The 57,671-nt window shown below is 36.1% G+C and carries 52 protein-coding genes, 1 pseudogene and 2 riboswitches (2 of these 55 running past the window's edge); of the genes and pseudogenes, 12 read left to right on the forward strand and 41 right to left on the reverse strand.

The window, feature by feature from the left end; translation table 11 throughout:
• Nucleotides 1-484 carry the 3' portion of an ECF transporter S component gene (locus ACIP9G_RS07865; protein WP_340825105.1) on the forward strand. Its footprint begins 50 nt before the window's first position, so 484 of the gene's 534 nt are visible here — the last part of the coding sequence; its start codon lies beyond the left edge, outside the window; the stop codon is at nt 482-484.
• 158 nt (nt 485-642) lie between these two features.
• Here the strand turns inward: ACIP9G_RS07865 and ACIP9G_RS07870 are convergent, their stop codons facing one another.
• From ACIP9G_RS07870 to ACIP9G_RS07945, 16 genes are all read right to left on the reverse strand, one after another.
• The gene (locus ACIP9G_RS07870) at nt 643-1,152 is read right to left on the reverse strand and encodes a QueT transporter family protein (protein ID WP_340825106.1); all 510 of its coding nucleotides are present in this window, start codon (nt 1,150-1,152) and stop codon (nt 643-645) included.
• A gap of 152 nt (nt 1,153-1,304) precedes the next feature.
• On the reverse strand, nt 1,305-2,060 hold the full coding sequence (locus ACIP9G_RS07875) for a 3-oxoacyl-ACP reductase (RefSeq protein WP_401018656.1): 756 nt from the start codon (nt 2,058-2,060) through the stop codon (nt 1,305-1,307).
• A 152-nt stretch (nt 2,061-2,212) separates the two neighbouring features.
• Nucleotides 2,213-2,434 (reverse strand): DUF2829 domain-containing protein, encoded by a 222-nt coding sequence (locus tag ACIP9G_RS07880; RefSeq protein ID WP_340825109.1) that lies wholly within the window; start codon nt 2,432-2,434, stop codon nt 2,213-2,215.
• Nucleotides 2,435-2,693: 259 nt separating this feature from the next.
• Nucleotides 2,694-4,181, reverse strand: coding sequence for a malate:quinone oxidoreductase (locus ACIP9G_RS07885; RefSeq protein ID WP_401018658.1), 1,488 nt, complete (start codon nt 4,179-4,181; stop codon nt 2,694-2,696).
• A gap of 1,105 nt (nt 4,182-5,286) precedes the next feature.
• Complete coding sequence (locus ACIP9G_RS07890) at nt 5,287-5,439, reverse strand: hypothetical protein (protein ID WP_340825111.1); 153 nt, start codon at nt 5,437-5,439, stop codon at nt 5,287-5,289.
• 206 nt (nt 5,440-5,645) lie between these two features.
• Nucleotides 5,646-5,891 (reverse strand): cold-shock protein, encoded by a 246-nt coding sequence (locus tag ACIP9G_RS07895; protein ID WP_401018661.1) that lies wholly within the window; start codon nt 5,889-5,891, stop codon nt 5,646-5,648.
• A gap of 140 nt (nt 5,892-6,031) precedes the next feature.
• Nucleotides 6,032-6,589, reverse strand: a complete 558-nt coding sequence (locus ACIP9G_RS07900) for a histidine phosphatase family protein (RefSeq protein ID WP_340825114.1) — start codon at nt 6,587-6,589, stop codon at nt 6,032-6,034.
• 265 nt (nt 6,590-6,854) lie between these two features.
• The gene (locus ACIP9G_RS07905) at nt 6,855-8,162 is read right to left on the reverse strand and encodes a Spo0B domain-containing protein (RefSeq protein ID WP_340825116.1); all 1,308 of its coding nucleotides are present in this window, start codon (nt 8,160-8,162) and stop codon (nt 6,855-6,857) included.
• 321 nt (nt 8,163-8,483) lie between these two features.
• On the reverse strand, nt 8,484-9,518 hold the full coding sequence (locus ACIP9G_RS07910) for a C45 family autoproteolytic acyltransferase/hydrolase (protein WP_401018662.1): 1,035 nt from the start codon (nt 9,516-9,518) through the stop codon (nt 8,484-8,486).
• A gap of 234 nt (nt 9,519-9,752) precedes the next feature.
• The gene (locus ACIP9G_RS07915) at nt 9,753-9,971 is read right to left on the reverse strand and encodes a DUF1540 domain-containing protein (protein ID WP_401018663.1); all 219 of its coding nucleotides are present in this window, start codon (nt 9,969-9,971) and stop codon (nt 9,753-9,755) included.
• 140 nt (nt 9,972-10,111) lie between these two features.
• Nucleotides 10,112-11,554 carry a spore germination protein gene (locus ACIP9G_RS07920; RefSeq protein WP_401018664.1) on the reverse strand — a complete coding sequence of 481 codons (1,443 nt, stop codon included), beginning with the start codon at nt 11,552-11,554 and terminating at the stop codon, nt 10,112-10,114.
• Nucleotides 11,555-11,689: 135 nt separating this feature from the next.
• Nucleotides 11,690-12,157 carry a 6,7-dimethyl-8-ribityllumazine synthase gene (ribH, locus tag ACIP9G_RS07925; protein WP_340825121.1) on the reverse strand — a complete coding sequence of 156 codons (468 nt, stop codon included), beginning with the start codon at nt 12,155-12,157 and terminating at the stop codon, nt 11,690-11,692.
• A 17-nt stretch (nt 12,158-12,174) separates the two neighbouring features.
• Nucleotides 12,175-12,804 carry a 3,4-dihydroxy-2-butanone-4-phosphate synthase gene (gene ribB / locus ACIP9G_RS07930; protein ID WP_483869662.1) on the reverse strand — a complete coding sequence of 210 codons (630 nt, stop codon included), beginning with the start codon at nt 12,802-12,804 and terminating at the stop codon, nt 12,175-12,177.
• Nucleotides 12,805-12,861: 57 nt separating this feature from the next.
• Nucleotides 12,862-13,500, reverse strand: coding sequence for a riboflavin synthase (gene ribE, locus ACIP9G_RS07935; protein ID WP_401018665.1), 639 nt, complete (start codon nt 13,498-13,500; stop codon nt 12,862-12,864).
• Between the two features lie 156 nt (nt 13,501-13,656).
• Nucleotides 13,657-13,782, reverse strand: a riboswitch (FMN riboswitch).
• Between the two features lie 121 nt (nt 13,783-13,903).
• A riboswitch (FMN riboswitch) is annotated at nt 13,904-14,029 on the reverse strand.
• Between the two features lie 347 nt (nt 14,030-14,376).
• Entirely contained in the window at nt 14,377-16,881 is a 2,505-nt protein-coding gene (gene uvrA, locus ACIP9G_RS07940; RefSeq protein WP_401018666.1) for an excinuclease ABC subunit UvrA, read from the reverse strand.
• Between the two features lie 68 nt (nt 16,882-16,949).
• Nucleotides 16,950-18,482, reverse strand: a complete 1,533-nt coding sequence (locus ACIP9G_RS07945) for an MDR family MFS transporter (RefSeq protein ID WP_401018667.1) — start codon at nt 18,480-18,482, stop codon at nt 16,950-16,952.
• Nucleotides 18,483-18,615: 133 nt separating this feature from the next.
• Between ACIP9G_RS07945 and ACIP9G_RS07950 the strand changes: the two genes are divergently transcribed.
• From ACIP9G_RS07950 to ACIP9G_RS07960, 3 genes and pseudogenes are all read left to right on the forward strand, one after another.
• The gene (locus ACIP9G_RS07950; RefSeq protein WP_401018668.1) at nt 18,616-19,122 is read left to right on the forward strand and encodes a MarR family winged helix-turn-helix transcriptional regulator; all 507 of its coding nucleotides are present in this window, start codon (nt 18,616-18,618) and stop codon (nt 19,120-19,122) included.
• A gap of 519 nt (nt 19,123-19,641) precedes the next feature.
• Nucleotides 19,642-20,779: pseudogene (locus ACIP9G_RS07955) on the forward strand (YibE/F family protein).
• A gap of 1 nt (nt 20,780) precedes the next feature.
• Nucleotides 20,781-21,575, forward strand: coding sequence for a YibE/F family protein (locus tag ACIP9G_RS07960; RefSeq protein WP_401018670.1), 795 nt, complete (start codon nt 20,781-20,783; stop codon nt 21,573-21,575).
• A gap of 107 nt (nt 21,576-21,682) precedes the next feature.
• Here ACIP9G_RS07960 and ACIP9G_RS07965 read toward each other — a convergent pair whose 3' ends face one another.
• From ACIP9G_RS07965 to ACIP9G_RS07975, 3 genes are read right to left on the reverse strand one after another with little or no spacing between them, the layout of a single operon-like run.
• Complete coding sequence (locus ACIP9G_RS07965) at nt 21,683-22,471, reverse strand: ABC transporter permease (protein ID WP_401018671.1); 789 nt, start codon at nt 22,469-22,471, stop codon at nt 21,683-21,685.
• Nucleotides 22,468-23,376, reverse strand: a complete 909-nt coding sequence (locus tag ACIP9G_RS07970) for an ABC transporter ATP-binding protein (RefSeq protein ID WP_401018673.1) — start codon at nt 23,374-23,376, stop codon at nt 22,468-22,470. The genes ACIP9G_RS07965 and ACIP9G_RS07970 overlap by 4 nt, the downstream gene beginning before the upstream one ends.
• Nucleotides 23,360-23,611: a PLD nuclease N-terminal domain-containing protein gene (locus ACIP9G_RS07975; protein WP_401018674.1), complete on the reverse strand. Its 252-nt coding sequence runs from the start codon at nt 23,609-23,611 to the stop codon at nt 23,360-23,362. Before ACIP9G_RS07975 ends, ACIP9G_RS07970 begins: the two co-directional genes overlap by 17 nt.
• A 233-nt stretch (nt 23,612-23,844) precedes the next feature.
• Between ACIP9G_RS07975 and ACIP9G_RS07980 the strand changes: the two genes are divergently transcribed.
• Together ACIP9G_RS07980 and ACIP9G_RS07985 are read left to right on the forward strand one after the other, a co-directional pair.
• Nucleotides 23,845-24,225 carry a GntR family transcriptional regulator gene (locus ACIP9G_RS07980; protein ID WP_401018676.1) on the forward strand — a complete coding sequence of 127 codons (381 nt, stop codon included), beginning with the start codon at nt 23,845-23,847 and terminating at the stop codon, nt 24,223-24,225.
• 201 nt (nt 24,226-24,426) lie between these two features.
• The gene (locus tag ACIP9G_RS07985) at nt 24,427-25,044 is read left to right on the forward strand and encodes an HAD-IA family hydrolase (protein ID WP_401018678.1); all 618 of its coding nucleotides are present in this window, start codon (nt 24,427-24,429) and stop codon (nt 25,042-25,044) included.
• Between the two features lie 248 nt (nt 25,045-25,292).
• On the opposite strand, the gene ACIP9G_RS07990 is transcribed toward ACIP9G_RS07985, so the two are convergent.
• A complete protein-coding gene (locus ACIP9G_RS07990) occupies nt 25,293-26,258 on the reverse strand; it encodes a VanW family protein (protein WP_401019081.1) in 966 nt (321 codons plus the stop codon).
• A gap of 431 nt (nt 26,259-26,689) precedes the next feature.
• Here ACIP9G_RS07990 and ACIP9G_RS07995 point away from each other — a divergent pair, with 431 nt between their 5' ends.
• The gene (locus tag ACIP9G_RS07995; RefSeq protein WP_401018679.1) at nt 26,690-29,185 is read left to right on the forward strand and encodes a winged helix-turn-helix domain-containing protein; all 2,496 of its coding nucleotides are present in this window, start codon (nt 26,690-26,692) and stop codon (nt 29,183-29,185) included.
• Nucleotides 29,186-29,492: 307 nt separating this feature from the next.
• Here the strand turns inward: ACIP9G_RS07995 and ACIP9G_RS08000 are convergent, their stop codons facing one another.
• From ACIP9G_RS08000 to ACIP9G_RS08020, 5 genes are all read right to left on the reverse strand, one after another.
• Nucleotides 29,493-30,101, reverse strand: coding sequence for a CAP domain-containing protein (locus ACIP9G_RS08000; RefSeq protein WP_401018681.1), 609 nt, complete (start codon nt 30,099-30,101; stop codon nt 29,493-29,495).
• Between the two features lie 572 nt (nt 30,102-30,673).
• Nucleotides 30,674-31,816, reverse strand: coding sequence for a DHHW family protein (locus ACIP9G_RS08005; RefSeq protein WP_401018683.1), 1,143 nt, complete (start codon nt 31,814-31,816; stop codon nt 30,674-30,676).
• Nucleotides 31,817-31,830: 14 nt separating this feature from the next.
• Nucleotides 31,831-33,216, reverse strand: a complete 1,386-nt coding sequence (locus ACIP9G_RS08010; RefSeq protein WP_401018684.1) for an MBOAT family O-acyltransferase — start codon at nt 33,214-33,216, stop codon at nt 31,831-31,833.
• Between the two features lie 3 nt (nt 33,217-33,219).
• Nucleotides 33,220-33,702, reverse strand: a complete 483-nt coding sequence (locus ACIP9G_RS08015) for a DUF4358 domain-containing protein (RefSeq protein ID WP_340825144.1) — start codon at nt 33,700-33,702, stop codon at nt 33,220-33,222.
• A gap of 221 nt (nt 33,703-33,923) precedes the next feature.
• Nucleotides 33,924-34,538: a transmembrane-type terpene cyclase gene (locus tag ACIP9G_RS08020; RefSeq protein ID WP_340825145.1), complete on the reverse strand. Its 615-nt coding sequence runs from the start codon at nt 34,536-34,538 to the stop codon at nt 33,924-33,926.
• 211 nt (nt 34,539-34,749) lie between these two features.
• On the opposite strand from ACIP9G_RS08020, the gene pgeF reads away from it, so the two are divergent.
• Both pgeF and ACIP9G_RS08030 read left to right on the forward strand, forming a co-directional pair.
• On the forward strand, nt 34,750-35,511 hold the full coding sequence (gene pgeF / locus ACIP9G_RS08025; protein WP_401018686.1) for a peptidoglycan editing factor PgeF: 762 nt from the start codon (nt 34,750-34,752) through the stop codon (nt 35,509-35,511).
• A gap of 133 nt (nt 35,512-35,644) precedes the next feature.
• Nucleotides 35,645-36,010 carry a DUF5658 family protein gene (locus ACIP9G_RS08030; protein WP_401019082.1) on the forward strand — a complete coding sequence of 122 codons (366 nt, stop codon included), beginning with the start codon at nt 35,645-35,647 and terminating at the stop codon, nt 36,008-36,010.
• 30 nt (nt 36,011-36,040) lie between these two features.
• Here the strand turns inward: ACIP9G_RS08030 and ACIP9G_RS08035 are convergent, their stop codons facing one another.
• The 4 genes from ACIP9G_RS08035 to ACIP9G_RS08050 form a co-directional block, all read right to left on the reverse strand.
• A complete protein-coding gene (locus tag ACIP9G_RS08035; RefSeq protein WP_401018688.1) occupies nt 36,041-37,153 on the reverse strand; it encodes a Ger(x)C family spore germination protein in 1,113 nt (370 codons plus the stop codon).
• Entirely contained in the window at nt 37,150-38,241 is a 1,092-nt protein-coding gene (locus ACIP9G_RS08040) for a GerAB/ArcD/ProY family transporter (protein WP_340825150.1), read from the reverse strand. Before ACIP9G_RS08040 ends, ACIP9G_RS08035 begins: the two co-directional genes overlap by 4 nt.
• 30 nt (nt 38,242-38,271) lie before the next feature.
• Nucleotides 38,272-39,666: a spore germination protein gene (locus tag ACIP9G_RS08045; protein WP_401018690.1), complete on the reverse strand. Its 1,395-nt coding sequence runs from the start codon at nt 39,664-39,666 to the stop codon at nt 38,272-38,274.
• Between the two features lie 188 nt (nt 39,667-39,854).
• Entirely contained in the window at nt 39,855-41,228 is a 1,374-nt protein-coding gene (locus ACIP9G_RS08050; RefSeq protein ID WP_401018691.1) for an amino acid permease, read from the reverse strand.
• 502 nt (nt 41,229-41,730) lie between these two features.
• Here ACIP9G_RS08050 and bcaP point away from each other — a divergent pair.
• A complete protein-coding gene (bcaP, locus tag ACIP9G_RS08055; protein ID WP_401018692.1) occupies nt 41,731-43,116 on the forward strand; it encodes a branched-chain amino acid transporter BcaP in 1,386 nt (461 codons plus the stop codon).
• 217 nt (nt 43,117-43,333) lie between these two features.
• On the opposite strand, the gene ACIP9G_RS08060 is transcribed toward bcaP, so the two are convergent.
• The 6 genes from ACIP9G_RS08060 to ACIP9G_RS08085 form a co-directional block, all read right to left on the reverse strand.
• Nucleotides 43,334-43,543 carry a hypothetical protein gene (locus ACIP9G_RS08060; protein ID WP_340825154.1) on the reverse strand — a complete coding sequence of 70 codons (210 nt, stop codon included), beginning with the start codon at nt 43,541-43,543 and terminating at the stop codon, nt 43,334-43,336.
• A 22-nt stretch (nt 43,544-43,565) separates the two neighbouring features.
• Nucleotides 43,566-45,086 carry an NCS1 family transporter gene (locus ACIP9G_RS08065; RefSeq protein WP_401018694.1) on the reverse strand — a complete coding sequence of 507 codons (1,521 nt, stop codon included), beginning with the start codon at nt 45,084-45,086 and terminating at the stop codon, nt 43,566-43,568.
• 245 nt (nt 45,087-45,331) lie between these two features.
• Complete coding sequence (preA, locus tag ACIP9G_RS08070; RefSeq protein WP_401018695.1) at nt 45,332-46,594, reverse strand: NAD-dependent dihydropyrimidine dehydrogenase subunit PreA; 1,263 nt, start codon at nt 46,592-46,594, stop codon at nt 45,332-45,334.
• Between the two features lie 13 nt (nt 46,595-46,607).
• The gene (locus tag ACIP9G_RS08075) at nt 46,608-47,975 is read right to left on the reverse strand and encodes an NAD(P)-dependent oxidoreductase (RefSeq protein ID WP_340825158.1); all 1,368 of its coding nucleotides are present in this window, start codon (nt 47,973-47,975) and stop codon (nt 46,608-46,610) included.
• Nucleotides 47,976-48,181: 206 nt separating this feature from the next.
• Nucleotides 48,182-49,585 (reverse strand): dihydropyrimidinase, encoded by a 1,404-nt coding sequence (hydA, locus tag ACIP9G_RS08080; protein WP_401018696.1) that lies wholly within the window; start codon nt 49,583-49,585, stop codon nt 48,182-48,184.
• A 156-nt stretch (nt 49,586-49,741) separates the two neighbouring features.
• Nucleotides 49,742-50,986, reverse strand: coding sequence for a Zn-dependent hydrolase (locus ACIP9G_RS08085; RefSeq protein WP_401018697.1), 1,245 nt, complete (start codon nt 50,984-50,986; stop codon nt 49,742-49,744).
• 139 nt (nt 50,987-51,125) lie between these two features.
• Between ACIP9G_RS08085 and ACIP9G_RS08090 the strand changes: the two genes are divergently transcribed.
• Entirely contained in the window at nt 51,126-52,295 is a 1,170-nt protein-coding gene (locus tag ACIP9G_RS08090) for a PucR family transcriptional regulator (RefSeq protein ID WP_401018698.1), read from the forward strand.
• Between the two features lie 220 nt (nt 52,296-52,515).
• The gene (locus tag ACIP9G_RS08095) at nt 52,516-54,036 is read left to right on the forward strand and encodes a CoA-acylating methylmalonate-semialdehyde dehydrogenase (RefSeq protein ID WP_401018700.1); all 1,521 of its coding nucleotides are present in this window, start codon (nt 52,516-52,518) and stop codon (nt 54,034-54,036) included.
• An 87-nt stretch (nt 54,037-54,123) separates the two neighbouring features.
• Here ACIP9G_RS08095 and ACIP9G_RS08100 read toward each other — a convergent pair whose 3' ends face one another.
• The 6 genes from ACIP9G_RS08100 to dinG all read right to left on the reverse strand — a co-directional run.
• The gene (locus ACIP9G_RS08100) at nt 54,124-54,450 is read right to left on the reverse strand and encodes a DUF378 domain-containing protein (protein WP_340825165.1); all 327 of its coding nucleotides are present in this window, start codon (nt 54,448-54,450) and stop codon (nt 54,124-54,126) included.
• Between the two features lie 275 nt (nt 54,451-54,725).
• Nucleotides 54,726-55,208: a methylated-DNA--[protein]-cysteine S-methyltransferase gene (locus tag ACIP9G_RS08105; RefSeq protein WP_401018702.1), complete on the reverse strand. Its 483-nt coding sequence runs from the start codon at nt 55,206-55,208 to the stop codon at nt 54,726-54,728.
• On the reverse strand, nt 55,195-56,109 hold the full coding sequence (locus ACIP9G_RS08110) for a DNA-3-methyladenine glycosylase family protein (protein ID WP_401018704.1): 915 nt from the start codon (nt 56,107-56,109) through the stop codon (nt 55,195-55,197). Before ACIP9G_RS08110 ends, ACIP9G_RS08105 begins: the two co-directional genes overlap by 14 nt.
• Nucleotides 56,110-56,111: 2 nt before the next feature.
• Nucleotides 56,112-56,681: a bifunctional transcriptional activator/DNA repair enzyme AdaA gene (locus ACIP9G_RS08115; protein ID WP_401018705.1), complete on the reverse strand. Its 570-nt coding sequence runs from the start codon at nt 56,679-56,681 to the stop codon at nt 56,112-56,114.
• A 20-nt stretch (nt 56,682-56,701) separates the two neighbouring features.
• Nucleotides 56,702-57,472, reverse strand: a complete 771-nt coding sequence (locus ACIP9G_RS08120) for an isocitrate lyase/PEP mutase family protein (RefSeq protein WP_401018707.1) — start codon at nt 57,470-57,472, stop codon at nt 56,702-56,704.
• A gap of 171 nt (nt 57,473-57,643) precedes the next feature.
• Nucleotides 57,644-57,671: the 3' portion of an ATP-dependent DNA helicase DinG gene (gene dinG / locus ACIP9G_RS08125; RefSeq protein WP_401018708.1), read on the reverse strand. The gene runs 2,744 nt beyond the window's last position; only the last 28 of its 2,772 coding nucleotides appear in the window; its start codon lies off the right edge, out of view; it ends in the stop codon at nt 57,644-57,646.

Genomic DNA, 57,671 nt, shown 5'->3' on the forward strand with positions numbered 1-57,671 from the left:
ATCGGCAATGTTAATTGCACTTGTCTTCGTGGCAACGCTCACATTAAATATTAAACTACCGATTAAAGCTAATGGTGGATTAGTACATCTTGGAACAGGCATGCTTTTTACAGCATCTATTCTTTTTGGTTCTAAAAAAGGAGCCATTGCAGGTGCAATTGGCATGGGTTTATTCGACGTCGTTTCCGGTTGGATGTTGTGGGCACCTATTACATTTGTTGCTCGTGGCTTACAAGGCTATATCGTAGGAAAAATCGCTTGGTCGAACGGACGTAAAGGAAACAGCATTCCCTTCAATCTTTTCGCAATGATTATTTCTGTTCCATTTATGATAGCTGTTTATTACGTTGGTGAAGCTATTTTATATGCTAACTGGATTGCACCATTGGCATCTATTCCTGGAGATTTAGTTCAAAATATTCTCGGGATGATTGTAGCCATACCAGTTTGTGTTTTATTGAAAAAAACACCTATATTTAAATAATTCTTTATCGTAATCTATCGGCGGATTGCATCGTTTTACCGGCGATTCGTGAGCTTCTATCGGCGATTACAACATTTCTATCGGCGATTCGCAAGCTTCTATCGGCGATTACTATCGCATTACGAAAAAAACACAGTCGCTTTCGCGACTGTGTTTTTTTATTTTGATAAATCTATTTTTTTATTTAATAAGTGAATCGTCACTCCACCGACAGTCATTGATAATAACTCTCCGACGCCAACCGTAAACCAAGTCGCCCAAAACGGCAAATCATATAGAATGGTTAACTGGCCTGCAACGGTAAACATCGATAGTGCAAAAATCAATGCTGTAATGACCATTTTCCGACTATCACTCTTAATATTTTTCGTTACTGATCGACAAAGAATTAATACTAGAAATGTTGCTATACCACCGATAGGGACATCGAGAATCCAAGTCGGTGACATAAAATTCGCTAATACTACGCCTAGTGTTACTGCTACAACATACCGTTTATTGTACAGTGCCAAATAGTTGAACATCTCTGATAGACGTAATTGGACAGCTCCAAAACTAATAACTGACAATACTACAGTTACAGCCACATACAAGGCTGCGACCAGTGCTACCTTTGTAAGTTCCCTTACAGAAGTTCGCGATGAATCTTTAACAATAGATGTATTCAATTTGCATTCTCCTTTGTAAAATAGCAATCTGCTATTTTAGTACTAACTACGACCAAAGGAAGAGAGCGTGATGCCCTTACTGAAGTGCCGTAGTGTAAGCTGTTTTTTGCTTACTTGCGTATTATAGCAGAAGAATGATACATTGAACAACACTATTTCGCTATCCATCCACCATCAATCGGGATAACAGCTCCGTGCATATAATCAGCTGAATGACTTGCCAAAAAAAGCGTTAAATTCGCAACTTCACTTGGTTGTGCCCAACGACCTGCAGGTGTTTCGTCGGCAACCCATTTTGCCATTGCACCATCGCCTTCAAAATCAGCTTTGGTCATCGGAGTTTGAATAGCACCTGGCGCAATGGCATTGGCACGTATCCCCTCACGGCAATAGTCTAAATCTAATTGTTTCGTATAGCCTACAATTGCATGTTTAGATGCGGTATATGCCGCACCACCACCACCTGCAATAAGCCCTGCAATAGACGCCATATTAACAATGGTACCAGCTTTGCGTTTTAACATATGGGGTAATATCGTATTCGTGACAAAAAAAGTGCCCTTTACATTCGTATTCATAATTTTGTCCCAAAGTGCCTCATCAGTATCAAGCGTTTTTGCAAAACCATCTAATACGCCAGCAGTATTTAGTAAAATATCCACTTTCTTAAACATCACCAGTACTTTTTCAAATGATTGCTCTACATCACTTTTCCGATCTACACTACCTACCATAAAACCAAAGCTTTCTGGGTATTGCTTTTGTAAATTCAATAACCCCTGCTCATCTATATCGAAACCGAAAACATTGGCCCCATTTTCTAAAAATGCAACGGCTTGAGCCTGCCCAATACCTGAGGCAGCACCCGTTATAAAAACTGTCTTGCCAATATACTCTTCAAACTTCATAACATCTCTCCTCTATAAAAAGCAATCTACTAATAGTAAAAAATCCAGTTGCTATGATTACCCTTTGTTCTATTAGAAGGTTACTTTGACATCAAAAAAATAGCATACTAAGTAACACCTAGCATACTATTTTCATCTTAAATCACGGCCATTTAGTTTACGATTTTCCAATCTTCCGCTAATAAATCACAGACAGTTGGTGTGAACATCGTATAGCCCTCACCACGTACATTGATTAAAAAATAGGGATTTAAATTTACTCCGTCATGCTCGCTTTGTCCAACAAGCTTCACATATAATTCAGCACCGCCCCATCCTTCACGGATTACTTTCTCGCCTGCTTTTAAACGCGGTAATACTTCTTCAAATGTCATTTTTATTCATCCCTTTTCACAATCTTTTCATACTTTCCTTCCAAAAAAGTATACTGGATAATTATTTTGTTTACAACTATAGCTAGTTCATTTATACTTTTCATTCTAACTACTTTTTTTGCCTTTAATGTGAGTCTCTTGCTATATAAAACGAAAACCAAGGGTGTGCTAACCCCATTTTAGGTCACAATGCTAGACCTTTCCAACGAAAAAAGAACCTTCAATCCAAAATGGATCAAAGGTTCATATTTTTTAATGATTAGTTTTTGTTTAGACGAAGTGCCTGCGCTGTTGAAGCATGGACTTCCTCAAGAAGCTCAGGGTTTTGTAGTAATGAGATACCGTATGAAGGGATCATTTCTTTTAATTTTGGCTCCCACTCGTTTGCTTGTTGTGGGAAGCATTTTTTGATAACTTCTAGCATAACGTGAACGGCAGTAGAAGCACCTGGTGATGCACCTAATAATGCAGCGATTGAACCGTCAGCAGCACTTACTACTTCAGTACCAAATTGCAGTGTTCCTTTACCGCCTGCTTCAGTATCTTTAATAACTTGTACACGTTGACCAGCAACTACAATATCCCAATCCTCACTCTTAGCAGTTGGGATAAACTCACGTAACTCTTCCATACGTTGATCTTTTGATAATAGAAGTTGTTGGATCAGGTATTTTGTTAATGACATTTCTTTAACTCCTGCCGCTAATAAAGTAGTAATATTATGCGGTTTTACAGAAGCAAATAAATCCATGTTTGAACCTGTTTTCAAGAACTTTGGTGAGAAACCAGCGAATGGTCCAAATAATAATGATTTTTTGTTATCGATAAAGCGAGTGTCTAAATGTGGAACAGACATTGGTGGCGCACCAACCGCAGCTTTACCGTATACTTTAGCATGGTGTTGTTCAACAATTTCTTGATTTTTACATACCATAAATAATCCACTGATAGGGAATCCACCAATGTGTTTTCCTTCAGGAATGCCTGTTTTTTGTAGTAACTCTAAGCTTCCTCCGCCAGCACCAAGGAAGACGAATTTTGCTGTATGGTACTCCATTTTACAACCATCTTTGTCATGCACTTTTAATTCCCATAAACCGTCTTTCGTACGTTTAATACTTTCGACACTATGGTTGTAGTTGATATCTACATCTTTTTGTTTTAGGTGGTCAAATAAAATACGTGTTAGAGCACCGAAGTTTACGTCTGTACCAGTGTCAATTTTTGTTGCAGCAATGGCCTCATTTGCTGGACGGTCTTGCATAATAAGAGGAATCCATTCCATTAGTTTTTCTGGGTCATCAGAAAATTCCATACCTTTGAAAAGAGGATTATTTGACATTGTTTCATAACGTTTTTTCAAATACTCAACATTTTTTTCGCCTCTTACCATACTCATATGTGGTAATGGCATAATAAAGTCTTGCGGATTTTGGATAAGCTTGTTTTTTACAAGATAAGACCAAAACTGCATCGAAACCTGGAACTGTTCATTAACATTAATTGCTTTGCTAATATCGATAGTACCGTCTGGTTTTTCAGAAGTGTAGTTAAGCTCGCACAGTGCTGCGTGCCCTGTTCCTGCATTATTCCATTCATTAGAGCTTTCCTCACCGGCGTTTGAAAGTTTTTCAAACACAGTAATATTCCAGTCCGGTGCTAATTCTTTGAGCATCGTCCCCAAAGTCGCACTCATAATTCCGGCACCAATTAAGATGACGTCTGATTTAGTTACTCTGTTACTCATTTTTACCATCCTTATATTTTAAGATTTGCAGAAATGATGTCGGTGTAAACTAGTTACACACCTTTTCTGTATCAACTATAAACTTACAATAGTCTATCACAACTAATTAAAGAATAAAATATCTACTACAATATTATAGTAATAAACTAATCAAAAAGTAGTAAAAAATGCGAAGTCAGTCCATAAAGTCATTTGTCTATACTAAAACCAAGACCTTGCCCCCATTGCCAGGGTATTACAGTGGTTTTCCATTACATATACCAACTCTGCTAAAAGCATTGCGTTTAAAATAAAATCAACTGAATAAATTTTAGTATGCTACTACTAAAATAATTTATCCATCGCTTATTTAAAATAATGGACACTTCATAAACTTCGCTTATTTAAAAAGCCCTAGAACTTTTAGTCTAATAGCCCGCAATCGACTCTATTTTACATGATTCACTAACATTCACAAGGTACCTTTAAACTAATTTTCACTTTTTCGACAGAAAGTTTCATACGCTAAAGTATGTATAGTACGCAAAGGCACATAATTTTAACCAAAACAATTACGTTTAATTAATTCATAGCAAAATAGCAAAATGCTATGACTTCTATAGTTTTGCTAACTAGCCTATGTTTTACAAATCAAAAGGTTTTCAGTCACCTTCCTCCTTAGCTACTGTATACGCTTTCATCAAATCTATCAAGAGTTAAAGCTTCGATTTAATATTTTCCCTCCTTTTTTATAAGCGATTTTTTGTACATTAAAACTATTTGATTTATCTTCATGTTGTTATATAACACCATCTGTACCAAATAAATTTTACCATACAACAATTGAAATTATTAGAATATTTTATTTTTCAGAAAATAGGAGCAGTTTCTATTGCACATGTATATTACCCAATAAATTCTACTTAAATCAATTTATCATCTTTTTTGTTACCAGATGTGCTTATAATTGCGAAAAGGTAGCTCACCAAGATATTAAGTGACCTACCCTTTTAATTTCAGAAATAATGTTTTTAAGCGAATTTTTCAAGCCTATATAATTTAGTTAACGCAATATAATACAGAAACAAAATCTATAGCAAAAATGCAACAGCTTGTTTTACTAATTTTATTTCATTGAAATAGTAGCTAATTCCATCATTTTTTTCTCAATTGCTTTTTGCTCTGTCGCTTTCATTACTTTTTCAGGCAAATTGTTAGAAATTCGAATAGTATAACGACCATCTAAAATAACCTTCTTTAAGCACTTATTGTGTAGCATTCTACGATTGTAACATCCTACTTATTTCGCGAATGATAGCTCGGTCCGCCATCATTCCCATGGGAAATCTTCACATTGTCTACTCAGTAATAATTATTTGTGTAACGATAGACTTCATCATGTGTTATAGACATCAAAGAATTTGTGTATATACTAAGCGTAAAATTGAGCTATTAGATAGCACAATTGATTACACTTCTTCCTATTTAGTCTGATAGGATTTCAACATTTTCCGCAACTTGCTTTTGATCAGTAGAATGTGGCTGCTCAATTAAATCAAAGGACACTTTTTGACCTTGTTTAAGAAATCTATAGCCATCCGGAAATTTTTCATTATTCGATAAAACTGAGCTAAAATGGACAAAAACGTGATTTTTATCCTCACCATTCAGCATAATACGGCCATAGCCCTTTTCCTCTTTATACCATTTAACAATTCCCTCTCGTTTCATATTATTAACCACCTATTCATAGATTCTCTATTTTACAATAAATTATAAGCATGTAAAAACATCTTTTCAAAAAATCGGAACACTCATAAGAGGGTTAGAAATAAAAGCTTATTAGGTTGAATACATTGAACTTTCACTACCTATTTATAAAGAGGATTCCCTAAAGTCGCTAAATCAGTTAATGGTAGCTGTTTTATAATTTCATAACCGTTACCTTCACCTTTAGGCTTTACAATGACCGTTCCCATATTAGGAATTTTACCTAACCCTATTCCATTTGGAAAACTATGCGCTATAATTACTTGATTTGTCCCAAAGGGAGGTGTCTTTTCTAATTGAGATTGAACATTTTTCAAAATATGCTGTTGTTCTATAGCTGATATGTCCCCTCCTAGTTTATTAATTTCAAACCAAAAAGGGTCGATTTGAATATACATTGTGGGGAATGCTAGCTGCGCTGTCTCAATTGTTCTACACAACGGGCTTGCAATAATAGGTGAATTAATCGGGATTTGCCAATAACGAAGCATTTGTCCATAGTAAGCGGCCTCTCTTCGACCGTAGTCAGACAAATTACGTTGTGTATAGCAATATTGAAAATTAAAATATGGCTGATCCTTTCCAACTGTTGCCTCCCCATGTCTAACATATAAAATGAAGCCACCAGCTCGCAGTAAATCAAGAATTGACTGTTCCAAATCTTTCTTTGCCCCCTAACCTACCTTAAAGATTTACTGTTAATATATGACTTACTTTGTACATAAAATGATGCGCAACACACGTGAATTTACTCCAAAACCAAAAGCTCCCTACATAATATAGGGAGCTGTCTGCTTATTTTTATAGAAACCTTATCACGATTTTAAATCCTGTAAACACAAATCGAGTCGCTAAATCTAACAAATTGGATTTAGCCTATAATGTTATGGCAATACATACATGCACTTATCGCACTGCACTATTTCACTTTAGAGGAATGATTACAGTCGCTGTCGTTTCTAATTCGGCTGTCGTTTGAATAGAGATATTTCCATTATATTTTTTGACAACCTCTTTTACGATAAATAATCCTTGCCCTCTTATTTTACCGAATTCAGGTTTTTTTGTTGTAAACCCTTGTTTAAATATTTGCTCCGGCTCAGATATTGTCGGTCCTGTATTAATAATTTCAAAGACGTACTTTGTTTCATCCGCATGACAACAAATTGTCATTTTACGTTCGCTCTCCGGCAATTCAGTTGTGGCATCAATAGCGTTATCAATTAAATTTGATAATAACTTAATTAAATCTGTTGTTTTAATATTAATAAAAGCATCCTGTGAAACAGATATATCCATCTCAATATTATGGTTTTGGGCTGCAAGTTTTTTCGTTTGCAACAAGATTGAAAGCCCAGGGTGATTTATATTTAATTTTAGTGATTTAATTGCCTGCACATCTTTAGATAATGAAGATAAATATTGTTTTGCTTGTTCTTGCTCCCCTAGTTGCAGTAGCCCATGCAACACTTGTATATGATTGGTGAAATCATGTCTTAATGAAGATACAGAAGTAATTAACGCTTTAATTTCAGCTTGATATGTATCTTCAGTTACCCCCACTTCTTTCGTCACTTCTTTTTGATACCATCTCTGTAAAAAGAAGAAAGAAGCAATAACGATTAAAATAAATAGTCCATTATAAATAAACATGAGTAAATTATTTTCTAGAACTTTTCCTTTAATGCCATTAACTTTGTCAGCACCAATATCAATACCAAGGTAGCCAATAATTTGTCCATTTTCATTCTTAATAGGTGCTCCTACAGAAAGATAATCGCCATGGTCTGGATCCTCAATTACATTCGTAACATAAGTTAACCCTCGATAAGCTAGTTTGATTTGCTTCTCAGGCACAGTACAAATTTGTCCTATTTCAAACCCTTCTGTGTAGCTATTAGGTACACCAGCAATCAACGCTTTTGATACTTGAGGATTATCAATTTCTAATGTATACACAAATAAGGCACCCAGTTTTTCTCTTGCATCATTTAAATAGCTTCTTAATTCCCAATAATCTTCACTTTCCACAGGATTATTTAAAAATTGCTGATACTGTTTGACATCAAGTGATGATGCAATGGATATAGCCGCTTCCAGACTTTGGTTAGCGATTGACTCTTCCACCGTTTTTTTCATCTTCACATAAGAAGTGACAACATTTAAACTTGTGAACAATGACAATAATACTGTCGCTAATACTAATATTAGTTTAATTTTACGTTTTTTCATACAAACTGGTACTTCCTCATCTATTGTATTAAATATTTAATTATGTGTATTTACTACTGTAACATTTAATATTTATGATAACTGCAATAATATTATACTATAGTAATTTTCATTTTTTCATGTTTGTTTTAAAAAAATCCCTTTGAAATATAACTTATATCCAATTTTATCTTTTATAAAAATTTCAAATTGTTATACTATATAAAATAAATTCATTTTCTTTCGAAAAGCGAAATAGCAACAAAAGGAAAGGAGAACAGCCCAACAAAAGTTATGCCATTCCCCCTAGTATCTATTAAATTATAAACTATGCATGACGAATTAGATAGCCTGAAGTATTTTTCCTTTTATGGTTGTCGGAAGAATAAGGTCACCCCTTAAAAATTGATGCAGGGAAAACGTAAGTGGCTCACTATTCTCCCCTATTCCCACAATGACTTCTAATTGATTTGGTGAGTATAGCACTGTGTGCAATGTACCAAAGTATTCTTTATATTGCTTAAAAAATAGTGGTGAATCTCCATCATTAAAATATTGAAAAGCAGACATAGCAGTCGTACATGCGTTTGCAACAAAATGATTTATATAGCGCTTGCGTTGTATTGAATTATCAATAGATGCTTTATTTTTCTCTTTCAATTCTTGTGATTCAAAATGATTAGTACACATAAATGAGTGTTGTTCAAAAACAATTTGCTCCGTTGGTGTAGCCTCTACCACGACCACTTTTCCACTTCGATCAATCATCGAGTAGTTGTAGCAATAACGATGTGGGATTTTTTTTAATTGTAAAATGGCTTCTTCAATATTTTTACAATTATCCAGTAATATTCGAACAATTGTTGACGCAAGAAAGCCATCTCCTTCCCATTCATTATTAACGAAATGAAGTCCTACAACTAATCCTTTTTCATTCATTCCATCTAGCCTACCAATGATTTGCTGGCTAAATCCAACACTTGCATACCCTTCTGACGGATTAGAAAAAACAAATCTTGCATCATATAAAGTAGGGCTAAAATCGTAATTTCTCACATAATGCCCATTATGCACAAACGACGTACATCCCATATCTGGAAATGTCATATTATAACCACTATACATTTTTATAACGGATTCATATGACTGTTCTAAACCAGAAGCTAACCCTTTTATCTCTTGTAAAAGATTCGGCGAAATATTCTGTAATGCCTCTTGAGCCTTTTGAGCATTACAAGTAGCTGATAAGGCAAGAAACAGTTCATCTTGTATTAAATGAGCTGATGATTGTATTTCCTTACTTTGTTGAAAACCCACGTCATAAGCATCTCCCATTATCGAAACTACGCTTACTACTAAATCTTCGTATTTTTCCATTTCCATACCTCCTATACTCCAATCGGATGATAATATTATCGTATTCCTTCAAGTAACTGGAAGGTCAAGAGGCACTATAAAAAATGCTAAAAAAAGAAGTCATCTTCCATATAGGAAGACGACTTTCAAAGTGACCAAATCATTAATTATAAGGTAAAGATAAATTATTTAAATATTGCCCTTAATTCTCTATTTGCAATTATTTAAACAACCTATACCTATCATCTAAAGTTTTTATTTTTCTTTAGATCTGAATGTTTTACAACACGTATCTGATGATTGACTTGCCGCCTCTTTGGACATATGCATTTCAAAATCAGAAGCAAACTCTGCATCATGTTTCTTATCGATACGTTTATCCATATCGATTGCTATCTTTTCAGCACCACAAAAATTACCTTTGGCATGGAAAACACAATTTGATACAGCACAGCTTACTTGAACATTCGGCATAACTATCCACCCCTTGTGATTGGTCTAGAAAAATATAGATAAGTCTAATCCATACTCTTCATTAAGTATTTTGTCCAATCCAAGCGTTTTTACAAGCAAAGCATGAAAATAACTTTATTATTTATTTAAAATGGCTATCATTAATTTTTACTGGAAGACCGAGTTTTATCTTGAGGCTGTAAAAATTTTGGGCGTTTATTATATCCACTTGGAGCTGCACGTATTAAAGATTTTTTGATATCAGACCAATTCAAATCTGCACCAAGACTTACGTACGGTACACCTAGCACGCGTATATTCGCAACATAAATAAGAATAAAGAATAGGGACAAAAAGAAACCAAATAAGCCAAAAAAAGAAGCCATTAAGACGACAAATAGACGGAAAATACTCATGGCCGTTACAAACGATTGATTTACAAGTGTATATGCCGCAATACTTGAAATAGCAATTACTACTATCATTGAAGGACTCGTTATGCCTGCCTTAATCGCCGCATCTCCGACAATTAAACCTCCCACAACACTCATGGTTCCGCTCAAAAGAGATGGTAAGCGGAGACTTGCCTCTCGAAATAATTCAAACATAAATAACATGAGCAATATTTCCAGTAAGGTAGGAAAAGGCAAGCCCGTTCTTGATTGTACAACTGTTGCTAAAAGTAGAATTGGCATTTGTTCTTGATGATAGGTCGATAAGGCAAGCCAAAAACCTGGTGCAAGCATACTTATTAATATGCCTACGATTCGTAGCAGTCGTTCTATAGAACCTACAATAGCTGGATAATCATTGTCTTCACCTGATTTAAAGAGTAAAAAGATATTAGGTGGTGTAATGATGACATAGGACACTCCATCAACTAAAATAAGAATGCGTCCTCTACTTAACGTTTGTACTGCAAAATCTGGGCGACCTGTATAATCATGTAGGGGAAGAATTTTAGATGTTTTGCCCACCCCATCCATCAATATATCGCCATTAATCACGACATCTGTATCAACTTTACGTAATTGCGTTTTCACTTCATCCACCATCGTTTTATTGGCAATATCCTCCATATAAAGAACGGCTACAGTTGTTTTAGAACGCCTACCAATTTCCATTGTTTCTACACTCAATGAATTAGTTGGTAGTCGCTTGCGAATTAGAGCAATATTAATAAAGACATCTTCTATAAAATCATCTCTCGGTCCTTTAATTACCAGTTCATTTTTTGTTTCTTCAGGATTTCGATTCGGCTTATTAGAAATTTTACTTGAGAATAAAATTTTCTCCTTTTCAAAGTACAGCAAAGCATATCCTGTATATACACGTGTAGTAGCCACTTCTAAATTCGTTATTTTTTGAAGATTTGGAATGTGTAATTCATTTATTATTTGCTCTGCTAATAATGGTGTTGAAACATTTTCGCACAAAGATTGGACTCGATTTATAATGACCTTATTCAATAATAACTGATCGAACATTGATTCACATGTAATAAAATGAACATTATGCTGTTGAAAGGTATAAGATTGAAATATTACGTCAGCAGAGCGTTGAAATAGTTCTTTCAACGTTTTCAATTCGATATTTTGATTCATTGATTGAATATTCCTCATCTCCTACTGAACTCGATTCAAATAAATTATTGTACTAAAATACACATACAATATTTTTCCCAATGTCCAGCAAATTATGCAGTTATCCTTTTCACCTATACATTATGTCATTGAAATTTAGCCAATCATTTTCTGTAAATTCGCCATTTCAATAGCTGATATTGCTGCGTCATAACCTTTATTACCAGATTTTGTCCCAGCGCGTTCAATTGCCTGCTCAATATTTTCAGTTGTGACAACACCAAAAATAACTGGTATGTTAGTTGTAAGTGAAACGTTAGCTATGCCTTTTGCTGATTCGTTACAAACATAATCATAATGTGTTGTAGAGCCACGAATAACTGTGCCAAGACCAATAATGGCATCATATTTTTTTGTTTCCGCTAGCTGTTTTGCAATAAATGGAATTTCAAATGCACCTGGTACCCACGCAACATCAATTAAATCCTCGTCTACACCATGACGTTTTAGCCCATCCATTGCACCGCTTAATAATTTACTAGTAATAAATTCATTAAATCGACCAACTACTACCGCTATTTTTAAATCATTGCCAATTAATTGTGCTTCAAATGTTTTCCCCATAAATTGATTCTCCTCTTTTACACTGTAAGTGAATTTTTTCCTTGTATTTGTTGACGACGATAGGCTGCTAATGCATCAATCGAAATCATTTTTAATTTGTGTTTTTCCGCATATTTGACTAAGTCATCAAAGCGAAGCATTTCACCATCATCCCCCATGATTTCACAAATAACACCAGCTTGTATGCTTCGGCAAAGCCTTGCTAAATCGATAGTTGCCTCCGTATGCCCTCTACGTTCTAAAACACCATTTTCCTTTGCTATAAGGGGAAATACATGCCCAGGTCTACGAAAATCAGTTGCTTGCGCTTGTGACTCTAGCATTTTTCGAATTGTCAACGCACGTTCAAAGGCGCTAATGCCTGTTTTTGTATCTTTGTAATCAATACTTACAGTAAATGCCGTTTGGTGATGATCTGTATTATTTATGACCATTGGATGCAACGCTAATTGTTGTGCAAGCTGCTGTGAAATCGGCGTACAAATAAGCCCTCTTCCATATGTGGCCATAAAGTTTATCGTTTCTGGTGACATGAACTCTGCAAGGGCAAGTAAATCCCCTTCATTTTCACGGTCTTCATCATCCACGACAACAATCATTTTGCCTTGTTTTAAATCTGCAATTGCTTCTTCAATTGAATGTAGCAAATTGCCACCTCCTAATAAACTTTAATTTACTGTACATTCTTTACTTTCAAAGACAGGTTAAAACCCATGCTTCGCTAAGTAATCTTTTGTAATGGTCGGTGATTGCTGACCACGCTGTAGCTGGTGCATAATGTATTTACCAACTAAATCGGTCTCAATATTGACTGGTGATCCAACATTTTTTGTCCCTAATACGGTTTCCTTGTATGTGTGTGGAATAAGCGATACGGTGACGCTGTTTTTTGCCACATGGAAGAGCGTTAAACTCGTTCCATCAATTGTGATTGAACTTTTAGGAATACAATAGCTAGTTAATTCCTCTGAAAGTTCTATATCGATGTATACTGCATTGGCCATTGGACGTTTGCGTAATATTTTTCCCACTCCATCAACATGCCCTGAAACAAAATGACCACCAAAACGTCCATTCGCAGGCATTGCACGCTCTAAATTTACTGCATTACCAACCGTGAGTTGCTGCAAATTTGTCGCTTTCACTGTTTCAGGCATTACGTCCATTGTCAGTTCCTGCTCATTATATTGTGTTACTGTCAAACACACGCCATTGACAGCTATACTATCTCCTAGCTGCACGTCCGATACTATCTTTGGCGAAATAACAGTTATTTTCATACTTTGTCTATCGTTTTGCAAGGTTTTTACTGTACCAACATCCTCAATAATACCTGTAAACATTTTTTCACCTACTTTCTACTTTTTAAATTTTGACCTGTAATTGCTTAAACAAGACAAACAAAAAACCCCATATAAAAATGGGGTTTGGGAGTTCTAATTCATAAGACGTCACTAAATAAACCTAATGGGAATAAATTTTCCAAAGGCTACCATCTCATCGTTCTTCTCCCATCCAGACTATAACTGTCGGTTTTGGATTTGCACCAAATCAGCTTGCGCTCACGGACTTTGAATTGCTTCATCACCGCCGATTGGGAATTTCACCCTACCCCGAAGAACAGATACCTATTAAATTTTTAACTAAATAAAAAAACTCCCCAACGAAGGCGATGGGAAGTAGTTTTGAATATAAGCGTAGCCAAATAGACCTTTTAAAGTCATATGAATTTAAAAAGCTTACACATCTACCCTTCTCCCATCCAGACTGTAACTGTCGGTTTTGGATTTGCACCAAATCAGCTTGCGCTCACGGACTTTGAATTACTTCATCACCGCCGATTGGGAATTTCACCCTACCCTGAAGGATATGTTTATTTAGTTACTTCATACGATAACATTATTTTAATACATTATCCACTTAAAATTTTTTAATGGCTATTTTGTGCAGTTTAATTGCCTTGGCACAATCCACATGTGCAAATTAAAGCAACCAGCTAATAATTGAGCGTATGAATAAGGAGCAAGGGACTTTGGGGATAATTTAAAATAGTAACGTTTGCATGGACTTTTGAATGGTTCATAAATAAATAAATAAATAAATAAATACGCTCTTTTAGTAGAAAGATGTACAGTAACCTTCATCTTAACTAAAAGAGCGTATTCTTTTTAATTTTCCACTTTTTGGTATTTTTCTAAAGTGCCGTTTGTTAAATGTAATTAGAACGCTTCGGCGAGTACTTCTTTCAGAAACATCCCCGTATAGGAATCCGATACTTTTACCACTTGCTCTGGCGTTCCTTCAGCTACAAGCTTACCACCTGCGGCTCCTCCTTCAGGTCCAATATCGATAACCCAGTCAGATTCACGGATTAATTCTAGACTATGTTCGACGACGATAACGGTATTTCCGGCACAGACAAGTCTGTTTAATAAAGCATGTAACAATTTAATATCAGATGGATGAAGACCTGTCGTAGGTTCGTCCAATAAATAAAGCGTGTGGTTTTTGGATGCTTTACTTAATTCGTTTGCCAGCCTAATACGCTGTCCTTCACCGCCAGATAAAGTTTTGACCGATTGCCCCCATTGAAGATAACCCAACCCAACCTCACATAGCATTTCAATCATGCGAGAAATCTTTGTTTCCGATTTCAAAATTGGTAAGCTCTCCTCCACAGACATATTTAGCAAATCTGAAATGGAGTATCCTTCATATTTAACTTGCAACACTTCGTCAGTAAATCTTTTCCCTTTGCAGTTTGTACATGTCACTTCTATATCTGCTAGGAAATCCATATCTACTGATAATACCCCTAAACCTTGGCATGTTTCACATCGTCCACCCGCAGAGTTAAATGAGAAATGCTTTGAAGTTAATTCTCTTTCTTTTGCTTCTGGCAATCCTGCAAACAATTTGCGGAGGTGAGTAAAGACATCCGTATAAGTAGCGACATTAGAACGCTGTACTCTTCCCATTGGCGATTGGTCAAAGATAACGATATTTTCGATATGCTCTAACCCACTAATTTCCTTACATCCTATTTGGGCAAGGTTTTTCGATTTTCCTTGTGCAAGAATGTCAAAAACAAGCGTAGATTTCCCCGAACCTGAAACGCCTGTTACTGACACAAGACACCCCAATGGAATAAAAGCAGTAGGGATGTCGACATTTCGAAGTTTTGCTTGTTGAATCGTGATATGCTGTCCATTTCCCTCTCTACGAACTCGAACAGGAGAAGGGGAGCATTCTTCTACCAAATAAGCTCCAGTCACTGATTGCTCATTTGACATTAAATCATCCAGACTGCCTTCACCTACAACAGTACCACCATGTATTCCCGCACCAGGACCGATATCAATGATATGATCTGCCGCTCGCATCATCTCAACATCATGCTCGATAACTAGTACAGTATTACCTAAATCACGTAATTCCTGAAGCACTCGAATGAGACCTGCTGTATCCTTTGCATGAAGACCGGTTGTCGGTTCATCCAAAATATACAGAACGCCAGTTAAAGCTGAACCTAATATGGTAGCAAGTCGTAGACGTTGTGTTTCCCCACCAGACAATGATACCGTCTGACGGTTCAATGAAAGGTAACCAAGTCCAACATCGATAAGCCGCTGAAGTGTTGTTAACATATCCTCGATAATAGGCACCAATAAATGATGACTTGCTTTAGGTAACGCCGTTTGCAAGCTATTCGTCCATTTGAATACATCTTCAAGCGACCACTCAGATACGTCCGAAATTGTTGCATCCGCTACCTTTACTTGACGAACTTCTTTCTTTAAGCGTGCACCAAGGCAATCTGGGCAAAGTTGTTCATGAAAGAAACTTCCTTCTTTTTCTTTAGCCCCTGATTCTCCCTCTTTCTCCTTATATCGTCTCCATAAGCTCGGTATGACTCCTTCAAACTTTGTTCCTGAGACCGGTTTACTATTTGGATAGTGACGTTTAAATTCCTCGCTCTCGACGCCATAATATAATAAATCTCGCTGAACATCATCGTAATCTTTTAATGGTAGATCAAGATCAAATTCAAATCCATAATGCTTTCCTGCTGCCACTAAAATACGCATTTGAATGTCACGATGGACCCCCTTTAGTGAAGCTACGCCACCGTCGCGTAAGCTGAGCTCAGGATTAAACACCATCGCCTCATTTATGCTCGCCACATGACCAAGGCCACTACAAGTTTCACAAGCACCTTCTGGCTTGTTAAATGAAAAATGTAGCATGCCTAATTTCGCTTGCTGTTCATGACAATTAGGACAACTAATTATTTGATTGTCTATTTCTTCATCCTCTTCTACGAACTCTTCTGTTGGTTCAAAAGAAGCAGGAATACTCATATTACATGAAGTACAAACTTGTTCCCCAAGTCTGGCAAAGATAAATCGGATATACTTATAAATTTCTGTTACTGTTCCTACCGTTGAACGTGGATTTCGATTTGTCACATGCTGCCCGACGCTAATTGACGGTGACAGCCCACGAATAAACTCAACCTTTGGCTTGCTAATCGCATTAGCCATCATTCCCATAGAATCTAAATACTGTCTCTGGCATTCCCGCTGAAGTGTATCCATAGCTAACGTTGATTTCCCTGAGCCAGAAGGTCCAGTCAGTACTACTAGCTTATATTTAGGTATGGAAAGCGACACTTTCTTCAAATTATTTTCCCAAGCACCTTTAATAAAAATGGTCTCTTTCATCATTATCCTCCTGAACATAGTACGACTTACTAGTATCATCAATAGCTTAAATTCTTACGATATTTTATTTAATTTTCCTTGTTGTCTTTTTCAGCTGAAACAATCACTCGAGAGTTCCCCATCATGAAAACGAAAATGGCTGCAATAACAATAGGAATGAGTGCAAGAAGAAACACATGTGTCACAGAGTTAGACATAGCATTCACAATAATATCAAGAATATTTGCAGGGATATTTTCGCGTACACTAGGTTCAAAAATTTCTCTCATATCGCCAACATCAAACATTGCAGAATTTGATCCTTGCCCCATATTTTTGAAACCTTCTGTTAGCTTACTAGTAAATACATTGTTTTGAATTGTGCCAAAGATTGTAATGCCCATCGTCATACCTAGCGTACGAAGAAACGAATTTGTTGAATTTGCAGTACCGCGATAACGAGCATCTAAATTATGCTGTGAAGCTGTCGGTAATAATGAGAAAGAGAAGCCCATGCCAAAGCCTACGAGAATCATATACAGCGTAAGAAGTATTCGAGCCGTATCTGGCGTAAGTGTGCTTAGTAAAAACATACCTGCAAAATAAGATATTACTGAAATAACCATTAAGTTTCGATAGCTCATTTTCGTTAAGAAAATACCGCCAAAAGCACTTCCTGCAACAGACCCCAACATCATTGGCATCAAAATTAGCCCTGCATTCGTTGCGGAAGCACCATATACAGCTTGCACATAAATTGGTATATATACTGTTAAAATAATAAAAGTACCACCATATAAGAACGCTAACATTTGCGAAGAGGCAAATAATCGACGTTTAAATAAGAAGAAAGGAAGTATTGGTTCTTCTGCTTTCAGCTCTACAAAAAAGAACACGATAAAGAACACAGCGAAACTGATAAATAATGAAATTATCGGCGCAGAACTCCAATCGAACTGTTTACCACCTAGCTCCAATGCGAACATAAGACTAATAACAGCGAATACAAGTGTAGCCGCTCCCCACCAATCGATTTTCTGTTTAGTAAGAACAGGGGATTCTTTATAATTTTTTATAATAAGCATTAATGAAACGATGCCGATTGGCAAGTTAATATAAAAAACCCATTCCCAACCAAAATGATCTGTAATATAAGCGCCTAAAAGTGGACCTACAACACTTGCGATACCGAATACAGCGCCAAGTAGCCCTACCATTTTCCCTCTTTTTTCTGGTGGAAAGATGTCAAATACAATTGTAAATGCGATTGGCATTAGCGCACCTGCACCAATCCCTTGAATCGCGCGGAAAATGCTAAGTTGCTCAATTGTATGAGCGAAACCGCAAAGAGCCGAACCAAGTAAAAAAACACCTAAACCAAAAATAAAAAATCTTTTTCTTCCATACATATCGGATAACTTACCGAAAATAGGCATACCAGCCATTGTTGTTACCATATAAGCAGAAGTAACCCAAACAAATTTGTCCATGCCTCCAAGTTGCGATACGATTGTTCCCATTGCAGTCGCAACAATTGTATTGTCAATTGCTGACATAAAAATGGCAAGAAGTAAACCTGCCACTACTAATTTTGTATTACTATTACTTTTCGATGCTTCCATTTAGAAACCCCTTTACAAATTATTAATACCTTCGCTAGAATGAACACGTAAACAATTACACACTCATCAAATATCTTGACTATCTAATATCTCGACCATCAAGATATTAATAGTCTAAAAGGAGGCTTATCTTTTGTCAAGCAATCAAGAAAATCAAATGACTGATCCACATGAACATTTCACTTCACTTATGCGCGGGCTAGGAACTCGTACAATATTACACCAGCAAAATGTGGCCGCATCTCTTGGGCTATACAATAATGATTTTATTTCTTTGGATATTTTGCGTGAAACTGGTCCAATTACTGCCGGTGAGCTTTCAAAAAAAACGGGCCTTGCTACAGGTAGCATTACGGCATTAGTTGATCGCCTTGAAAAAATCGGTTATGTGCGTAGAGAAAATGACCCTAATGATCGTCGCAGGGTCATTATAGTCCCAGAATATGAATCGAAAGAAGAAATTCGTCATACGTATGAGTCACTTCACCAAGCCATGCTTCAACTAGCTTCATCCTACAAGCAAGAAGAGCTTGCTCTCATTTCACAGTTTTTACAAAACGCAAGTACAGTACTAGAAGAGCAAATACAACTTCTCAGTTCTTCTACACAAAGCAAATCTTCAACAAAAACTATACGTTAAAACTAAAACAGGACGATATGCCGATTGTGAAATAATTGTGGTTATCGTCCTTTTTTCTTTACTAAACCCTCCTTCGGCAACCTCACTCCTTTTAAAAGGAACAGTGGAAGAACAATTCCATGTTATTAGTATTCGTATTTTGATGAAGGTATAATGTAAGCCATTCCTATAACACGGTCACATTTTTTGTATAGCTTGTCACTCCCCTCCCAGTTTCATGACAGACATTCAATGTAATTTTATCTGAATGTTTTTACATATTCAGTGGAATGACTAAAAATGATACGTGCAAGTCAATATAACTAAATATTCAACGGATGCCACCGTCAAACCATCATAGACGGCATGCTCCTTTATCTTAAAAAGGAAACCTTAAATGGTTAAGAGCGTTCCTTCCTACGTGACTACTTTTGACCAGCCTTGACATAGAAAAATAGGAATGTTAATGTGAGTCATTGTTCAACGCAGCTTCAGTACAACGGACACTTCACTTGCTACGAACATAGTCAAATTCCCCTCATTGGAGGTTTTTTATTGTTTACTACTATTTCTCATAAAAAACGGATTTTATTCTATATCCTATTAGCGCTGTGCTTTGTGGCTTCCGTTTTATTTGTTTCTCACAATGAATCCTTTTATGAGCGGCCAATTGCGGAAGTGATAAAAACAGAGTTGGAAGATTCAACACCTATATCAGATATGTATAGTAATGATGATCAATTATTTACGCAGCAAATAACTGCATTAGTGAAAAATGGAGAAGCCAAAGGTCAACTTATTCATTTAACAAATGAGTATTCTTCCTCTGGCGCTTTTGATCACGAATACAAGGTCGGAAACAAACTTTTTGTTTCTATAAAGGCAGACAAAGCTCAAAAAGGGCAATTATCAGGTTCGATTTTAGACGCAAAGCGCGATCAATACGTATTAATCGTTGCGTGGATTTTTATTTTCGCCTTATTAATTGTTGGCAAAAGACAGGGGCTATTTTCAATAATCAGTTTGATTGTTAATGCACTTATATTATCATTTGCATTGGATTTATATGTAAAGCACGCTAACGTCAGCTTGTTATTCGTTAGCGGTGTATGTGTTCTGCTATTTACCGGTGTTTCATTAATACTCATAAATGGATTAAATGAAAAAACCTATGCGGCAATGCTGGCAACACTTTTAGGAACGTTCATTTCATTACTTATCAGCTTTTTCGTATTGTGGATTACATCTGAAAATGGCCTTCGATACGAGGAAATGCAATTTCTAACGCGTCCTTATCGCATGGTTTTTATGGCTGGTTTATTTATCGGGGCATTAGGGGCTGTAATGGATGTTTCAATTACTATGGCTTCTTCCATGTTTGCTTTGTATGAACAAGATCCATCCATTTCTGACAAAGCTTTAAAAGTTTCAGGGCTTGATATTGGGAAAGATGTGATGGGCACAATTACGAGTATTTTGTTTTTTTGTGTATATATGCGGTTCCATTCCTATGCTTATTTTATATTTAAAAAATTCGTCTACGCTAGGGCTAACACTTTCCATGAATCTTTCATTAGAATTAGCTCGTGCTCTAGCCGGTGGTATTGGCGTTGTCTTAACAATCCCTATCAGTCTTTATACTTCTATTTTTTTCATTAAACGAAAGAGGGTAAATTGATATGAATGTATTAGTGTGGCTAGCAGCTATTTTATTTATATTAATGATCGTTATTGGTGGGAAAAAAGGGGTACGCTCTTTTCTTTCTCTATTTTTAAATTTTGGGGTGCTCTTTGTAACGATTTTTTTAATGACTAATCCTAAAAACAGCCCCATCGTATTAACATTTATTGCCTGCACAATCATTAGTTGGATTAGCCTATTTTATATAAATGAAAAGAATAGCAAAACAATCACCGCATTTATTTCGACGATGATTACCATTGTCATACTTCTCTTTTTTATTGCGGTTGTTACAGGGAAGTCTATGATTCAAGGGTTTGGAGAAGAATCTACAGAGGAAATTAGTATCTTTTCACTTTATATTGGTGTTAACTTTGTTCAAATTGGCGCTTCAGTAATTATTATGAGTACAATTGGAGCCATTTTAGACGTCGCCATTTCCATCGCTTCGTCCATGCATGAAATTTTTCACCACAACCCTCTCATTAGCAGAAAAAAATTGTTCACATCAGGCTTAAGCATTGGGAAAGATATTTTAGGAACAGATACAAATACGCTATTTTTCGCTTTTTTCGGTGGTTATTTAGGACTTTTAATATGGTTTAAAGATTTAAACTACTCGATTGGCGAAATCATCAACTCTAAAGTGTTCAGCACTGAGCTCATCACAATTTTTTGTGCGGGAATCGGCATAGCTGCCATTATCCCCATCGCATCTTCTGTTAATGCCTATTATTTAGTCAAAACTCGAGAAAAAATACGTGCACAAGAAAGTGCCAGTCACTCAAAGTGACTGGCACTATTTTTTCTAAAATTTTCATGTCGTTGTTTTATGATACTAAGAGCAAACTAACTAATGCTTTTGGATTATTGGACTCGTAGTTTCCCTCTCCTTGTATATTAATCTTTATGATATTTCTTTTCTGAAATCCAATAGTGCGAAATCGTTACGGTTAAAGAAATCCATATGAAAGTAATTAACATATTGCCGTATAAATGCGAATCGACTGAACCCGTTATTAATACCATCATTGCATGTTGACTCATTCCTGCAGGATTTAATAAATCAATTATTGGATGTACGCCACTAATTATTTTAAAAATAAACAAGCAAACGATACTAATTAAAGCGATAACGCCCTGTCCATTAAAAATAGTGCTCACCATCGAAGTAAAAGAAATCATAAAAAGAACCCATAATTGATAAAAAACAATGGCTAGTATCATATCAAGAAATGAAATATTATTAAACAAAAAATTTACATAAACGTAAGATACAACATATCCAAATGTCACACTAATAGCTACAACTGAGAAATTAGAAAAAAGCTTTCCACCGATGTATGAACCTACTTTTACAGGTCTTGTTAGAATAAAATCAAGCATTCCATTTGCTTTATCTGACTGAATAATGCCCATCATAGAAATGACAACAATCATAATGCCCAACTGATCGAATTGCGAACCAAGAGTTGCGGCCATTACCTGCGCTCCATCCTGCTGAATCATTAAAGGGTCAATCGTAATGCCTTGATTTCCACCAAGCGCTGCTAAAATTGATGGTAAATAGTATGTAACAACCGGTTGTGTTGCGCCTAAAAACATAAAAGCAAGAGGTAACCAAATAACTTTAAAGTCACGAAACATTTGTACATATTCTTTTTTAGTTAAAATATAAAAAGGTGTCATACACTCACCACCATTTTTAAAAAGATTTCTTCTAACGTCTCACTGCTTCCAACTTCAAATCGAACAATATCAATCTTGTTTTCCAGCGCATCACGGAGTAACATATCTTTATTTTTCTGAACATTTTCAAGGGTAACTTTCATTCTTTTTCCGATTACTTCTACATTTTTCACATATGGAAGCTTTTCAACTAATTGTACCCAAAGCATGTTTTCAGATGCTATTTCAAGATGAACAACCGATTCATTGTTGTGCGTTAATAATTTATCTAATGTCGTATCTTCAATTTTCTTTCCTTGTTTCATGATGACAAATCGTTCACAGATTTCTTCTGCATCACCTAAAATGTGAGTTGATAATAAAATAGTCGTTTCATGTTTAATTTCTTGAATTAAATTTAAAACCTCTCTCCTACCTATTGGATCTAATGCCGAAACAGGCTCATCCATGACAATAAAAGATGGCTTATGTAAAAGCGTTTGGGCAATGCCCAATCTCTGCTTCATTCCCCCAGAAAATGTTTGGACTTTCTCATTTTGTTCGTTAAATAATCCAACTTTTTTTAATATTGCTGGTACTTCCTCAATAAGCTTTTCTTTTGCTATACCTGATAACTGTCCCATAAAGAAGAGTGTTTCTTTGGCTGTCATCCAATGGAAAAAGTCAGGGTATTGTGGAAGGTAACCTATTTCTTTTTTCATATTTGAAATTTTTTTCCCATTTAGAAGTACTTCGCCTTTATCTGCATATAAGATGTCTGCAATGATTTTAATTAACGTAGACTTTCCAGCACCGTTTGGCCCTATGAGTCCCACACACTGACCAGTTTCAACTTCCATAGTAAAGTTATTGACTGCTGTCTTTGTTTTAAAGTTTTTTGTGACATCTTTAATTTCTAACTTCATAAGTTTTTTCTCCTTTTCGTCCAATAGTGAAATATAAAATGGGTCCAATGGTATTAAAAAATAAGATAACTATTGCCCATAAAAGAACATTTGCCCTTGTCTTACGGTGCCGATACAAATCAAACAGTGCAATTAGAATAAGAATGAGTCCAACTACCATAAACGGTAATGCAATCTGTAGTACTGCCAACCAATCGATATCCTTCAATTCATTTAACCCATAGTGAAGTTTCATTAAAAATTCTCCTTTTCATTTATATTATCATTACTGATAATGATAACAATAACACACATTTTTTGGAATTGCATCTTTTTATTGCATTCATTTTATGTTACCATTCATTATTATCTATAATGATAATATTATCAAAACGAATAATTTATTTACCCTAACACATGTTTAACTACATTTTTCTTCAAAAAAAAACGAAATCCAAGCAAAGGACATTATTCTTATGGGGGGTTACGATGTTACAAATGAAGATAGATACGAGTAGCCAATTGCAAATTTATAAACAAGTCGTAAATCAAATTATTGAACTTATTGCAAAAGGCCAAATTCAACACAATGATAGTCTTCCTTCTGTTCGAAATATGGCGAAAGATATAGGAATAAACATACATACAGTTTCAAAAAGCTATCATGAACTTGAGAAAAAAGGGATTATAAAGATGGAGAATCGAGTAAAAGCAAAAGTTGTCGCTAGATCAAATCAGGTAGTAGAAGAATCTAAACTACACAATTTTGAACTTTCTATAAAAAACGTTATGATGGAAGCTTATGTAATGGGATTTAATAAGAAAAAAATTAGTCAAACTATCACAAAAATTTTAGATGAATTGGATTAAATAATTGTATTGCATTTCTTCTCTTACAAGTTTTTTAATATTTGCAAATATGTATGCACAAGGTCCTCTACACGAAAAACTCATTATCTGTTTCTTTTTTTCTGTATTCATGTCATTATGAACGAATGATTATATGTATTTAAAACATACATCTAAATAATAATGATAAATCCAACTACAACTTAAAGGAGAAAAAATACAATGAAACATATAATATTTGATTTTGATGGAACACTTGCAGATTCCACAGCAGTGCTCGCCTCTGTATGGAACATAATCGCCAAAAAATATGAATTTAAGGCAGTACAGTTAGAGGATATTGATTCGCTAAAAAAAATATCAATTACTGAACGAAGTAAATTATTTAACTTCCCCCTACACAAGCTACCTATTATACTTCCTCAATTTTACCGATTATATCAACAGTCATTAAAAGAAGTTCATCTATTTCATGGTATGAAAGATGTTTTAAAGGAAATTGAAAGCAAAGGTTATACAATCGCGATTATCTCCTCTAATTCAAAAGACAATATTTTGGAATTTTTAAACATGAATGGCATTGACCAAGTCTCCGAAGTACTGTGCTCTAGCCGTATATTTGGAAAGGATAAAGTAATTAAAAAATATTTAAAAGAATCGAACATCAAAAGATCAGACGTGTTATATGTTGGTGATGAGCAACGTGATATCATCGCATGCAAAAAAGTTGGTATTCCAATTATTTGGGTTGATTGGGGATATGACGCAATAGAGGTTATTCAATCCGAAGAGCCTGATTACAAAGTATTTTCTCCAGCAGAAATATTAAATATCATTTGAAGCAAGTAACAAATTTCAGATATCCTTGCACTCGCAAAAAAGACACCTCTTCAAAAGTGTCTACATACTTTTTTTCATTTAATTTGTTATTTCCGCTACGGGCTAGCGTTTTCCGCTCAGCATATGGTTCGCTGCAATTTGTTTGCGTAAAGGAGTCGCCGTCCTCTACTCCAATAACTAAATAACAGGCAGCAAGATTAAATTTCTTGATGCCTGCTGTCGTCAAAGCTAACCACGTGATTAGCTTTCTATTGAGTTGTAAGCTTTTTTAAAACCGCTTGGTATTTTTCTGATGTTCGCACTTCTACTGTTAAAAAATCTTTTCCATAGGTCACCTTTATCAAAAATGGTACATCGCTCGTGTTTTGAAACCTAAAATCTAATCCACCGTACGACACCGTTGCATCTCTACCCTTTGGGACGTAGCCAACATCTAATGAATGATGGTGTCGCTCGACGAATTTTATAGGTAATTGATCGACTGCATTAAACAACGTTGAGGAAGTTTGGCATATCCCCCCACCGATGCCCATGACAAGTTTTTTATTAATAATTTCAGGTGCAGGCTGATAACCGTTTTCTTCATCTCTAGGTCCAACGACAGTATTAAAAGAAAAAGTATCCCCGCTCCCAACAATAACATTATTGATGGCCTTTGCTGAAAGTTCAATATTTTTGTTTCTTCCTGCATCTGATGAATTAAAGTATGTTGAATAAGAAGCCACAACAACATCCTCTAAATACGGTATGTCTTCAAGATAATAGCCACTTTCTGTAATATACAATGGCATTTCTACCTTGCCCCCCGTTGCAGATGCAGCTAGCACCTTTTCAACCAATTCACTTTCTTTTAAAATCATCAATGGACTGCCTTTAATAATCCCACCATTATCATCCAATTTGTCGAGTACCATTCGCTTATCTAAACCAACTACTGTATCTGTTCCTCTTGCTAACTGCTGTGCAAATTGTTCAATTTTCTTTTTATACGATTCAGGGTCTGTTTCATAGCCTAGTTCCTGTGGTGATATGGTGTGGATGATTTCCAAAGATTGCGGATCAACAATTTCAACCACGACAGGTCCAGCTTCCTGCTCCTTGTCCTCCGTGTACGTCACTGGCTGCTTTACATCGTCAGTTTCAATTTGTTCGTTCTCTAATTTTTCTTGACAACCAGCCAAAGCAATAGTACATCCTAAACAAAGTACAGCCATCCATCTCTTCAAGTTCAAACACCTACCTCTAACTTACTTACAGCAACATCTTATTCGACTAGTAAGGATAGTGTGTTTCTTTTCATGCATTTTTATTGGTAGTTGCTTAAATAATTGTATATAAACTATGGAGAACTAGGTAACTAACCAATCTATAGTGGTGTAATTTTTATTCATTTTACATAATCTAACCGATTAGAAAACTCTCCATAAAAATTGAGTAGATGCTCGCTTTTGTAGAGTGATGAATTGTTCAAAATTAAATGTTCGTCATTTACTGTGTCGTAAAGTCGCATGTTTCTACTATATATATATAGAAAAAGTCAACGAACAAAGTTATGGTTAGGACTATTAACATTCGTAATAATGCTGAAGCTTGTAGTAAAATTAATTACATCATTATCCTAAATTTTGAAAAGGAGGTAGAAAAGATGCCTACTACACTATTGTCTTCTAAATTAACGATTCCTCTCAACGCACCTGATTTAATTGAGCGAAAACAATTATTTGATCTTTTACGACTTCATACTTATAAAAAAGTAACGATTTTACGTGCTCCAGCAGGCTATGGGAAAACAACTTTACTAAGCAGCTGGTTTGAAAATAGTAAGGAAGCTGTGGCTTGGGTTTCACTTGATGCAGCTGAAAATGATCCGATTCGTTATTGGACTTATGCTGTGCATGCCGTTGCCAAAGCTTATCAATGCAATATAGATCAAATACTTGCTCCACTATTACATGCTCAAGACTTAGCAACACTTGAATTTTTTATTAATTCATTTTTGGAAGAACTCAATGCTTTAGCAAAACCAATACATATTGTATTAGATGATTATCATGTAATTGATAATCCCGCAATTCATCAACTTATGACTCAGTTCATAGAGTACTTACCTTCTGAGGCACATATATATATTGCGACTCGGACAGCACTTGCACTCCCTACTGCTAAGTGGCGTGTTAAACAATGGCTACAAGAATTCAATGTGGATCATTTACGCTTTACGTTGCAAGAAACTAAGCAATTTTTTTCCTGCAAACATGCAGTTCCACTAAATCAACAACATTTACAAAATGTTTTAGACAAAACGGAAGGATGGGTAGCTGGATTATTGTTAACGCGCTTGGCGAATGAACAACAGGTGGACGCGTTCGATCATATCGCGCAGCCGTTTATTTCTGAGTTTCTATGGCAAGAAATTATTCAAAACCTTCCGTCAACAACACAAAAGTTTCTCATACAGACATCTTTACTGCACGAGCTAGAACCTGCTATATGTGACCAGCTCACAAAGCAATCGAATAGCCTTGAATTGTTAGAAAATTTAGAAGCAAAAGGTCTATTTATCATTCGTCTGCAATCAAAAAAGCCTGTTTTCCGCTACCATCATTTATTTGCTGAAGCTTTACAATTAGAACTAAACAAACAATATTCAGTTCAGCAAGTACAATTGATTGTCCAAGAAGTTGCTCATTCTATTTACAAGCAGGGAAATTATAATTCTGCCATTGAGCTAGCACTTAAATATGAACAATATGAACAAGCAGCTTCATGGATAACAGAACATCTTGTACAGCTCTACGCTTCCGGACAAACAACAACATACATGCGCTGGTTACATCAACTTCGGAGTGCTCACTATATCGTTCCATATGAAATGCTTGTTATCGGCTTCCTAACTTCTATTACAACAATGGATACAAAAATAGCTACTTCCCTTATGGAGGAGCTTGAAATGCGACAACATGTAGAACATTGGATGGAGCAAGAAGAGCATGCTGCGATGGCGTATATATATGAAAGTGCTAAAGCATATGCTATTGTCGCTTCTGGTGGGAATTTACAGTTAGTTGAAGAAATTATGCGCAATCTGCTTGCTAAAGGGCCTGCTCCTTCTCGTTGGGATAACGTTCCGATTCCTTATAATATTTTTGAATACAAACTGTCTCGCACTAGTATCGGCTCAAAAGGGAAACTTCAAATAATGGAAGATGGCGAAGCTGTTGGGAAACTTTTTCGAGAAACATCGTTACAAACTGCAAATGTTACAGCATTTAGCTATGGGGTCGCTGCTGAATCTTTATACGAACGAAGTTTAATAGAATATGCTCAAAAGGAGCTTGAAATCGCCATTGGTTTAGGTCATCATCATCAAGATGCTGGTTTATTTATTCCTATGTATTTATTAAAAGCAAAAATTTACACACATCAACAACAAGCAAATACAGCCCGTGCGATGCTAGCACAAGTATTAGAAGATGTTTCGGAAAAACATTGGCGAACTTCCATTCAAATTATGCAAGCTTATTGTTTTATAGTTGATGGAGATAGTCGAAATGCAGAGATGCTATTACAGGCAACAAAAACGAAGCAACCATTTTGGCAGCTAGTTTATGCTCGTTTACTGTTATTAAAGGGCGAGCTAAACGATGCATTATCTTTTGTTATTCAAGTTAAAACGAAGGCTCAGCAAGATGAGCAAATTGCAACGATTATAGAAGCGACAGTGCTAGAGGTTATTTGCCAACATCGTTTAGGAAATACTTCTATCGCATTAGATATTTTACATGAGATGTTACAATTAGCAGCAAAATATTATTATATTCGGACGTTATTAGATGAGAAGGAGCTACTCCCCCTTCTAGAGCAATATTTTCAATTAGAGTCGTATGCATTAAAATGGAATCCTTACCCAGATTATTATTTCAATTATCTTCAAAGTTGCACAACAAGTGTCGTTCGTAACGAAATATTGACACCACGTGAAATGGAATTGCTCGATCTTTTAGCCAATGGTGTCACCAATCGAGAAATTGCGAAGATGCTGAATTTATCAGATGGAACTGTTCGCGTTTATTTATCTACTATTTATCAAAAACTAGGTGTCAAATCCCGCACACAGGCAATCCTCCACACAAAAAAGTAAATATGAAAATGAGCATCTGACAGCTATTGATTGTTGTTAGTTGCTCTTTTTAGTTTTGTTTAAGGATCTTTGGAGAAATAATGAATATTTCTGTTTAATTTCCTTAAAGGATGTGCTTTTTTATAAAAAAGCTTCTCGCATTAATCAACTTTCTAAAAAGCGCGGACTCCATTTAACATTATTTGGAATTCATTTTAATAGTATGGGTGCTAAAATTGTAGCAGATGAATGTGCAACGAAGATTGAGCAACTAGTTAATGTACAAAAAAAAGAACTGTTCCTATTACGTTGGAACAGTTCTTTTTTATTATTTTTGAATAAACATTTGAGACCAGTAGTTACCATCTTTCACAAAGCCTACACCAATATGTGTATAGCTTTTGTTTAGAATATTTGCTCGATGTCCTTCACTATTCATCCAAGCATTTACGACTTCAGTAGCTGATTTTTGACCTTTGGCAATATTTTCTCCAGCTGATTTATACGTAATACCGAAGTTTTTCATCATTGTAAAAGGTGTGCCATATGTTGGACTTGTATGATCGAAGTAGTTTTTATCATGCATGTCTTGAGATTTATATTTTGCTACTCTTGAAAGCTCCCAATCTTCTTTTAATGCTGGAAGTCCTGCTTTTGCTCGTTCTGCATTGACAAGTTTAACTACTTCTTGTTCTACAGATGCTTGCTCATTTGTTGGAATATTAATTTTTTGTCCTACGTTAATTTGATCAGGATTTGCTAGTTGAGGATTTGCATCAATTAGCTCCTGTACACCTGTTTGAGTGTTTACGGCAATTTTCCAAAGAGAATCACCTGCTACTACTGTATATGAATCAGCTGCCATTGCGCTGATTGGTACTAATAATGATACTGATAATACGGATGCCATCGCGGCTTTTTTTACTTTTTTAAACATGTAATTCATTCCTTCCTGTTTTGCTCTATTTTCATGGTAAATAGTTTTGCAACATAATTCATCACTAAATATTTGGAAGGATTTTTACAGTTGTATTACATCTGAAATAATTGACGAATAGATTGCCAGAATAACGGTCTTTTCTCTCAACTTTTTAGTAATAAATTTGAAATATAGTTGTAACAGGAATATATTACTACAATATTTTTAGTAGAATTAATACCTTTTCATTCATTTAATACCCAATAAATAGAAAATAAATTGTTTGAATGCCTAATTGTTTGAGTGCCTGACACTCGCATAGGCATGCACCTAGCATCATATCCGCTTTTTAAAGCGTAAAAATCCACTTCGCTTTCCGCGGGCACGTTGTAAGCCGCAACCCTCGCGTATGCGCGGTTTGTTGCGTCTTACATTTCGTGTGTTCCCACAGGAGTCTTCGTGAATTTTTACTTGGCTATTCAAAATTGTTTGAGTGCCTGACACTTTGCAAAGACACCATCCATATCGTTACCTTCTAATTGTTTGAGTGACTGGCACTTTTTCTTGGCACTTTTTCTTGGCACTTTTTCTTATTTATTTATTTTGGAAATGGCAGTATCTTCAACGAAGGTTGTTGTATTAAACAACAGCAGAACATCTTCAATACCATTTTCATTCATATACTGCGTTATATTACCGTTATAGTAGCGCAGGTCGATGACATGTATTTCAGGGATATGATTTGTCAAAAATGGAATGACGTTATGAGCATAAGAGTCTTTGATGACTAAAAGCTTCTGTTGTTCTATCTGCTGTGGGTCAAGCTTTGTCGTAAGCTTCATCAGCGCATGTACTCCTCCTAAGAAATAAGAATATTGATCCTTTTTCTTAAGAAAGCTTGTATCGTACATTGTAGTGAAGGTTTGATTAGAATCTGCGATATACATCTCTGTCTTTACTTGCTTACGTGGAATATAAGCTTGAATTTGATCAGGCGTTACATTCGTGAATTGACTTCGAGTATGATAGCTTCCAAGAAATGAATTGCTAACGTTTTTAATTAAAAAATCGCTCTGTGAAAGAGGCTCCCACCCCATTTGCTTTGCATACGCAACATACGCTAAATAGGCTCCATATGTCGTCCAATGATGGTCCGTACGGTAGTAAATGGTTTCAGTTGCATGTGGCTCTAAAAAATCAAAACCATTGATAAACGTTAAGTCATTGTGCAATTGCCCTTCTATTAATTGATTGACTTTCTTTTGAGGATACGTTGGAGCTAACCACGGTAAGCGCTCTGGATAAAGCCCAATTGATGTCGGTGCAAGCAAAAATGTCATGTTCACTTTTGGATGCTTATAGGCGAATTGCTTTACTGCATTTATATCTTGTTGCACTTTCGTATTATCTGGTTCTGTAAACTTGTCGAATAAATAGCCGTCTTTCCCTTGGTAGATGTCATTATTCTCTTGTTGCAAGCGGCCTTTTTCTGTGGCTGATTTCAACCATAACCATTTGTCCCGAAATGGGAAATGGTCTGTGACGAAACGCTCCACTTCCTCGGCATATTTTTTCGACAATACATCATCCCATGTTAAACGTGGTGCTCCTTGTAAATATCTATTTTCCAGTTCAGAGAAGCGCTGATGAGGCAAAATGAAAAATAGAAGAGCAAAGAACAGCATCGTACCGACAAAACCAAAAACTAATAATCGCTCTGCATTTTGCTTCAAATTTGGCTACCTCCTTAAAAACGAAAATATAAAAATGGATTAAACGTAGCGTCGACTAAATAAGCTACAGAAAGAAAATACAATAAGCCGTACCAAGCAATTTGGACTAATGATAACTCACTCGTTTTCTTCCATAATTTCATCGGTATTGAGGCAATGATTAACACGAGTAGTAGCACTACATTCGTATAAAAATAGTACCCCGTGTCATTATTCCAAAGTGATTGCCCATTGAATCCGAACATCGCAGCCAAATAGGCTCCTATTAAAGAGGGTTGATCGAAAGCAAACAATACCCATCCAATTAAAATTAGGAAAATAGCGTATAAATGTCTTGTCCAACGTGGTAGGCGAGAAAGTAATGATAGCCCCCACCATTTTTCAACAATAAGGATGACGCCGAAATACAGCCCCCACCATATAAAATTCCAACTCGCTCCATGCCAAAAGCCTGTAAGTAGCCAAACGATTAAAATGTTGCGCATTTGTATAGCTAATCCTCTGCGATTGCCACCAAGTGGAATGTATACATAATCTCGGAACCAGCTGCTTAGTGAAATATGCCACCTTCTCCAAAAGTCAGTAATGCTTTGGGCAATATATGGCTTGTTAAAATTTTCATTAAATCGAAAACCAAACATTAAGCCAAGTCCAATCGCCATATCAGAATACCCGCTAAAATCAAAATAGATTTGGAAGGCAAAAGCAATAATTCCTAACCAAGCGGTCAACATCGGCATAGTTTCTACATTCGAGCTAGAAATCGTGTCCCAAAGTAAGCCTATATTATTTGCAAGTAGCACCTTTTTCGCTAAGCCAATAACAAAGCGCTGCACACCTTCTGCAAACATACTTATACTTTCTGCACGATGCTGGAGTTGTTGGGCAATCGTATTATATGTCACGATTGGGCCAGCGACTAATTGTGGGAACAGTGCGACAAACGTACCGAAATCAATCCAGTTCCGCTGTGCTTTAGCTGTTCCCCTGTAGACGTCGATAATATAAGACATGGATTGGAACGTATAAAAGGATATGCCGATTGGCAAAGGTAGTTCAGTTAACGGAATATCCGTGCCAAGTAACGCATTCACATTGTGAATAAGAAAATCTGCATATTTAAAATAAGATAACAGCATTAAATTGACGATAATAGAGCATACAACAATGCCCTTTCTTTTGACTGATGACATATTTGGCTTATCTAATAACAAACCGAAACTATAATCTGTCAGCGTAGACACTAGCATAATAACGATATAAACTGGTTCACCCCATGCATAAAAAATTAAGCTCATTAAAAATAAAATTAAATTTCTAATTTTTCGAGGCGAGCAATAATAAAGCGTTAGCACTATTGGCAAAAATACGAATAGAAAGAGCAGGCTACTAAATACCATGTGCTATTTTGTTTCGAAGAAGCTATCGTAAACTTTTATCAGCTCGTCGGCACTATCAGAAATCACTAGTAGTACATAATTTCCTTTTGTAATTAGTTTGTAGTTTTTAGCATTTTCGTATTGATCTGGTAAATATTGTTCAAATAGTTTTTGGACATTTTCTGCACGTTGTTTTACTGCCGCTTCGATGTCTGGGATATCCTTAGCGTCCTTTACTTTGAATATAGCAATTTCATTTGATTTAACATTCATCATTGGGATTCGTACTGAATAATCCTCAAGCTTTGCCGCATCAATATTGTATAGATCCTTTAATTCTTCTGCAGATAATTCCATTAAAACAGGTTGCTCTACTTTTTCTAACATTTGGTCTGCCATTTCCTTTGCAGACTGTTTTACTTCAATTGTTGACCCTTTATCTCCAGAGCAAGCCGAAATTACTATGGCAAGCATAGCCGTTAATAGTATCATTATTGTTTTTTTCATGTTAAAAACTCCTTTTTTATTGTGATTCAATGGGAGTAGACGTGGATCATCTACTTACGTTACATAAAAAATTGTTTTCTTTTATAATTTTTTGCGTTTTGCAAAATAATTATACTTTTTTTAACAGGAAATACTTATCTCTACCCAGTTATCTATGTAAAAATATCCATAAAAAAATGGTATATCGAGATGTTTCCGATGTACCATTTTCATGTTTAAATTCATTTTCTCGATAGCCGATAAACTAAAGCGATATACAGTAAATCGTACATTAAGGTTGCCATAGAGGTGATCGTAATGAATGGGGTTCTAAAATATATAAAGAAACCGACGGCAGCAAATAACGTCCCAATCATTTTACAAACCGCAATGGACATCGATTGCCCGGCTAAACTTCCCCTCCCGAGCAATAAACCGATAAATAGTCCAGACATCATTAAATTTTGTACAAACGCCGTGTATTTTCCTTCCATATCATGTAGTTCTTGCGAGAGTGAAATAATTATTAAAAAGCTTACGATAAGTGTAAATAGGAATGAAGTATAAAAAAGTTTTGATGAAATCTTTTTTTTATATTCATTGCGCCCGTATATTAAATATTGCCACATAATGACAAGATCGAGTACAAACCATATAAACGAAATAACACCTTGTAAATCATTTTGCGGATAAATAAATGTAAAGATAAATTCCCATGAAATATTGGCACATATTGCAACCATTGGCATACCATATTTCTCATCTTGAAAGCTTCGTTTAATTATAAGTATGTATGTCAAAATCCAAAATAGTCCCATGCCTAATTGGCAAATAAATAGAAAATAATATTGACTCATAAACACGCTCCTTTTAAATTTACTTGATAGAATGCAACCTCTTCTTTGTTACTGTATGACTAGTAATGAATCTATTATGTCAGTTGTAAGAGGTACAATTTTATACAATTAAAAATACAGCGCGCCAGTCAATTAGCCTGTAAGTTAAGATGCACGTTGCATAAGCTATACATTGGCAATTCAATTCGATATAGTTAAACGGGGTGATGATATGAAAACTAAAATTTATTACAACAATGAGCAGTTCATAGCAGGAACTACCTTAAAAGATAGTACGGAACTCGAACAAAACAATATGGCACTACACGTTTGCACAAGCCCAGATGATGTAGTAATCAATCGAAAAAATTTAGCGGCAACCTTACACTGTGATGTAAATGATTTTATTTGTACGCAACAAACACACAGTGCTAATTTTCATCGAGCGACGTTAGCCGATAAAGGGTTAGGGGCACTGCGACAAGATACAGCCATTGCGAACACTGATGCGCTCTATACTTTTGAAAAGGATTTAATGCTTTGTAGTTTTACGGCTGATTGTGTACCTGTCATTTTTTATAATAATCGTCATGGTGTTATCGGTGTTATTCATTCAGGCTGGCAAGGGACAGTCAAAGAAGTGACAGTCAAACTCTTCCGGCATTTAATAGAGACAGAGCAATGTAGCCCTCAAGATTTCCACGTGCAAATTGGCATGGCTCTTAGCCAACAGAAATTTGAAGTAGATGCCGATGTCTACGAACAATTTAATCGTCTAGGCTATGCGGATGATTTTATGTATTACAATGCTCAAACAAATAAGTATCACATCGATAACCAACAAACTGTGAAAAAGCAGTGTGAGCTTGCAGGCATTCCTTCACATCAAATTACAATTGATAATACGTGCACATTTCTTAGTGACGAAGGTTTCTCCTACCGTCAAGATAAAAAGTGTGGCAGACATTTGAGCTTTATTATGCAAAAATCATAAGGACCTCATACTACTAACATGCAAAAGGCAATTTATCACAATTTTAATCATGATAAATTGCCTTTCCTTCTATATGGTATTTTCACTTATCCTCATTTTTTAAACTGCACAGAAAATGGCTATCCTATATAACATGTCCCTTGGTTTTCAAGTTCATTATTGTATAGGAGGAATAATAATTCATATTTCATATATTATTTTACTTAGCTTGGTCATTTCGTTTTTAAATATATTTGATGGTATTGCGACACACTTTGGGTTACTTCACAATAAAATTGAAGAGTTAAACCCGATTATGAACTTCTTATGGGTTTCAAGCCCTGCGTTGTTTTTAACAGTGAAAATGATGCTGTCATTATCCATTTCCTATCTATCCTATTTAGTTTATAGACTGAGCGGCACTCGTTTTCAAAAACTATACACAATCTGTTTATCGGGGATTCTCATCCTTTACTTAGCTATTTTTAGCATTCATTTGTATTGGCTAATAGTGCTTTAAACTTAATTTCCTTGCTTTATGGAAAGAGGATTATTTTAATGTTCCTGTACTAATGATTGATGTTTTCACATGAACATCGATTGCTACTTTACTAACGATTTCCCTCTTCTTTTCAATGGTCCATTTTCCGTAATAGTACATTCGGAAATATTCACTTATACCACTTGGATCTACTTGCCATTCATTAAGTTTATTTAAAAACTTTTTAATATCTTGCTCTAACTCCTTATTTACATCTTTTTCTAATTCTGCTAAACTTTCCGTTGTAAATAAATCATTTTCTCTTTCGCCTTTGTACTCACTTAATGTTCCTTTTATCTCGATTGATATAGTGAGCTTGGGTGAAGTCATACTTTTATTGCTCTTTATGTGCACATCATTTTCAACTAAGTCAATTAATAGTTTTTCTTTGCCATGTCCCTGTTCCATAGTAATATCCAATGGGGCAAGGTTTTTTCTTCCTTGTATTGCTTGAATAATAAGTGCCTCTTTTGGATTTATTAATTCAAACATTTGGTTACCTTTAAAGACGGCAATTCCTTTTATTTCAATTTTATCGCTGTTTTTATCAACAAACGGAATAATAGGATCATACACAGGATTAGTAATCGTATACATAAAATCGTGAATGTTTGTGTTAGGATTAAATGCTGTGTTAATGCTTGGTTGCAATAAATCATTTAAATAAAAATTAATATTCGGTTTATCAGGATAATTATATTTCAGCATTTCTTCTCCCTTTTCCTTCACAATCGCAATAAGTACTTTATTACCGACTTCGGCATTTCGGTATAAATGTTGAATTACTTTTCGCACATTACCCTGACGTGCAAACTCCTCATTAAACAACACTACACGTAATTGATTAAAAACAATTTTTTTGTCTGAAAGCTTTTCTATTTCGACAATACCATTTGAGACGAGGTCCGTGACGACCGTAAAAGTCTGTGTACTCCGTTGTGCTTCAGGTGAATATTGAGGAATTGCGACGGTTAGTTTCATACTGTCCTTATCTATATAATCAAAGGCGATAATACCAACCATACCGACATCTTCAAGTGGTACTTTTTTTTCTCGTTCTGAACAAGCAACCAAAAATAAAAGCTGTAAAAAAAGCATAAGACAAAGAAGTTTTTTGCTCATAATTGCACCTGCTTCTTTTTTCGAAGTGCATAAACCATAATTAATAAAATGGGCCATAAAATTAACATATAGGCAACATAGTTTGCACCATAAAATAATTTTTCTTGAAAATCTCTTGAAAAAGGCATTTTAACAACAAAGAAAATAATTATTGCTAAAATATATAAATAAGCATTACTTTTTTTAGATAGTAAAGAATCTACACCTTTTTTCGCACACCATAAATAAGCAGCCACCGTAGATAATATTAAAAATACCCATAATGTAATGCCGAAAATATCAATCCTTTCAATAAAAGAAAACTCTCCAGCTTTAAATAAATTTAATACTGAGAATTCAACATTTTCCAACTGCCATTCAGAATAGTACATCACACTAATCGCTGTTGTGATAAAACAAATTAGGATACTTATCCAAATGCCTATTAACGTATGCCGGTATGCTTTTTTTTGATCGACAATGTAAGGAAAATAAAACATGATTAACTCGTAGCCTAAAATCGATAAATAACCTCTTTTTATCGCTTCATAAAAGTCGTGCACACTAAAAAAATTATATAAAGGTAGAAAATGACTAAAATCGCCCTTTTCAAATGCCCAATGTGTAAAATATACCATTCCAATCGTTAGAAAAAAGGTCAATATACAAAATCTCGCAATAGATTTAATGCCTCCACTAACAATGTAAACAAGCAATAATAAAAAACACAAAACAGGTCCAGTAATTGTTTGCTCTTGAAGCGCAGTACTTTGAATGAGATGCATATAATTACTAATAATCCCAGCAATAAAAATAATAAATTGAATAACGAAAAAAAGGTTGATAAATTTCCCTAACCACTTACCGAGTAGAATTTCATTTATACGGAAAAGGTTTTCGTTTGGATATTTTGAATTAATCCAAATCATTGGGTAAAGTGTAACACTCGCAATAACGCCAAAAAGTAGTGGCATAAATGCCTGGCTATATCCTAAAGAACTAAGTTGCTGAGGTAGTGAGAGAATGCCAGTACCGATCATTACGCTTTGTGCCAAAAAAACTACATGATATGGATTTAATAGCTTCCTCTTGCTCTTATCTGTACTCAACTTAAACCACCTCAAATTCTGTAACAGCTTTTATTTTTTTTGCGCTCTAGAAATACCTTTCTTTTCGTTTAAATATTTTATTGGAAAGCGAATAATACCATCGAATAAATCTCTCGCTTTACGAGGAACAACTGGAGTCATATATGGTGTACCTAAAGAATTTAATCGTAATAAATGGGCAAATAGCCATGCAAATGCGAGCATTAACCCGTATAATCCAAAAAGCCCTGCTGATAAAATAAAAATATAACGAATAAATCTACTTGTATTACTCAATAAAAAGATTGGTGGGAGGAATGACAGTAAGGCAGATGTTGCAACTAATACAATTAAAATATTACTAAGCAATCCAGCTTCAACCGCCGCAGTACCAATAACGATACCTCCTACGATACCAATCGTTTGCCCGACTTTAGCAGGCATTCGTGATCCAGCTTCGCGGAGCACTTCAATAATTAGCTCTATAAACAAAACTTCTATTAGTGGTGGAAATGGTACTTTACTTCTAGATTCCTGCAAGTTTAACAATAGCTCGTATGGTAAAATCTCAGGATGGAATGTCAAAGCAGATATATACATCGGTGTAATCATAATGGTCATAAAAAAACCGAAAAATCGAAGCATCCGTAGCAACGATGCCGTTGTCCAACGGTTATAATAATCTTCGACAGAAACAAACAGTTCGAAAAAGGATGTCGGACAAACAATAGCTGCTTGGCTATTATCCATAAAAATAACGATTCTTCCATCAACAAGATACTGACTGACACTGTCAGGTCGTACGCTCATATAATGCTGCGGGAAAGGAGATAACGGATTATCTTCAATCAGCTGCTTGAGCTCTGATATATCTGTAAAAAAAGGATATTGTAAATTATCAATTCGCTCTCGTAGCCTGTCTAAATTTTCTTTATTTACGATATTGTCCATGTACAAAATTGAAATTTTAATATTTGTTTCGGTTCCTACAGTGCGCGTTTCATTTTTTAACATCGGATTTTGGATTCGTCTTTTTACTAATGAAATATTGGTCTCTAATGATTCTGTAAAAGCATCTTGAGGCCCTATAACTGTTGACTCCGTTTCCGTATTCGTTATCGAACGTGTAGGGGCACTATACGTATCAATTACCTGTAATAAAGCAGGTTTGTGGAAAAATAATAAAGTTTGACCCGCATTTAATTTTTGTATAATTACATCTATATCTTCTAAGTCAACTGATTCTGATACTTGAAATATTTGATTAACATGATTCACAAGCGGAATGAAAACCATCGATTGTAATGTCATTTTCTCGATAAGAGAGGAGAAATAAAAAATCGTGACAATCCCTGCATCTGTAACCATCTCTTTAATAACAACATCATCAATTTCTTGTATCTTTTCCTTTATTTTTTCAATTGCTTGCTGTTTTTTTTCTTCCATGTCATTTCTCCCCTCTTATAAGACTTATTAAAATTGGCACACCCTATTTAACGCTTATATGTACCTCGCATAAACCATCACCATATTATTCATGTAGTTTGTCCTTTTTCTGAATAAATATGTATTAATTGTTTCTTTAGTAATGACAAAAAAGGATATATCTCGAGTAAGAGATATATCCTTTTCTATTATTTTGTATGTTTATTTTCAGATCGACTTTTCCCAATACCGAACACATAATAGCTAAGTGTAATAAGAATAAGGAAAATAATCCCTACAATTAATGAAACTCGTGTATCCTCATTAAACCACATACCGATGAGTACCATTATTAAAAACGCAATTGTAGCATAATTTGTTACAGGAGCAAAAGGAGTTTTAAATGGGTGATTTTCCAATTGCGACCTTTTAATTTTTCTAAAACGAATCTGACTAATCAAAATGACAAACCACGGAATCATCCCTGGCAGTACACTAGCACTATAAACATAGACAAATAGGTTTTTTGGAGCAATGTAGCTTAAAATAACGCCAACCACTAAACCAACTAGCACACCAGCTGTACCTAGAATTGGTACACCATTATTTGAAAGCTTTGCAAAAAACTTAGGTGCCTGACCATTCATAGCAAGAGTGTAAAGCATGCGCCCAGCGCTATAAATTCCACTATTACAGCCACTCATAGCTGCTGTAATCACGACAAAGTTAATGATACCTGCCGCTGCAGTAATACCCACTTTTGCGAAAGTGGCAACAAACGGACTGCCGATAGTCCCTAACTCATCCCACGGATAAACCGTTACAATAATGAAAATTGCACCGATATAGAAAATTAAAATGCGCCAAATAATACTTTGTATCGCATTCGTAATTGTTGTTTGAGGATTTTTTGCTTCTCCCGCTGTAATCCCAATAAGCTCTACTCCTTGGTAAGCAGCAACAACTAAAGATAATGCAAAGAAGAAACCTGTCCATCCTCCAGTAAAGAAGCCTCCGTGAGCCCAAAGATTTGATAGACCAATTGCAATGCCTCCATTGCCAATACCAAAGAAGATTAGGCCAAAGCCCGCCACAATCATTAGCACAATCGTGACAATTTTTATCATCGCAAACCAAAACTCAAATTCCCCAAATGATTTAACAGAAACAAAGTTGGCGACACCTAGTATTACCATGGCAATCAATCCAGGAATCCACGCAGGCAAATCAGGGAACCAATACTGCATGTACGTTCCGACTGCGATAATTTCGGACATCCCAACGATAACCCACTGAAACCAGTTACTCCATGCCGTTAAATAACCTGCTAATGGATGAATATATTTATAACCGAATGTTGCAAATGATCCCGTACTTGGCTCAACATAAAGCATCTCACCCATTGCACGCATGATAAAAAATATAAAAATGCCTGATATAGCATATGCAAGGAGCACGGATGGCCCAGTCCATTGAATAGCACTGGCAGAACCCATAAATAGGCCTACACCTATGGTACCACCAAGAGCAATCATTTGAATATGTCGTGCCTCCAAGCCTCTATTTAATTCTTTTTTTGCCACTTGTATACGCCCCTTTCTACTAATATTGCTTCGATAATTTACTTTATAAATAATAATAAATTCTTCCGATAAATACAAATGTATTTTTAGGAAAAACATATTTTTTGCTAATAGTAGAATTAAAACAGCAAGCGTATTATCTTGTAACTTTGTTGTAATGTGCTTTAATACAAAACAATTGAAGGCGCTTAAAATCCACTTATAGCAAGGAATAAGTGTAAAAACTCCATGTGAGATTTATCATTCATTGTTAAAATAAAGAGACGTACTGCATTACAAATATAAAAATTAAAATAAATAATAAAAATTATTTTATGTATACAAATAATTATTTCAGAATATTCTTAATTATTATTTCACATAAATAATTCCATTATTTTTTATTTAATTTTAATATTTCTTAAAATTCCACCAATTTAACAGAAAATTAGCAAAAACAATTGACCTGAAAGTCAAAAAAGTATAATATTTTTACATATTTCTATGAAAAAGAGGCTTACATGTGAGAAATTTATTATTTAGAAGAAAAAATATAGCTGATTTATTAAAAAAAGATGGAACAATTCAGCTCAAACAATCGTTAGGCGCTTTTGACCTTATATTGCTTGGCGTTGGCGCTATTGTTGGAACAGGGATTTTCATCTTGCCTGGCACAGTTGCTGCCACTCACGCAGGACCTGGAATTGTTTTTTCATTTATCATAGCTGCTATCGTTTGTGCATTAGCTGGCATGTGCTATTCTGAGTTTTCATCGAGTGTACCTGTCACTGGGAGTGCCTACACATATGGATATATTGTATTTGGGGAAATTGTTGCTTGGTTAGTTGGCTGGGCGCTGCTTTTAGAGTATGGCTTAGCCGTTGCAGCCGTTGCAACAGGGTGGTCATCTTATTTAAGTGCTTTACTTGCTGGCTTCCAAATTTCGATGCCAACTGCAATCTCGGGTTCATTCAATCCCTCCGCTGGTACGTATATTAACTTACCGGCAATTGTCATAATTTTCGCTACTGCATTTTTCTTAACACTTGGCATAAAAGAATCAACAAGATTAAATTCCATTATGGTGTTCTTGAAAGTTGCAGTGATTTTACTATTTATTGGCGTTGGTATATTTTACGTCGAGCCAACAAACTGGCAGCCATTTCTACCATTTGGCGTAAGCGGCGTATTGGGTGGCGCAGCACTTGTATTCTTCGCTTACCTAGGATTTGATGCTGTTTCATCAGCAGCTGAAGAAGTAAAAAATCCTCAGCGGAATATGCCCATTGGAATAATTGGTTCACTATTAATATGTACTGTTCTTTATGTCGTTGTTTCACTAGTGCTAACAGGCATGGTGCCGTACACGCAGCTAAACGTCAGTGATCCTGTAAGCTATGTCATGCAGCTCGTTCATCAAGATTGGATTGCTGGTATCATTTCATTAGGTGCAGTTTTAGGAATGATGACAGTTATTCTTGTTATGTCCTACGGAGGGACACGCTTACTATATGCACTAGGTCGTGATGGTTTACTGCCAAAAAGCATGGCAGAGCTAAGTCCAAAATTCAAAACACCCGTGAAAAATACTTGGGTATTCGCAGTGCTCGTTGCTTTCTGTGCTGGTTTCGTTCCTTTATCAAAACTTACTGAGCTTGTTAATATGGGAACACTCGTAGCTTTCACAATCGTCTCAATTGGTGTCATTTATTTAAGAAAAAATAAAAACATTCCTTCAGGTGGTTTTAAAGTACCATTCTTCCCTGTGTTACCTATTTTGTCATTCTTCATGTGTTTATTTTTAATTTCACAGCTATCCGTACATACTTGGATTGCTTGCGGACTGTGGTTTATATTAGGCTTAATTATATACTTTGTATACGGGCTGAAGCATAGCACGATGAATTAGAGTGACAGGCACTCAAACAATTCTGAATTTTATCTACTCATTTAGACTTCTGTGGGAACGCACGAAATGTAAGACGCAACAAGATCGCAAAAGCGTGAGTTGCTGGATAAGAATGCCCACGGAAGTGACAGGCACTCAAACAATTTTTTGTCCGATTACAACAAATAAAATCCGCTGAAAGTTCAGCGGATTTTTTCAATTTATAAGTCTTATCGAATTATTGCAACAATGTTTGTTCCTGTAGTTTTGCCGCAAAATATTTGCGCGCATCTGCGGTAAGAATTTGCAAATGCACTACCTCATCCTGCCGAGCAAACTCCACAAACATACCACTTAAGTTTTCATACACATATTTGATTTTAAAGCCATTATCTAAAAAGTCGTCAACCTTTTTTATTTCTTCCGTACTTTGTAAGAAATCTGACATATCCACACCCCTCTTTTACTTTCTACTCAGCACCTTTTATTTCAAGTATTGGATCAGCTTGATCTGCTGTCTCAACGTCATCTGAACTTGCTGCCGGCTGAGACACTAATTCTTGACCAAAAAGTTCATCCAAGTTGTGACCAGCAGTTATTCCTAAATACTTTTCATCACTTGGATCCTCTATTTCAGCTTGTGGATACTTTTTGAACCACCAATACTTCGCTAACACATAGTAAACGAGCGCTCCTACACCGAATCCAACTAACGATGAATACGCAGAAAAAACATTTGCCACTGCACCACCGATAATCCAAGCGATTAAACCTGCTAAATTAAAGCCATTCAAATATTTGAATTGGCCATTTAACTCATACAAATCTTTTACGTTCACACGTCGTTTACGAATCAAATAATAATCTGCGAATAAAATACCGACTATTGCTGTTAATATACCGCCTATAATTAATAGCGCGTTCACTAAAACATCAAACAAGCTCCACGGCTGTGCAAGGATTCCGATAACCCCTGCAATGACAACGCCTACCCAGAACGGAACTTTTGGCCCGCCAATATTTGAGAATATAGTAGCTGCCGGTATTACATTAGCAGATGTATTCGTTGACCATTGTGCTAAAACGATCATTAATAAAAGTATCCCTAAAATAAAGCCGCTCGCGCTCTGCTGTAATGCGTTAATTGGATCAGCAGATGCGACAGCCATATAACAAACTGCTCCGATTGTAACGATAAACGTATTCGTAATAGGCATAACAATTAACGAGCCGACTAGCTGCGTTTTGTTACGTTTAAACCAATTGCGCTCATTTTTTGGTGCTTTAAAGAAGCGAGAAAGGGACGGCATATCGGCTGCTAATGTAGCCCAGAAGCCCATATTCGCCATAATAACAATCATAAATGCTGTAAAAGCTGCTACACCTGTAGTTGGCGTTTCAACCCAAGACCAAACGTCTTTTCCTTGAGTTGTGGCAGCATCAGCTAATGTTATATACATCCAACAGGAAATCAATATTATAATCGGCGCCGCTAAATCTGCAAACCGCTCAATTGATTTAATACCTAATGAAGTATTAAATAGCTGAAGGGCAGCAAAGACAAGAAAGCATAAAAACCAATTATTAAAATCAAATAGTAAATTTAAAATACCGTTAATAGCCATTGCTCCGAAATATGTGTTTATACCAAACCAACAGGCTGCTGTCACGCCTCGAACTAACGACGGTATATGTGTTCCAAACGTACCGAAAGGAGCACGCATATATACAGGAAAAGACAAGCCATGCTCTATCCCGATATCACCAATTAACGTCATAAATACACCGATTAAACAAGAACCGATTAACGTAGCCAAAATTACCATAGGTAAAGGTAAACTAATAATAGCAGCACCGCCAATGGCAAAAGCCGCTAATACTATAGCCATTCCTATCCAAATAACTGCAAAACCGAATGTTCCAATATTTCTTTGTTGATGTGTCACTGGAAGTAAATCAGGGGATTTCAAATAATTCCCGTCATGTTCCATACATTTCGCTCCTTTTTATTAGATTATGCATCGGCATCAAGCAATCCCAATGATGCGTACAGTCGATATCGCTCATCATTTGTGACATGAGCCGCTAGCATGATTTTTCATTCTAGTAGTGAAACATTACCTGGCAAAGGATGACTGCCCTACTAAATGAAATTTTCCGTGACATCTACTTGAGGTTTCCTCCCTTTACAGGAAAGGGAGGTGGAATAACAGTTACTACTTAACAGTCGAACGTTTTATTTAGATAGACTACTCATAATTAATTGACGTTCATTCCAAGTCATTGGTGCAATAGCAGATTTTCTTTCAACCATTGTAATTGCGCCATCAACTGGACACACAATGGAGCATAAATTACAACCGACGCAATCCTCCTCACGAACCTTTAACATCGACACTCCATTTTCTGTATATAAATCGATACATTGATGAGACGTATCTTCGCATGCAATATGGCACTTATTACAGTTAATACATACATCATTATTAATTTCAGCGACTATTTTATAATTTAAATCTAAATTGCCCCAGTCTGAATAGCGAGAAACAGAGCGGCCGACTAGGTCCATCACAGATGCAATTCCTTTATCATCTAAATAATTATTTAGTCCATCAATCATATCTTCGACAATACTAAATCCGTGGTGCATCGCTGCTGTACATACTTGCACACCTGTAGCACCCATTAAAATAAACTCGGCGGCATCTTGCCAATTAGAAATACCACCTATACCCGATATCGGAACATTAATGTGAGGATTACGGGCGCACTCTGCTACCATATTTAATGCAATTGGCTTAACAGCTGGACCACAATAGCCGCCATGTGCTCCTTTACCAGCAACATGAGGCACAGTGTTCCATGTATCTAAATCGACACCTGCCAAGCTATTAATTGTATTAATCATACTAATAGCATCTGCCCCACCTCTTGTCGCCGCTTCAGCCGTTACTGTTATATCCGTTATGTTAGGTGTTAACTTCACAATGACTGGTGTACGTGCTGCTTCTTTCACCCAATACGTTTGCTTTTCCACCAATTCAGGTACTTGACCAGAGGCGGAGCCCATTCCTCGTTCTGCCATCCCATGTGGACAACCAAAATTAAGCTCAAGTCCATCTACCCCCACATCTTCTACTCGTTTTACAATTTCATGCCACTTTTCCTGCTTCGGTTCTACCATAAGGGAAGCAATAATGGCATGGTCAGGGAACCTTTTTTTCGTTTCATAGATTTCTTTTAAGTTTACTTCTAACGGTCGATCTGTAATTAATTCAATATTATTGAAGCCTGCCACTCGTTGTCCGTTATAACTGACCGCTGCAAATCGTGAAGAAACATTTAAAATCGGTTCACCTAATGTTTTCCATACAGCACCACCCCACCCTGCTTCAAATGCACGTTGCACTTGATAGCCTGAGTTCGTTGGCGGTGCTGATGCAAGCCAAAATGGATTTGGTGATTTGATCCCCGCTAAATCAATTCGTAAATCTGCCATGTCACTTCCCCCCTTATGCAATCTCGCTTGGTTTTCTTAAACGCTCATGAATCTTATAAGCTGCATCTTTACCTTGCTGAACTGCTGTTACAACCATTGCCTCACCTTGTCCGTTTCCAAACACAACATCACCACATGCAAACACTTTTTTATTGGATGTTTGCATCGTCGTTTCATCAATATCGACAACCCCATGTGTATGCTGCAATCCAAAAGATTCAATTAATGATACGAAACGTGTTTGACCAATCGCTTTAATGACTGCATCGACGCTTATTATAAAGTTGGACCCAGCTATTTCTTCTGGTCTTTGGCGGCCATCTGCTCCTGGTGCACCTAGCTTCATTTTCGTGCATTCAATGCCAACAACTTCACCAGCTTCATTGCCGATAATTTTTTTCGGCGCAGTTAACCAGTTAAACTCCACACCATCTTGCTTGGCAAATTCAAATTCAAATTTATAGGCAGTCATTTCTTTTTGAGTTCTTCTATAAAGAATTTTCACATTGTCTGCACCTAATCGCACAGCACAAGTAGCCCCATCAATTGCTGTATTACCAGCACCAATTACAGCTACGCGTTTCCCTACCATCTCAGTTGGAAGCGCTCCCACTTTTGTTTGCTTTACAAACTCAATTGCATCGTGGACGCCGACAAGTTCTTCTCCCTCGATCCCAAGATTCGGCACTGCTCCCATACCAACTGCTAAAATAACACTGTCAAATTGTTCTAAAATTTCATCTGCGGAAATATCAATTCCAACCCTAGTATTTGTTTGAATGTTTACACCAAGCTTCACAATTTGTTCAACTTCCCAATCAGCTACCTCATTTGGTAATCGGAATGACACGATGCCATAGCTTCCTAGCCCACCTGCTTTCGATTCAGCTTCATAGATTGTGACACTATAACCAAAACGACTAAGCTCACGTGCCGCAGAAAGACCCGCTGGACCAGCTCCAATAATAGCGACCTTTAGTCCATTACTTTCGCCTTTCTTAAATAGCTGTGCATTTGTCTCCATTGCCCAATCAGTAGCATAACGCTGTAGTTCGCCAATTTTGATTGGCTTCGTTGAGGAATTTAATACACATGCCCCCTCACAGAGCTCCTCTGTTGGACAAACTCTTGCACAACTTGCACCAATTGGGTTTGCTTCTAATATAGTAGTAGCAGAGCCCTTCATATTACCTGATGCAATTTTTTTTATGAAATTTGGTATTTGAATACTCGTTGGACAAGCTTTAATACAAGGTGCGTCATAACAATAGAGACAACGATTTGCTTCTTCAATTGCTTCATTTTTTGTCATTCTGCTAGTTAACTCAACAAAATTACGTTTAAGTTGCTTCGTCATTTCATGTTCTTGAATCGGAACCATTTCCACATCCCCCTCATGTGTTCTTGATGTGACTCGCCATTGTTTAATAGCCGATTGTCTTGTTCTCCAGTCAAAACAATCGGCCATGCATTGCCTTTTATTCAATTATGTCTTATTTGATTTAGCCGGTGAGTGAACTTCACTAAATCGAAGAGCTATTTGCTATACTTTCCCCACTTATAAAATGGAAAATCTGCTGAACCAAGTTATATTTTTATCGTTTCTGCAGCAGATGTTTTCAACTCTCGTTTTATAAAACGCCCACTACCTAATATACCGACAAATTCTTTTTCTTTAATAACGTATTCACCACGTACAAGGACAGAAATTGGTTCACCAGTAACTTCCCAGCCTTCATACGCGTTATAATCGACATTCATATGATGTGTTTTAGCGGAAATTTCGCGTTTTACATCTGGATCGAAAATAACAATATCAGCATCTGAGCCAATTGCAATTGTCCCTTTTTGAGGGAATAGACCGAAGATTTTTGCTGCACTCGTCGAAATCATATCGACAAATTCATTAATTGATATTTTGCCCTTTGCGACACCTTCTGAATATAAGATGCTAAAGCGGTCTTCAATAAACGGTCCACCATTCGGAATTTTTGAAAAATCATTTAATCCTAATTGTTTTTTACCGTTAAAGCTAAATGAGCATTGATCAGAACCAATTGTTTGTAATTGCTTCGCTTTTAGCGCATTCCATAGATGCTCCTGATGATATTTCGGACGAAGTGGTGGTGACCAAACGTATTTCGCCCCTTCAAAGCCTGGTTGTGCTAATGCAGACTGATCTAAAGTTAAATAAGGTGGACATGTTTCTCCATACACGTCGTAGCCTTTTTCACGCGCAGCGATAATTTCGTCTACCGCCTCTTTACAAGTAACATGAACAACATACAATGTTGCGCCTGCTAAATGAGCTAGTTCAATCGCACGTTTTGTCGCTTCACCTTCTAACTCTGCTGGACGAGTAAGAGCGTGGTAAATAGGCTCTTTATGTCCCGCTTTTCTCGCCTCTTCAACAAGCTCGTCGATTACAGAGCCATTTTCACAATGCACCATAACGGTAGCGCCAACATCTTTTGCAATTTTAAAAGCTTTAAAAAGCGTGCGATCTGTCGCTTGAAATTCTTTTGCATAAGCCATAAAGACCTTTACAGATGTAATCCCTTCTTGCTCTAATAATACCGGTAACTCCGCCTCTGTCTCTGGCGTTAAATCACCAATCATTAAGTGGAATCCATAATCAATCGCTGATTTCCCTTTTGCCTTTTCATGCCACTTGTCAACAGCTGTAGAAAGTTTCTTTTCACCAGCCGTTAAGCAAAAGTCTAAAATGGTTGTTGTGCCACCAAACGCCGCCGCAATCGTACCAGATTTCCAGTCATCATCTGTCACTGTATTGTTAAAGGGCATATCTAAATGTGTATGCGGATCAATCCCTCCTGGCATAACATATTTGCCTGTAGCATCAATAATTTCTGCGCCTTCTACGGATAAATTTTTGCCAATTTGTACAATCTTTCCATTTTCTATAAGAATATCTGCCTCGTACACATCTGAAGCAGTTGCTACTCGTCCACCTTGAATGATTTTTTTCATGCTATCCCTCACCTTTCGTGTCAATTCAAGTAAATTATGTTGAATCTATTCTAGTAGCCTGATAGTTTGCAAAATCACCATAAAAATTTAACTTGCGCTTAGCACAGCTGAGTCCGTCATGTTCAAATGTACTTATCTATTAATATTCTAGTAAAATTAATTTAACGTATACGATGCCCCTATACTAAATTTCGTTTGCATTGTTAGTACCGTTTCAAGTAGTACATCTGCTCCTTTTGCGCAATCTTCAAACGATGTTTCCTCCTCCTCGCAATGACTCTTACCATGAATACTCGGTACAAAAATCATTGCTGAAGGAATCATACTAGCTATATATTGCGCATCATGTCCTGCACCACTAAACATTCGATGAGCACTATAACCAAAGCGCTGGCATGACATTTCGATTTCATCACAAATTTGTGTATCAAACATTACCGTATCTCTACCCCACAGTTTAACTGGCTGTATGCGGCAACCCATATCCTCTGTCGGTAAGGCATTCAATATTTCTTCAACTCTTTGCATTACATCAGGCTTTTGATGACGCGAATCAATTGTAAATGTCACTTTATTTGGAATAACGGTATGAATATTAGGGAAAACATTCATTCGTCCAAACGTAAACACTAATTGTTCGTCAATTTCCCCAAGCTGTTCATGTAAAGACAACATTGTTTTTGCTGCAACAATCATCGGATCTTTGCGCATTGACATAGGGGTCGTGCCAGCATGATTAGATTCACCTGTGATAGTAATTTCATAACATACCATTCCAAGTACACCTTGGACAACGCCAATTTCTAATTGCTTCGCTTCTAGTACTGGCCCTTGTTCAATATGGAGTTCGATATAAGCGAGTGCTTCTTTTAAACGATGCTGCGGGTCACCCTCATAACCACTAGCTTTTAATGCCTCTTGAAAGGACATGCCATTTTTATCAACCGACTGTAGCATTTTGTCCTTCTCAAATTTTGAAGCAATTACGCCTGAGCTCATCATCGCTGGATCAAAGCGAGCACCTTCTTCATTTGTAAAATTAACAATCATTAATGGTACATCTAGCTCTACATCGTTGTCCTTCAATGTTCTAATCGCTTCTAAAGCTGTTAAAACACCTAAAACACCATCAAACTTGCCACCCTTTTCAACAGAATCTAAATGTGATCCCATGACAATTGGAGGAACTTCTTTTTTTCCTGGTAGAAGGGCATAGATATTGGCCATATCATCCACCTTGATTTCCATACCTAATTCCTCGCAACACTTGCAAAAATAATCTCTAGCTAAAACATCCTCATTCGAAAGAGACAAACGTGTTACGCCACCGTTTATAGTAGCCCCAAACTGACTAAATTGTTCAATTGAATCTTGCAATCGTCTACTATTACATTTATACATATGCAAGTCCTCTCTTTCACAGTAGTTAATAAACATTCTAAATTAGATAAAATTTACGAGATATGGATATAAAACTAAAAAAATATGTGCATCTGCATATGATATATGGTAAGTTATGTTCATATTAAGGGGGGAAACTATGGGAACGATTCGCAAAATTGTGGAGGGAGTTCAATTCCCTATGCTGACATTAGTAGCTGGACAAAGTGGAGCACATCGCAGAGTTACCGGTATTAACGTAGTAGAAAGCATTGATTTAATTATGTTTTGCCGACCAAATGAACTAGTCGTCACTACAGGTATTAACTTATCACAGCAAGAAGATTCCTTAGAACAACTCGTTAAGTTAGCTTACGCAAAAAAAGTAGCAGGCTTTATTATTAACATAGGCCCTTATATTTCTGCTATTCCACAGTCGATCATCACTTTTGCTAACGAGCATAATTTCCCTGTTTTTCAAATGCCTTGGCATTGTCGAATAGCTGATTTATTAAAAACTACTTTTCAATTTATTGCGAACCATCATCAAGAGCATTCCATCGAAGAAAAGGTCCTTTATAATTTACTTTTTCACTATAAAAAACATATGGACACGACAAAAGAACAACTAGCGCAACTCGGATTCCCACAAGGTAGAGAGCTTGCCATCATCACTTGCTCAACGATAGGCTCCCAGTCTAGCATTGACAGATATGAGGTCATGGTCCAATTTGCATTTCAACATCGCTATAAACGGTTTTTAAAACTAAAGTATAAAAATCACCTCATTTTTTTAATTGATAGGGCACAAATCAATACACCGAACACCCCCTTCTCGAAAATTGTTGAAGAAATCTATGATAAAATTAAACAAAAAAATGGCACCCTCGATATGATTATCGGTAAAGGAAACTATCAAAAAGAGCACGAAAATATACGTAAAAGCTATGAAGAATCATTAACTGTTATTCAATTAGCACAGCTTCATAACAACCGATTTTTATATAAATATAAAGATATTGGTGCCTATCAAATTATTATGGCCGTTCAAAACCAACCATTAATGCAATCCTTTAGCCAAGATATATTAGGTCAATTACATCGCTACGATGAGCTACACAACACGGATTATGTAGCATTTTTACGCATTTTTCTTGAGGAAAATGGCAGTACGAGTAAAATTAGCGAACGACAATTTATACATCGTAATACCGTCCTTTACAAAATTAAAAAAATAGAAGTGCTTTTAGATATGGATTTAACAAATCCATTTACAAAAACAAATCTCTACTTAGCTTTTTTAATAGAGGATGTGTTAACACATCATTAATTGTAGTTTGTAGTATGGTACTCCTTTCAATATTTATATCTGAATTTTCAATCAATAGATTGTCCTTCTAAAACAATTAAGCTATTCATATAAAGTAATAATGGAGTAAACGCCATCTGTTGCAAATAAGCGCAGCTTTAATAACTGGAAATAAGTTTTAGTAGTATTGCTATAAATTGAATAGTTCATCATTGCTAGAATTGAAGGAGGAATGTTTAGAATGGTAACGAATACAGGCGTAAAAGAATTAGGGCATTTTATTAATGGGGAAATTGTCGTTGGCAAAAGTGGGAACTTTTCTAATGTATATAACCCTAGTACAGGAGCAGTAATTGCACGTGTCCCTCTTGCAACAAAAGAAGAAGTGCAAGCGGCAATCGTTAGTGCTAAAAATGCATTTCCAGCTTGGCGCGGACTTTCCGTTGGGAAACGTGCTGAAATTGTGCTGAAGTTTCGGCAATTACTAACAGCACGCATGGATGAATTAATCGACTTGATTTGTACAGAAAGCGGGAAAACGATTGAAGATGCCAAAGGTGAAATTACAAGAGGCTTAGAGTCTGTTGACTTGGCAATCAATGCCCCTCATTTAGTAAAAGGCGAATATTCAGTTAATGTAGGTGGGAATATTAATGCATATTCTGCAAAAGCACCACTTGGCGTTGTTGCAGCGATTTCCCCTTTTAATTTCCCCGTGATGGTTCCACTTGCTATTACAAGTATGGCAGTTGCTGTAGGGAATGCCGTTATTTTAAAACCGTCTGAGCGTGTTCCTTGCTCTGCACTCTTTTTATCAGAGCTTTGGAAGGAAGCAGGTTTACCAGATGGGATTTGGACAGTCATTAATGGTGACAAGGATACAGTCAATGAGCTTTTAACGAATCCTTCCATTGAGGCTATTTCATTTGTCGGATCAACACCAGTTGCTGAATATATTTATGCAACAGGCTCTAAACATGGGAAACGTGTCACAGCATTAGGTGGTGGCAAAAACAATATGGTTGTTATGCCTGATGCAGATTTAGAACAAGTTGCAAATGCCTTTTTAGGTGCAGCTTATGGTGCTGCATCACAACGATGTATGGCCATTTCTACAATCATTCCAGTTGGCGAAACTACAGCTGAAAAGCTTGTAAAAATATTAGCTGATAAAATTTCAGCTTTAAAAGTAGGACCTTATACTGACAAAGAAGTTGATTTTGGTCCTGTTATTACTCAACAATCGAAAGATGCCATCATAGGCTTTATTGAACGCAGTCTTAAAGAAGGTGCTACTATCGTGTGCGATGGTCGTCAACCAGAAATTTCGAAAAAATCCAATGGTTTTTATTTAGGCCCAACATTATTGGATCACGTAAAACCAGGTATGGAGATTTATGAGCAGGAAGTATTCGGACCTGCTCGTAATGTCGTACGTGTGCAAACATTGGAGGAAGCTATTGATTTAATTAATAATCACGAGTTAGGAAACGGCGTAACTATCTTTACAAATAATGGAGCAGCCGCTCGTAAATTCACTTCTGAAATTGAAGTAGGTATGGTTGGCGTAAACGTGCCTATCCCAATTCCTGTCGGCTACCATAATTTTGGGGGCTGGAAACGTTCAAAATTTGGTGAAGGTCATATGTTTGGACCAGACCAAGTCCGCTTCTTTACGAAAGCTAAAACAATTTCCGAAAAGTGGTTTGAAGATACTACAGAATCTGCATCATCCTTTGCTTTTCCTAGTAATAACGACTAGAAATACAAGCCGTCTCACTGTGCATATGAGACGGCTATTTGTTACTAAAAAACTGATGTACCAACTTGGCCATCAGTTTTTTAGTGCTTACTTTTTCTTGTTATTTATATCTTTTTTGTTCGTTTTTGGAACATCTGTGAAATCTGCTTCTTCCCCAGCCTCCATACCATAACTCGGATTGCTATTAATACGAGTATGTGGATCGAAGTCCGCATCCTCATCCAAACGCTTCATGAGAATTGGAATTGATACAAGTCCAGCTAGTCCGACAAGTGCATATACCCATCTAGACAATACCGCTGTTTGTCCACCAAATAAATAGGCGACTAAATCAAATCTGAAAAATCCTATTAGTCCCCAGTTAATTGCACCAATAATTACGAGAACTAAGGCAATCCTATATAATACACCCATTCGTAGTACCTCCTTTCTTCTATAGTGGCGAAGCAAATCACAGGTCCGGCAAAGGTAAACCTTCACCATTGTAAAATGCAACACTTTGCTATGACTAATGGCAAACTGACCATTGGCCAATGTGTCATGTAAGTTATTTACAACACTCATAATGACGGTCTTATTTTTCGCAATAACTGTTTTTTTATACAAAGGTACGCTTTGCTAGTCCATAACTGCAAAAGAGCATACAAAAAGCACTAATAAATTTATTAGCGCTTAATATTTAGTACTCGTTATTTACCTTTATGAAATGACTTTTCATGCTGAAGTAACCATTCTTTCCGCCATAAACCGCCAGCATAACCAGTTAAAGTTCCATTTGAGCCAATAATACGATGACAAGGAATAACAATGCTTAGTTTATTTTTGCCATTTGCATTGCCAACAGCTCTTATCGCTTTTTCATTGCCAATTGACATGGCAATCGTTTTATAAGTCCCTATTTCAGCGTATCCTATATTAGTCAATGCTTGCCATACTCGGTTTTGAAAGTTGGTGCCTTCAACGCTATATGGAAAAGTAAAAGTAAAACGTTGTCCTTGAAAATATTCATCCAATTGCTTTAGGCAATCAAGTAAAATTTTCGGTGTTGAATCATTTTGGATATTTATTATTTCTTGTCGCTCGGAAAACATAATTGAACAAACAGCTTCATCACTTCCTATAATTTCTATAATACCGATAGGAGAATTGTAATCCAATTTATACTTTGTCATATAATGACCTCCATAAATAAAAGGTTGCATATGCTTGCCACCCTTGCCATTGTACTTCAAACTCTTTTAATTCATCTATTGTTGGTTTTCGATCTAATGCTAATTGCGTTTTTAAGGCATTTTGAAGCCCTACATCTGCAATAGGAAACGAGGTTGGATTATGAAAACATTTCATTAGGACATAATCCGCAGTCCATGCTCCAACTCCTCTTATTGCCATAAGAAATTTCTTCATGCTCGTACGATTTTGTTCCTTCAGCAATTTTTCTTTATTTAATTCACCACTTGCCATCTCTTGTGCAATTGTAATTATATATTCGGCTTTTCGAACAGTAAATTGTAATGCTTTTACATCTTCCACTTCTAAAGACGCGATTTTTTCACATGTTGGAAATACCCAATAGGTTTCCCCTTTATACGTCATACTCTCACCAAAATGTTCAACAAATCGTTTTTTTAGTGTATAGGCGAATGTTAAATTTATTTGTTGTCCGATAATCGCCCATACAAGTGCTTCAAATAAATCAGGAATACCTATTATCCGTAATCCATAATATTTTTTTACAGGTTGCTGCAAAATAGCATCTTGTTGTGCCATGTTATAAAAAGGCGCCAAGTTTCGATCTAAGTCGAACCATTCCCTTATATAAGCTATCACTTGTTCAATAGCAGCTTTGGAAGGCGTTTTGAGTGGAAAGTGAACCTGAATCTTTTGTGCGCTATAGCCAATTTTACATAGGATGAATTCATTATTAATTTTTAGTAATTTGTATAAAATTTTATCTTTTATCGTATGCAGTACTTCTTGATCGGATCTAGCTAAAAATAATAAGCATTCATCATAATTAAATAGCATTGGCGTACTTAGCTCGATGTGGCATTTTTCATCTGACTGTTTCATATTCATAGCTCCTTATATTGAAGGCTTCGATATTCAGTAGGAGAGCAATTTTTTTGGCGACGAAAAACTTTGTAAAAATTAGAAGAACTGCGAAATCCAGTTTCAAAGCAAATTTCTAAAATGGTTAAATTCGTACTCTTTAGTAAATGTGCTGCTTTATCAATTCTTATTTTTTCTAAATAAGTTCGTGGGGTTTCAGCCGTTGCTTGTTTAAATAATCGTTCAAGATGGAATGGGCTTATCCCAACATGATTGGCAATATGCTGCAACGTAAGCGATTGCTTGTATTCTTTCATTAAAAATGATGTAACCGCTTTGATAAGTTGCGCATGTGGAGAGTGCTCAACTTCAGGTTGACACCGTTTGCAAGCACGAAAGCCTGCTTGCTCAACCTTTGTTATATCATCGTAAAATGCTACATTTATTTTTTTCGGTTTTCTTGATCTGCACGAGGGACGACAATATATTTTTGTCGTTTTCACTGCCGTAAAAAATAATCCATCATAAGTTCGATCACAAGCCATTATTTTCTCCCACATTTCATCAAATGAAAGATTTATGGTACTGTCCATTAAATGCCTCCTTGCTTCAGCTATTTTTCATATAAAAATGACGTATCTCTCGTCTCGACTAACTGTGTCGCATTTTTTGTCAAATAAGCAATGATTGTATCTGATAATGCATTGCCAAAGCTAAAACGTTTAACGCCTAATTCTTGTAGCGTCTGACAATTCGTTAAACCTGGTAACGACATTAAATTAATGGGAGCATCTATAGCTGAAGTAATTTCTTTTATTTCTTCATGATCTATCAGCCCTGGTATAAAAATTCCACTAGCACCACTGTCCACATATGCCTTTGCTCTTGTCATTGTTTCCAAAAATGGCTGCTCTGATTGAAAATATGTATCTGTCCTTGCATTAATAAAAAAGTCTTTATAGCCATGCTGATCTAACATTGTTCTCATTTTTTCTAATAGGGAGCAATGTTCATTCATATTTCTTAGTCCTTTTTGTTGTTTTAGTGAATCCTCAATATTGATACCTGCTACACCAATATCGGCTGTTCTTAATACATTATCCAAAATTGTTTTCGTATCGCTGCCATACCCTGCCTCAATATCTGCTGAAACTGGGATATTTACATTATCCGTAATCGCTTTAATTATAGCTAAATGTCTATTAAAATCTATACATTCTCCATCTGCATAACCGAGCGAATTCGCAATTCCCCAGCTTGTAGTACCAATTGCTTTAAATCCTGCTTTTTCTAGTGTTAATGCAGATAGTAAATCCCAGGCATTCCCTAATAATAATAAATCTTGTGTGGCATGTAACGCATTGAATGTTTTTATTGTCGTCATATTTAATCCCCCTATACGTGATAGATAACATCTTAACAGGGGTTCAACAGTCATTTCGTCCTCATTCTTGCTGTTATGGTCTATTGCAACACTTTAATGACAATGAAAAAGCCACCTCTTTGCACCAATTATTAAAAATCCCTTCTAGCATAATGCTAAAAGGGACTTTTATTATTTTTGCCAATTGCTTAATTCCTTT

Source organism: Lysinibacillus sp. NPDC093197 (assembly GCF_044754025.1).
Lineage (GTDB): Bacteria > Bacillota > Bacilli > Bacillales_A > Planococcaceae > Lysinibacillus.

Excerpts from the sequence above, each read along its gene's own strand:
- ACIP9G_RS07995 (WP_401018679.1), top strand. The coding sequence starts at position 26,690 with ATGCCTACTACACTATTGTCTTCTAAATTAACGATTCCTCTCAACGCA.
- ACIP9G_RS08095 (WP_401018700.1), top strand. The coding sequence starts at position 52,516 with ATGGTAACGAATACAGGCGTAAAAGAATTAGGGCATTTTATTAATGGG.
- ACIP9G_RS08090 (WP_401018698.1), top strand. The coding sequence starts at position 51,126 with ATGGGAACGATTCGCAAAATTGTGGAGGGAGTTCAATTCCCTATGCTG.
- pgeF (WP_401018686.1), top strand. The coding sequence starts at position 34,750 with ATGAAAACTAAAATTTATTACAACAATGAGCAGTTCATAGCAGGAACT.
- ACIP9G_RS07895 (WP_401018661.1), bottom strand. The coding sequence starts at position 5,891 with ATGAAACGAGAGGGAATTGTTAAATGGTATAAAGAGGAAAAGGGCTAT.
- ACIP9G_RS08120 (WP_401018707.1), bottom strand. The coding sequence starts at position 57,472 with ATGACGACAATAAAAACATTCAATGCGTTACATGCCACACAAGATTTA.
- ACIP9G_RS08045 (WP_401018690.1), bottom strand. The coding sequence starts at position 39,666 with ATGGAAGAAAAAAAACAGCAAGCAATTGAAAAAATAAAGGAAAAGATA.
- ACIP9G_RS07990 (WP_401019081.1), bottom strand. The coding sequence starts at position 26,258 with ATGGCTGTACTTTGTTTAGGATGTACTATTGCTTTGGCTGGTTGTCAA.
- ACIP9G_RS08075 (WP_340825158.1), bottom strand. The coding sequence starts at position 47,975 with ATGGTTCCGATTCAAGAACATGAAATGACGAAGCAACTTAAACGTAAT.
- ribH (WP_340825121.1), bottom strand. The coding sequence starts at position 12,157 with ATGGGGAAAACATTTGAAGCACAATTAATTGGCAATGATTTAAAAATA.
- hydA (WP_401018696.1), bottom strand. The coding sequence starts at position 49,585 with ATGAAAAAAATCATTCAAGGTGGACGAGTAGCAACTGCTTCAGATGTG.
- ACIP9G_RS08115 (WP_401018705.1), bottom strand. The coding sequence starts at position 56,681 with ATGGACAGTACCATAAATCTTTCATTTGATGAAATGTGGGAGAAAATA.
- ACIP9G_RS08100 (WP_340825165.1), bottom strand. The coding sequence starts at position 54,450 with ATGGGTGTATTATATAGGATTGCCTTAGTTCTCGTAATTATTGGTGCA.
- ACIP9G_RS07945 (WP_401018667.1), bottom strand. The coding sequence starts at position 18,482 with ATGGAAGCATCGAAAAGTAATAGTAATACAAAATTAGTAGTGGCAGGT.
- ACIP9G_RS07880 (WP_340825109.1), bottom strand. The coding sequence starts at position 2,434 with ATGACATTTGAAGAAGTATTACCGCGTTTAAAAGCAGGCGAGAAAGTA.
- ACIP9G_RS07910 (WP_401018662.1), bottom strand. The coding sequence starts at position 9,518 with ATGGAAAAATACGAAGATTTAGTAGTAAGCGTAGTTTCGATAATGGGA.
- ACIP9G_RS07965 (WP_401018671.1), bottom strand. The coding sequence starts at position 22,471 with ATGACACCTTTTTATATTTTAACTAAAAAAGAATATGTACAAATGTTT.
- ACIP9G_RS08015 (WP_340825144.1), bottom strand. The coding sequence starts at position 33,702 with ATGAAAAAAACAATAATGATACTATTAACGGCTATGCTTGCCATAGTA.
- ribE (WP_401018665.1), bottom strand. The coding sequence starts at position 13,500 with ATGTTTACAGGTATTATTGAGGATGTTGGTACAGTAAAAACCTTGCAA.
- ACIP9G_RS07915 (WP_401018663.1), bottom strand. The coding sequence starts at position 9,971 with ATGCCGAATGTTCAAGTAAGCTGTGCTGTATCAAATTGTGTTTTCCAT.
- ACIP9G_RS08035 (WP_401018688.1), bottom strand. The coding sequence starts at position 37,153 with ATGAGCAAAAAACTTCTTTGTCTTATGCTTTTTTTACAGCTTTTATTT.
- preA (WP_401018695.1), bottom strand. The coding sequence starts at position 46,594 with ATGGCAGATTTACGAATTGATTTAGCGGGGATCAAATCACCAAATCCA.
- ACIP9G_RS07920 (WP_401018664.1), bottom strand. The coding sequence starts at position 11,554 with ATGAATCAAAATATCGAATTGAAAACGTTGAAAGAACTATTTCAACGC.
- ACIP9G_RS07890 (WP_340825111.1), bottom strand. The coding sequence starts at position 5,439 with ATGCTACACAATAAGTGCTTAAAGAAGGTTATTTTAGATGGTCGTTAT.
- ACIP9G_RS07905 (WP_340825116.1), bottom strand. The coding sequence starts at position 8,162 with ATGAAAAAACGTAAAATTAAACTAATATTAGTATTAGCGACAGTATTA.
- ACIP9G_RS08105 (WP_401018702.1), bottom strand. The coding sequence starts at position 55,208 with ATGACAAAGTATAAATTGGATTACAATTCTCCTATCGGTATTATAGAA.
- ACIP9G_RS07975 (WP_401018674.1), bottom strand. The coding sequence starts at position 23,611 with ATGAAACTTCACTATGGGTTAAATGAATTGAAGGATATCGATTGGTTG.
- ACIP9G_RS07875 (WP_401018656.1), bottom strand. The coding sequence starts at position 2,060 with ATGAAGTTTGAAGAGTATATTGGCAAGACAGTTTTTATAACGGGTGCT.
- ACIP9G_RS08060 (WP_340825154.1), bottom strand. The coding sequence starts at position 43,543 with ATGTCAGATTTCTTACAAAGTACGGAAGAAATAAAAAAGGTTGACGAC.
- uvrA (WP_401018666.1), bottom strand. The coding sequence starts at position 16,881 with ATGAAAGAGACCATTTTTATTAAAGGTGCTTGGGAAAATAATTTGAAG.
- ACIP9G_RS07980 (WP_401018676.1), top strand. The coding sequence starts at position 23,845 with ATGTTACAAATGAAGATAGATACGAGTAGCCAATTGCAAATTTATAAA.
- ACIP9G_RS08065 (WP_401018694.1), bottom strand. The coding sequence starts at position 45,086 with ATGGAACATGACGGGAATTATTTGAAATCCCCTGATTTACTTCCAGTG.
- ACIP9G_RS08020 (WP_340825145.1), bottom strand. The coding sequence starts at position 34,538 with ATGAGTCAATATTATTTTCTATTTATTTGCCAATTAGGCATGGGACTA.
- ACIP9G_RS08110 (WP_401018704.1), bottom strand. The coding sequence starts at position 56,109 with ATGAAACAGTCAGATGAAAAATGCCACATCGAGCTAAGTACGCCAATG.
- ACIP9G_RS08030 (WP_401019082.1), top strand. The coding sequence starts at position 35,645 with ATGTCCCTTGGTTTTCAAGTTCATTATTGTATAGGAGGAATAATAATT.
- ACIP9G_RS08085 (WP_401018697.1), bottom strand. The coding sequence starts at position 50,986 with ATGTATAAATGTAATAGTAGACGATTGCAAGATTCAATTGAACAATTT.
- ACIP9G_RS08010 (WP_401018684.1), bottom strand. The coding sequence starts at position 33,216 with ATGGTATTTAGTAGCCTGCTCTTTCTATTCGTATTTTTGCCAATAGTG.
- ACIP9G_RS08000 (WP_401018681.1), bottom strand. The coding sequence starts at position 30,101 with ATGTTTAAAAAAGTAAAAAAAGCCGCGATGGCATCCGTATTATCAGTA.
- ACIP9G_RS07885 (WP_401018658.1), bottom strand. The coding sequence starts at position 4,181 with ATGAGTAACAGAGTAACTAAATCAGACGTCATCTTAATTGGTGCCGGA.
- ACIP9G_RS07970 (WP_401018673.1), bottom strand. The coding sequence starts at position 23,376 with ATGAAGTTAGAAATTAAAGATGTCACAAAAAACTTTAAAACAAAGACA.
- ACIP9G_RS07960 (WP_401018670.1), top strand. The coding sequence starts at position 20,781 with ATGAATGTATTAGTGTGGCTAGCAGCTATTTTATTTATATTAATGATC.
- ACIP9G_RS07985 (WP_401018678.1), top strand. The coding sequence starts at position 24,427 with ATGAAACATATAATATTTGATTTTGATGGAACACTTGCAGATTCCACA.